Origin of the sequence: Gimesia fumaroli (assembly GCF_007754425.1) — a bacterium.
Taxonomy (GTDB): Bacteria; Planctomycetota; Planctomycetia; order Planctomycetales; family Planctomycetaceae; genus Gimesia; species Gimesia fumaroli.
In genome coordinates this window covers 980,414-1,038,084 of sequence record NZ_CP037452.1, presented here as the reverse complement: position 1 = coordinate 1,038,084, position 57,671 = coordinate 980,414, and the positions used below count along the sequence as shown (strand labels likewise).

The following is a 57,671-nucleotide window of genomic DNA, read 5'->3' as shown; positions in this document are numbered from 1 at the left end:
GGGTGTGCCGGTCAAAAGCCGGGCGCTGCAGGGACTGGATTCGCTGCTCTCGATCGTGCAGATGCCGGGAGGCGTGCCGGTGGGAACGCTGGCGATTGGAGAATCGGGGGCGAAGAACGCGGCCCTATTGGCGATTCGTATTCTCGGTAATTCCCGTCCCGAATTGCGAAAACAGATGCACGATTTCTGTCAAAATCAGACCGACACCGTACTGGATAATTCCGAATTATGAGTAAGTTGATCGCCCCCGGCGCCACGCTGGGTATGCTGGGCAGCGGCCAGTTGGGTCGGATGTTTGCCATCGAAGCCCGCCGCCTGGGTTATTACGTGCACGTGTTCTCGCCCGAGACTGATACGCCCACGGGTCAAGTTGCGGATCTCGAAATCTGTGGCGAGTATGATGACCTTGACGCCGTCGCGCAGTTCGCGAAAAAGGTGGATGTGATTTCGTTCGAGTTTGAGAACGTCCTTTCGGAGACGACGGAAACGGCATCGAAGTATGCCCCCGTGCGACCGGGGGCGAATGTGTTACACGTCGCACAGAACCGGATTCGCGAAAAGTCGGAATTGAGAGACGCGGGAATCCCAGTGACGCCGTTCGCGGTCGTGCGTTCGGTAGACGAGTTGCACGCGGCGATTGAGGAGTTAGGTACTCCCGCCGTGTTGAAGTCGGCCACCTCCGGCTATGACGGCAAGGGGCAGGTGAAGATCGATTCGCCCGATGAAGCGGAAGCCGCGTGGCAGGAAGTCGGCGCAGACGAAACGATTCTGGAAGCGTTTATCGATTACACGTGCGAAATTTCCGTCGTTGGCGTCCGTGGACTGGATGGTGAATTCGCGTTCTACGGGCCGATGAAGAACGACCATGCGAATCATATTCTTGACATTTCGGTCTTTCCCTCTGGTCTGGGTGACGCGGTCAACAAAGAAGCGGTAGAAATCACGCGGGCCGTGTTCGAGCATCTGGATGTGGTGGGCGTATTGTGCGTGGAGTTCTTTCTGACCGCCGGCCAGCGGTTGATGCTCAACGAGATCGCACCGCGGCCCCATAATTCGGGGCACCTGACAATCGACGGGCATGTGTCGTGTCAGTTCGAACAACAGGTGCGGGCGATTTGCGGGTTACCTTTGGGTTCGACGGCATCACTGAAGCCGGCCGCGATGGCGAATCTGCTGGGCGATCACTGGGAAGCGGGGCCGCCCGACTGGAGTGCGTTGCGACAGTTCCCCGATGTAAAAGTGCATCTCTACGGCAAACGGGAATCGCGAGTTGGTCGCAAGATGGGGCACCTGACGGTGCTGGCGGAGACGTCCGAAGCGGCGGTCGAACGCATTCAACAGGCGAGAGCCGCGATCTTTCACGGCTGAGTTTCTTCGCACGGATTGAGATACCCAGATTATTTTCCCCGCACGTTGCCCCAGAGTTCAATGTGCATCCGCCGCGTGACCTGACAGCCCAGTTGTTTGGCGACCTCTTCGATCCAGGGCATACGTTCGGCCAGCATCTCGGCCGTGGTGCCTTGTGGCATCAGGTAGACCTGTTCGCGGTTGATTTCCGGGTAGCGGATCAGATAATCCTCAATCTCGCTGACGTCTTCGCGACGGTCGACGACGAATTTAATCTGATAGGGATGGCGTTTGATCAATTCATGAATGACGGTCGGCTGATCGCGTCGGGCATCGTGGCGATGCGCCCAATCCGGGTCTTTGACAGGGATCGAATTCGAGAGTTTGGGGCTGATCGACATCAGGTCGGCGTGGACGTCTGCCAGAATCGTGCCCGCGGTTTCGATGGTGATGACCTTACCGGCGGTATGCAGGCGGAGCGTGAGGGATTCGATTTCGTGACTGATCATCGGCTCGCCGCCAGTAACTACGACGTGTTCACAATCGTATTGTTCGATGTGTTCCATGATCGCATCGACCGACATCTTCTCTCCCTCCGGGTTCCAGGAGGTGTAAGGCGTGTCACAGAACCAGCAGCGGAGATTACAGCCGCTGGTGCGAATGAAAATCGAGGGAACCCCGATCCATTTGCCTTCGCCTTGTGGAGAATGAAAGATTTCTGAGATCAGCACGAATACGGTTCCTGAAATAAACGAGAACGGACAATGATCTCTATCTTAATAGAAAGCGTGAGGTCTTGCATTGAAATGCACGGTCAAAGCGTGGTAACTTTGACGAAAAATCGGTTCAACACAGATAACTAATTGACTCAATAGAATTTAGGACAGCACCATGCGTCACGATTCCCGCCAGAACGATCAACTTCGCCCCATCAAAGTCGAACGGGGATACACCAAAGCCACCCCGGGCAGCATCCTGATTTCCGCCGGCGATACGGTGGTGCTGTGTACGGCCAGTCTGGATGACAGCGTGCCCCCCTGGAAGAAACACGATGAAAACCCGAGCGGCTGGGTGACGGCAGAATACAACATGCTACCCGGCAGTACGTCTCCCCGAAAACGAAGAAAGCCAGACGGACGTTCGAGTGAGATTCAACGACTGATCGGCCGCAGTTTACGGGCGGTGGTTGATTTCGCAGCTCTGGGACCACGCACGATTACCGTGGACTGCGATGTGCTGCAAGCCGACGGAGGCACGCGGACGCTGAGTATCACCGGCGGCTTTATGGCGCTGCTGGATACGGTGCTGGCGATTCCCGAAACGTGCCAACTGGCCGAAGGAGAAATCTTCGATCCGAAAAAGGTATTTTCTGACAGTGTGGCTGCGGTGAGTGTGGGTGTTGTGAGTGGTGAGCCGGTGCTCGACCTGGATTACATTGAAGACAGCACCGCCGGCGTGGATATGAACGTGGTAATGACGGGCAGCAGCGAATTCGTCGAAGTCCAGGGAACCGCAGAAGGCCAGACCTTTAACCGAGGCATGCTGGACGCCCAACTGGAACTGGCAACATTGGGAATACAACAACTGACGGCGATTCAACGCGAGTGCATCGGAGCCGACTGGCCTTTGTGAGGTTTTGCTACTACAAAAAAAGAATGAAGTTTAAAGTAAATTGTAGCGACTGACCCATGTGTCAGCCCGTCTGGCGAAATTCAATCCCGTATCACGATTACAAAGAAACCAGTGAAATCGTTCGCAAATCCACACAATCCACACAATCCACACAATTCACGTCGAGACCGCGGGTAGACACATGGGTCTACCCCTACTTCTCTCTGTTGATTGAGAGGTTTCCCAATCACTGTTGGCAAGCCAACAGTGGCGCACGCTATCGCAATAGGCTGACTCGATAAATCCAGTCTTCAGTACCGCTTGACCATATAGCTGATGACGTAGCCGAGGATGGTGCGCCAGGTATTCTCAACGGTTTCGTCCCATTCTTCGTCGAACTCTTGCACTGTTTCGATGACCGCATCCAGCCAGACATCGTATAGTGGGGGCTCAATATCCAGATGGTCTCGGTCGTGCGTGCGGGCGCGTTCGCGGAGTTCTTTCAGTGAATCGGGATCGCCGGCGGTGGCGCCGGCTGCTAATTTGAGTGAGCGCAGCAGCATCTTGTTCTGCTGCTCAAAATTCGTATGACGGAACTTATCACGGATTTCCTCGGATGTTGACAGAAACCGATCATAAAACGCGGGAATGAAGTCTTCATTTTCCATGCACCGGTCCAGGCTTTGCAGAAACTGATCTTTCGGCGTCATCGCTTCCATAGATTATCCACTCGAAACAAGATGATTCACTGCGCGCTCACTGGCTACTGTACTAACAGTTTTCACAGTAGAAATCAATGTGGCAAAAGAAACTTCCAATGCACATCAAGAACTGAGGCGGGATCAATGTCGTGACGAAGTCATTTCGCAAAGCGATTCCAGCGTGCCTTGAGGGAGGAGATTTGAAACGCGTGCCCTGCCTCGTGCTCAATGAGATGGAAGACCGCCCATTCGGGTGTGGCCTCGTAAGGTTGATCATTCACGGGAGGCCTGAGCCGCCGCCATTCATCGCAATCCATTTTTTGAAAAATCGAAAGTGCGATTTCCCGCGTCGCCTTGAGCCGCTGGATGTGATCTGCGAGAGACATACCGACCACGTGACTGACTTTGCCGGCTTCGTCCGCCATCGGAATCGGAAACAATTCGCTGACTTCGGGTGGAAATTCCTGCTGCAGAAGATCGAGATAGAGCCATGACATTTCAACAATCGCGATATGATAAAGCAATGAGCCGATGGAATTCTCGCCGCCATCCGCACCCCGCCAGTCGAGTAACCGTTGATCGCTATCGCTGACGAGGCGGAGCGTGCGTTTGCGGACCTCTTCGAGTCCCCAAAGCCAACGACCGATTTCCGAATCGGATGCTGTTATTGGATCGATTTTCAAATCGTTTGTCATGAGGTTTCTCAATTGAAATCGAGTAAGTTATTTAGAATATTGGTTTCTACCACGAAAAGCACGAAAACACACGAAATTGGTCTGTTGAACCTGTTTGATTGTCTTGTGTCATGCTTTCTTATCAGGAATCGGTGTTTGTCATTCAAGATGGAAGGATGCTAAAGTTTGTCCTTGTCATTTGATCGGGGCTTTAACCATTACAGAGTATTGAAACTTACGGGAGTTCACAATGCGTGCTTACGTGCAACAGGGACAGAAAGGTGATCCGAATTATCTGAATCTGGAACGGATTGCGTATACCTTCTGGGAACGGGGTTATGAGATGCTGCGCTTCGATTACCCTGAACTCTGTGAAGGGGCTCTGGATCGTGGACTCCTGACGTATCCTGATGAAACGATTGTTGCGGGCGGCGTGGGAACCATACGTGAAGCGATCAAACGGGCGAACCGATCTCTGCCTGATTTACAGGAACTGCCGGACTGTCTGGAGCCGTGGATTGGTCGTAAGCACTGGACATCCACTCTGGATGAGGTGCGTCAGCCGTTCGAGAAAGAAGTGCCTACACAACCAGTCCACGTGAAGCCTCTGCACGAACACAAACGATTCACGGGAACTGTTTTCAAGGAATTCCGCGACCTGATTCCCTCTGCAACGGTTGATGGTGCGACGGAAGTCCTGGTGCAGGAAGTGGTCGAATTTGTCTCGGAGTGGCGGGCGTATCTCTTTCGTGGACGCATCAAAACGGTTGCGAATTATCAAGGCGATCCGCTGGCGTTCCCCGACCCGGCTCGGATGCAGGCGGCTCTGGACGCATTCGAAAACTGCCCCATCGCCTGCAGTATGGACTGGGGAATCACTTCTACTGGTGAAACCCTGCTGGTGGAAGTGAATGACTGCTATGCCTTAGGAAACTACGGCGTCGATATGTATATTTACACGGCGATGATCGAAGCCCGCTGGCGAGAAATCATGGGGCTTGAAGACAACGGAATTGGTGTCCTGCTCTAAACCGGGACCAGAGATCGGCTTCATGTTTTTCTACCACGAAAAACACGAAAGCACACGAACGGGCTTGCTGGCTCACTCATTCCGTTTCTTCGTAGGTGCCTGCGACCGATCTGCCCCAGAAGGGGACTTTGGAATGATAGCCGGGGCACCAGAAGAAATATTGTCGGGCAGGGATGCAAACAGAATTCGGTACAAATTAACCGTAAAGGCGAATCTGTGCGGAACTTTCACAGCTTTTGAAAGAAATCTCACCAACATGGTATCAACTTAGTTGGCAGATCGGTCATGCAGGCAATTGCATGAATTGGGGTACGTTGTCAGAATGGGAGCCGATTTTGATTTTCATTTGGTCCGGGGAGAGTAGCTGTGGCGAATTCTGAGTATGTGGAAGTGTTTAACTCCGGCGCTGTGGCCATTGATCGCTGGCGGACTGAGAATACCGATGTCAAACCGGACCTGAGTGGCGCGGATCTCAGAGGAGCCGACCTGACCGAGACGAATCTGGTGGGCGCGGATTTGAGTGGTGCCAATTTAGTCGGTGCTGACTTGAGCGGCGCGGATCTCGTGGGTGCGAATCTGGTCGGTGCGAATCTGGAGCAGGCGGACCTCTGCTTTGCCGATTTGAGTGGCACCGATTTGAGCTGGGCCAATCTGCATCGGGCGAATTTAAGACAGGCCATCTTTAACGGTGCCCACTCGCGAAATACGCTCTGGGTCGAAGTCGATTTATCCCGTGCCGTGGAACTGGAGACGGTCATTCATTGGGGGCCGAGTTCTCTGGGCGTCAATACGATCCTGAATTCCAAAGGGAAGATCCCAGTTGAATTTCTGCGTGGCTGTGGGCTTCCGGACGACCTGATTGCCCGTTTTCCCGACACGTTTTCAGATACGACATCGGAATGCTCTTCCTGCTTTATCTGTTTCAGCCCGGAAGACAAAGCATTCGCACTGAAATTATATGAAACATTGCAAGCGCGGGGAATTCGCTGCTGGCTGGATGAGAAGCAGTCGCTTGCCGGAGCGAGCACTCCCACTGATCGGGGACTCAAAATCTGGGATAAGGTGCTGCTGTGTGCGTCGAAACATTCTCTGACCAGCGACTGGGTGAATCAGGAAATTGAAATCGCACTTGAGAATGAAGATCGGCAATATAAACGCGATACCGACGTCATCCGTTCTCTGCTCCCCCTGAACCTGGATCAGCATCTGTTCGATCACTGGGAGCATCAAAATAAACAGGCACTCTGCGATCGCGTGGCCGCGGATTTCAAAGGCTGGGAAACGGATCAGACGACCTTTGATTCCCAGGTGGAACGCGTCATCACCGCGTTACAGACGGATCATTTTGGCGGGGCACCGGTTTAGAAATCGCCAGCGTGATTCAGAGAACGATCGGCCCGTGATCCTCGACCCTGATTGAATTTTCAGAATTCATGCTGCCAGGCCGGCGTGGATTGTTATGATATGAATGCGAATTCCAGTTCAGTAAACCGCATTCTCGTCTTTCTCGATGTTGATTCATCCTCAGGAGCCACTCTCATGCTTACGATCAAAACCGTAGGGCGTTTTTTCCTTTTCTCACTGGTCCTTTCAATATTGATGCTCAACGCGGAAGTACATGCAGCGAAAGATTCTGCAAAACCTGCCGTAGGAGACAAGGCCAGAGATTTTGAGCTACCGAACCTGAAGGGGCAGAAGATCAAGCTTTCGGATCAGTTGAAAAAAGGTCCTGTTGTGCTGCTGGTGCTGCGGGGATATCCGGGTTATCAATGCCCTGTCTGTACGCGACAGGTGGGACAGTTCATAGCGAATGCCGCGAAACTGAAGACGGCGAATGCAACGGTGATCATGGTCTATCCCGGCCCATCAAAAGAACTGGTAAAACGGGCCGATGAATTCATTCGCAACCAGAGTCTGCCGGACCATTTTCAGTTTCTGATTGATCCGGATTACACATTCACGAACGCCTACCATCTGCGGTGGGATGCCAAACGTGAGACCGCGTATCCGTCCACGTTCGTGATCGGCAAAGATGGTAAGATCAAATATGCGAAAATCAGCATGACGCACGGCGGCCGGGCAAATGCGAAAGCGGTTTTGAAAGCGCTGGGTGAGTGAGTTGGTGTTCTGCGACGTCGGCATATGAAGATTAAATACTTACTTGTCGCCCTGCACTTCCTGTTCAACCAGTGCGACGAGTGTGTCAGCATCCATATTGGCTTGTCTGTTCTTAATATAACACCGTTCGATCTGCTGTATACTAATTTCGGTTTTGTCGTTCATTCTCAATTTTACTAAAGCATCTATCAATAAATCGGGGGGATGCCCTCGTAAACGAATGGCAATGATTTGAAGGATGCTGACGTGGGAGTTACACAGTAATGCGCGACGCCACGGTAGTAGTAAACGAAACAGAAAAGACAAACAGATCATCATTACCACACCCGCTACAAATCCAAGAACGAATGACTGGTTCATTGATTGATTCTTTCATCCTGTATTATACGAATTTTTCCATCTGCGACACACAGACAATATTGATTCCGCGGGCTGCCACATATCGCAGCCCTACATTAAACAGAACAAACATTTCTTTCATTCACTGTCAGAGCCGCAGACCGTGGAACAAAACGATTTCAGACGAGGGGCTATTGTTTTGATCTCAAAAGAGAAAATCAAATCTCGTCTAAATATCCGATCCCTGATCTGGCTTCAAGTTATCTTTGCCGCCATCATGTGCCTGCAGATCCGTTTTGGAAATATAAGAAGCGATACCAATATCTTTAACGCATTTCTGTTTATGACACTCACCCTTTACACAGCTTATATCTTCCCGGTTCTCTTTCTTATTTTTCTTTGCAAACATGAACGCTCAACATTACACAATATACTGACATTAATAGTGGGAGTTTTGATTTATTTCGCTTCCATTCTAATTTTCATGGTCGCCTTTACCAGCTATGGTCCCTGAATATCATTTCCCTGCCTGAACTCATCACGGGATTCGTCGTCAACGTTGAATCTGGTAAAGAATAACCGCAGCTATCGCCGTACCGCTCAGTTTTATTGTATTATGCCTATGGCACAGATATTTTCGCGAACTGTCGGGCAAGATGACAGTAGCACACGGGAACTAGTTTTGAATCGGGCGTGACTGATTTATTCGAACAATTCCGGGCGAGCGTGGCGTTGCATGAGCATGCCGCCGGTGAGGTTCTGGACGTTTTCGAAGCCGGACTGTTTCAAAATGCGGGCGGCGACGTATGCCCGCAATCCGGTATGGCAGACGGTGATGATCGGCTGGGATACATCCAGTTCGTGCAGGCGACTACGAAGTTCGTCGACGGGGATGTGGGTGATCTCGGGGAAGCAGAATGTATCGACTTCCTTTTGAGAACGGACATCGAGAATCTGATAGCTGGAGAGGTCGGCGTCGACTTCGATGATGGGGGTCAACTGATCGAGATCGTTACCGGCGACGAAGGCGGCCATGTGTATCGGGTCTTTGGCTGAACCGAAAGGAGGTGCGTAAGCCAGATCAAGACCGGCGAGGTCGCGGATGGTGCCTTTAAATTTTAAGGCGGTGGCGATGACATCGATGCGTTTATCAACGCCTTCTTTGCCGACGGCCTGCGCGCCTAAGATCTGTCCGGTTTCCGGGTCATACGTCAATTTGAAAAACAGAGATTCAGCGCCCGGGAAGTAACCCGCATGATGTTTATGAATGACGATCACCGAACGGTTTTTGCGCTGGCACCGTTCGACTGTTTTTTTACTGAGGCCCGTGACTGCAGCCGTCAGACCAAAGACACGAACAATGGCGGTTCCCATCGGTGCGATCATCGCATGCGCACTGGATGTAACGGCGTGCTGCCCGGAAATACGGCCCGCGCGATTCGCGGGACCAGCGAGAGGGATACGCTGGGGCTGTTCCAACACGCCGTGCATGTATTCGACGGCATCGCCGACCGCGTAGATATGGGGATGCGAGGTCTGCATGAATTCATTGACGGCAATCCCGCCACCGTTGCCGATCTCAATGCCGGCGGCTTTCGCCAGTTCGATGGCGGGGGCCACGCCGATTCCCAGAATCACGATGTCCGCTGCAATCGAAGTTCCGTTGTCGAGATTGACACCGACCGCTTTAGAATTTTCCACGTTCACGGCTTCGACGGCGGTGCCGAGGTGCACTTTGACGTCGTGCGCTGTCAGTTCATTTTGAACGAGCCGCGCCATTTCGGGGTCCAGTGGGGGCAGGACCTGCGGTTGTAGTTCCACCAGTTCGGTTTCGATCTTCAGGCGGTGCAGTTGTTCGACCATTTCCAGGCCGATAAAGCCGGCACCAACGACAACCGCGCGCTGACAGTGGTGCTGTTTGATATATTCTTTAATCGTGTCGGCGTCATTCAAGTTGCGCAGCGTGAAGACATTGCCGGCATCAATGCCCGACAGCGGGGGGACCAGCGGTGCAGCGCCCATCGAGAGAATCAGGCGATCCCAGGTTTCTTCTGATCGCGCGCCGGTTTCCTGATTGAGAACCGAAACCGTTTTCTGTTCCTGATTGATCGACTGCACCAGATGTCGGGTGCGGACATCAATGTTGAAGCGATTTTTGAAGAGTTCAGGGGTCGCGACGAGCAGCTTGTTGCGTTCGGCAATTTCCTCGCCGATATAATAGGGCAGACCACAGTTGGCAAACGAAACGTATTCATCTTTCTCGAACAGAATGATCTCGGCTGCTTCATGACAGCGTCGTGCCCGTGCTGCCGCACTTGCGCCGCCAGCGACTCCACCGACGATGACTACTTTGACTGCCTCTGTGTCTGACATCTCACACCTTTTTCCTGTTGATCTCGGAACAATCAGCTCTGACATTCAGAGCGGCATTATAGGAAGGTTTGATTCGTTCGACTACTGACAGGCATTCCCAATCGGAGATGTCTTTTCGATCAAGGTGTTTCCGGTTCGGCAATGAAACTCATGTGCAGTTCAGCGTGTCGGCGATGCAGCAGGTTCCATTCGTCGCAGGTTAATTCGCCGAATACAGGGCTGGCGCAGCGCTGACTTTCTGTTTCCAGACGGTGGACCACATTTTTCAAATGCTCCAGACCGGCCTGATCTTCGACCAGATCCGGGCCAAGTGCTTTTTTAGAGTCTCCCTTCAATTGAAAGCCGGGGTCCATGCCGTGCTTGAAGATGCGCTGCTTGAAGTAATATTTGCCAATCAGACGAATGGGCCAGGCCACACCGAAATCAAAGCCATCGAGCGAACGATCCATCAAGCGGGCCAGATGTTCGAAGATCTGCCCTTTAGACCAGCCACCAGTTGTGGGTGCGTCTGCTTCGGTCAGTCGCGTGGCGTCGTCGATAATTTCCTGCAGGGACGCGTACGACAGGCTTCTTCTGGCGGCAGTTTGTGCAGACATGGCTTGCTCCCTCTTTCGATGCGGGTTCGATCTGATTTTGTAAGTTAAGGAACTTCGTTTATTTCCGGTTCCATTCCAAGAGTATTTTAGGATTGCACGTCGTTCGGCGGGCTGGCACATAGACCAGCCCCTACAATGGCTTGCTTCGTTCCGGTATTTTGAAATTGCTCGCATTCTCTCTCGCCATATGCTACTTCCAGCTGGCCTGCGGGATCGACGTTGTTCATGAATGAATGATGACTTATTTTTGGAAACTGGATCTGCAATAACAACCCTCTCAATCTGAGTTTTATGTTTCTTTGATCCAATTGTCGCCGTAAACGGGCAAACGTGTGACGTCGCCTGCAAAGTAATAGGCGTGTACCGTTTTCGAAACGGCAGGATGCTGCAGTTCGATTTTCTGGCGCGAAAACCAGTTTTCGGAAACGCCTTCGACTTCATCGAGACGCGCGATACCCGCTCCGTCGACGCTCCACAATTCTCCCTGTATGCTGACTCCATCTGCGGGATCAATCACAAGACCTGGATACTCGCCGCAATCGTACATCGTGTAGCCGGGAATCGTGTGTGCTGCTTCGAGAAAGATCTGATCTGCCAGATGATGGGAACGGCAGAAGCCGCGTTTTAAGGTTCCATAGACAAAAATCAGCGTGCGGGGTTCTGGGGACATCGTCTTTTGTTTCTACTCACTACGGGCTTCTGCCCTGAGCTGTTGTCTGGTTTTCTCAGTCAGTTGATTCCAGTGAACACCGGTCAGTGCTCCCTGTAAAGCATAGAGCAAATTCAGACTGCACCGCGTCTGTTGCTGCTTCACCAGCAGATACGCGGCAACGGCACCAGTCTGCTTGAGATCACCACAGGTCCGAATTCCGACCTGTTGCAGCCAGTGAGCGCTCTTCGGTCCCAGATTTCGTAATTTTTCTATCGGAATGGAATCCTGTAAAGCATCAGCGGCCATTACTTTTCCTCAATTGAAAGATTTGCAGGCATGCAGTCACTTCGCAGCAGAAGCGAATTCACTTAAAATTTGCTCTGATGCAGTATGCCAACCCTGACATGACATTATACACAATCACTCCCTTGAAAGTCCGCCATGGAATGGTTTGCCTTTCTGATTTATCTTCTGACCGCTGTCTGCTGCTCACTGTTGGTGTGGTTTGCGATCAAAGTCGGCTTTCGGACTGACTCTGAACCAGAATCGACGTCCCATCAACCTGAAGAGACGAATGTCGTGGACTCGATTCCTGATGCAGCACGCAAACTGCACTGGAATTTCACGGCGGCGTTGATTGTCGTGCCAACGCTGTTATTGGTGCTGGGGATCAGCATGCAAACAGCGTCCTGGCGTCATCCTGTGACAGGCACTCTGGTGGGGGCACTGGTTTTGATCTGGGGTATGGCAGTCTGCTCGGGCATGTTGTCGTTTCCTAAGCCGACTGTGGAAACCATCGACTCACCGCTGCCTGATTTTCCTGCGGTTAACCTCAACGATGCCGGATTAACGGAGCGGCCCCCAGAGACAGAGGAGCTGTCCTGATGCTGATCGCGATGTCGTTGATACTGTTGGCTGTGTTGCTATTCGCTTCACTCATCCTGGCAGAATCCGCTTTTACGGACGAACCACGGAATCTGAAAACGCGTCTGTTCGATTCAATGCGGCGTATTGCCTGGGGACAGCGTCACCTGCAAAAGTCGGCACAGCGTGGACTGCTGTTTTTTTCGCTCTGCTGTTGTCTGCTGTCGATCGGTATTATTCCTCAACTGGCGATCCTGCTTTCGCCCTTTCATTCCCGATTGCCTGCCGGGGCTTTCATGGTGTCTGGCTCGTTTGCATCGTTGATAATTCTGGGACTGGTTACCTTGCTGCAGATTGCCGGCGAAATCAGTCTGGCGTTGACGGAACGACGACAGAATTCTTCGGCGGCGTTGTTACTCAACAGTTATTTCTGGCTGCCGCTGTTACTGGCGTGGGCCGCGGTTGCCGCGTATTTGCCCATTGATTCCCCACAAGCTGCGAAAGGTGCCGTCACGTCCATGTGGCTGTTTGCACTGCAGCCGCTGGGTTGTCTGGCGTTTGTACTGGCTTTGCTCGGACCTTATCTGTTGATCAATGCCTGTCCCACTCATCGCGTGAGCCCGGTTCAGAACTGGATTCGTGAATTGCGGATGCTGACCGGCGTACTCCTGATCGTCTCACTGATCGGGGGGCGCAGCTGCTTTGCGTCAAGCGAGACAGAGAATACGCCTCTGGACATCGGAGGGGCAGTAATTCAGGTGGTGTTGATCCCGGTTTTGATCTGGATGACGTTGCGACTGAAAACATTTTTGCGGCGAAGAAGCGCCGACCCGACAGAGCTCTGGAAAATGATTCTCTGGCTGGCTTTGATCTCGGTAACAGCGTCGTTTCTTGCTTTTCATATACTGGGGATGTCCGATCATTTGATGCATGTTTTATTGAATTTCAGTCTGCTGGCGATCTGGGCCGGATTTATTGTGCCGAAATATTCAATCGGATCGATGGCGACGGTTCCGGATTAATTTTCAACTCTCAACAGAAATCAAACGTGGAATGAACGACCTTTTCTTTTACTTGCCGGGCACTGCGGATAACCTGCTGTTTATGACGCTGGCGGTGCTGGTACTGCTGATGATAACCGGCATCTATGGTTATCTGAATGTGGATTCGCATTCAACGGCAGACAAGTCACGCCAAATGCACTGGGGCTGGCCGGCGTTGTCGTTGTTCGCGCTGGCAGTGTTATTTTTCTGGTTTGGCCGGCCGCTGTCTGCAGAAACCGGAAGTCGCGCCCAGGAGCTGTTCGTTCTGATTAGCCAGTTTACGACGGCATTCATCGTACTCGGTTTTGGCGCGGCGGCTGTTTTATCTTCCGATTTGAAATGGTCTCTCACCGCGGCCACGATTTCGTTTCTGACCAGCGGGCTGTTATTGCTGCAGGCAAAGCTGTTGCCGCTGGTGTTGCTCTGCTGGATGATTCTGGGAGGAATGGTGCTGCTGTTTCTGTATCGCGGCATTTTCACGCCGGACACATACACGAATGATTCTGACGACGAAGGCCCCTTTCGAGAGCCGTTTCTGTCCTGTCTGGCGTGTGGTTTGCTGCTCTGTGGCTGTCTCTGGGTGGTGCATCGGGAATGGGGATCAATCACGGATCAACCGACAGCGGAGACGGAACCAGCGGCGAAGGTCGAAGACCTGGCGCTGGTACAACAGTTCTTAACCGCACACTGGACGACGTTGATTTTACTGCTGATTTTTGTGGGAGTTTCCTATGTGGGTATCACACGGCTGAACGCAAAAGCACATGACCCGGACTTGACTTATTCAGATGAATGGGGAGTACGAAAATGATCCTAATGCAATCTGCCCCCCTGCTGCATAATCACCTGATGATCGCGGTGACGCTGATCGTGCTTGGTTTTCTGGGCATGCTGCTACAGCGCAATCGGCTGGCGACCGTGTTTTCACTGTTACTCTGGCTGCAGGGCGCCGGTCTGGTCTTTGCCGCCTATGGACCATTTCAAAATTCGCGGGCGGGGAACTTCTATTTCCTGATCGTGGCGTTGATCGTAATCACGTTGCTGTGTACGCTGGCCGCTCTGATTTTTCATGCCCGTCGATATTTGCAGCAGGAGCAGGTCGAACCGAAATCGCGGGAAGGAACAATCTCGCGTGGATAAAACGATCACGCTGTTACTGCAACTGAGTCTGATCACGCCCTTCGTGATGGTGCTGGTAGCTGCGCTCGTGGGATTCCGAATATTAAAAGGACGTCCGCACTGGCCCGCGTTAATTGGTGTCGTACTGACCACAATGGTTGCGGTCACGTCCGTCTTTTATTTCCGTTCCCGGCTTCAGAGTCAATCTTATTCACGGACGTTGATTGACTGGCTCTCGCTGGGTAGTGGAGAGGAAGGTCGGCTCTCAATCGGTGTCTTGTTGGACCCGCTGAGTCTTGCGTTTTTTCTGTTGATCTCGCTGGCTTCACTGTTTTACCTGCTGCTCGACCATTCTTTCTCGACAGTTCCTGCCCCGCGTTCGCGTCGGCAGTTTACTTCCCTGTTGTATTTACTCAGCTTCTTCGCGACCGCGGGTATTGTGCTGGCGACTAACTTTTTGCAGTTATTTCTGTTCTGGCTGATGCTGTCGATGAGCATGAATCTGCTGCACGAAGTGAATCTGCCCGACGAGAGTCCGCAGGAAACAGAGCACCGACACTGGTGGGGCTGGAATGCATTCTCGGACGGGATGCTGCTGCTGGCGATTTTTTTAATCAGCGTCAACTTTCAGTCGTTGCATTTCCTGACCTGTCTGCAGCCGGATGCGATTCAGGCCGCGTTCACACAAAACCGGGTCGCTTTGCCCGGTATCGGGGCAGCACTCTTTCTGGCCGCCCTGCCTCGCCTGAATCTGTTTCCGGCGTCCGCACTGATTGTCTGCCGTCAAACGCCCTGGAATTCATCCTCTTTAGCAACACTCAGTCTGCTCTCACTTCCCGCAGGTCTGTTTTTGCTACTGCGTACGGCTCCCTATTTTTTCGCGATTCAAGCCAACCAGCGTCTGCTGCTGCAACTGGGAACCCTGTCTGCATTCCTCACGCTGTTCTCCGCGATCAGTCTCACGCGCGGTCAGCAGCGAGACCGCGTGTTGTACTGGCTTTCTGCAACTATGGCAGGTATGACGGTCGCCATTCTGGGGATGAGTCGCGGCTCTTCGCTGCATCTGATTCTGGCGCTGGTACTGCTGCAGACCAGTCTATTTGCTGTGCTGATCCCCATTCAGCATCGGTTGCAGGAGGGAACGCTGCCATTACAATCGATGGGTTCGATTCAAATCTGCGTGCTACTGTTACTGACCGCGTCCGTCGCTGGCCTGGGTACGATGTTGAATCCACTGATCGCGGCCCGAGCCGCCGCACAGAATTTGCGGTCGGAGTTGATGGTCTGGCTGATGCTGTTCATTCTCGCCGGCTATGTCTTTGGACTGGCCCGGTTTTATTTTTTCCTCAATGCCAGATCGGTTTCATCCGACAGTCGCGCGAACTTTCCTGTGCTGCCGCTGTGGGGTATCACGGTTTTGATTTGTTTGACAAGTGTTTCCGTTTATGTTCGGCTGCCGATCTTCCCGCAACTCTGGCCGGCGTTGATGACGGGCGACAGCGAGAATCCCTTTGATCGTGACTGGTTGTTCTGCAGTCTGTTTTGTGTGATGCCACTGGTGGCACTGGTCCTGGCCTGGATGACGGCGTCGAAAACAGATCGCCGCAAACCCGATGCATCCCCGGAGCCGGCACTGATTCAATTAGGACAGTCGCACTACTATTCACTCACGCTGTTGAACCGGGCGTTGATTCACCCCCTGCAGTTTTGTGCGAAATTCGCCTCTCTGTTGGATGAATGGATTGTGACACTGTGCAGCCGATTTTCCCTGGAGACGCTACCTGAATACTGGGGTCAGCTGTTGAAACAGATGCAGAACGGCCAGACTGCCTTTCAGACGCTCGTGCTGCTGTTTACGCTTTCCATTTTAATTTTCGTGCTGATGGTGTTGCAGATATAAACGTTGTTTCCTGTTTCCCGTCTTTTGATTCCAGTCCCATAAATGTGATTGCTTCGAGCCACTCATGAACTCATTCCTGAATGCCATCATTCCCCTGTCACCTGTATTACTGGTTGTCATGCCAGTCATCGGTGCGTGCTTTGGGTGGGGTGCATCGCGGCTGGGACTGGAGTTTACTCGCTGGACCGCATTTTCCAATTCGCTGGTTTCCTGTCTGATCCTGGCTGCGGTAATGTTCTCTCCTTTCCTGCAGACTGACGAGGATGACCGGCCAACCCGGGCAATTTCTGTCACGTTAAAACTTCCTGCTACCGAAACGGCGTCAGCGGAGGAACGGAACGAGCGGGTTATCAAATGGGCCCTGGATGCGACGGCTGTCTGGTTTCTACTGCTGCCAACCTGCTTGTGGCCTGTGCTGACACTGTTGATTCATCGGATGACGGACGTCTCGCAACAACACTATTTTCTACTAATGTTGTTACAGGCGCTGCTGGCGGGGCTGTTTGTCTCTTTCGATTTGCTCAGCTTTCTTACGTTCCTGATGCTGACGACGTTTTGTCTGCTGTGCCTGATTCGACTGGCCAGCGGTAGCCGTTCGCGTTCTGTTTTTGAGAGCACGATGTATCTGCAGTTTCTGGGAGACGGCCTGATCATGGGAGGCCTGTTACTGGCGGCGACCGGACATACCTGGATGCAGGGCGTGCTGTTGGAAGGGCCGCAACCTCTGACGCTGCAGTTTGAATCGATCCTGCAGGGAACTGTCAGCGATGTTTCGCTCTACCCGGTTGCCCAAGCGTATTGGAGCACTGTGTCTCCCTGGATTTTTCTGATGTTACTATCGGGCTTTGTCATCAAAGGCGCCTTGTTTCCGGTCCACTATCAGTTGACGCAGTGGTTGAAGTTGCTGCCTGCGCAAGCGGGTTCCGCGCCCGAGGGAATCGGCTGGTATCTGGTACTGCTGACTTTGATCACCAAGGTCAGTATTTACGGAATGGTTCGCTTTCTGGTTCCGTTAACGTTTTCGGTCGGTACCAGCGTGTCTTCGCTGCTGGCGTTGTGGGGTAGTTTCGGTTTTCTGATCGCGGCGCTGATTGCCAGTTTGAGAAAAGATCTGCTTACGATTGTGGTCTGGTTTTTGATCGGGCAGACTTCGCTGGTGTTGACGATCTTATTTGCCGCCGATGCGACAGCGGTTTCCCAATACCTGTCATGGAATCTGATTCAGGGGCTGGCCTGCTGCCTGCTGTTTCTGGTGCTGCCTTTGATTGGATTAGAACAACAGAAACGCACTCACAAACTGTTCATGGGAATCGCCGGCCTGTCTTTATTGACGTTGCTGGGTATGCCGGGACTGGGAGGATTTACGGCGGGATTCGCATTGCTGTGGAGCCTGGCCAATCAGGGCGTTCTGCTCGCGTTGAGTTTTCTATTGGGGAGTCTGCTGTTTAACCTGGCGCTGATTCGCGGTTTCTGGCGGTTAATGAAAGTCGATCAACCAACAGAACTTCCCGCTGTCAGTGCAACGCCGGTTCGTTCGCACGAAAATATCGGACTCACCTGGCTTGCATTCAGCCCTCTGGTGTTGCTGATTGTCGTGCTCGGCATCGCACCCGCCACCCTGCTGGAACAGACGCTGCTCCCGCTGATCTCTGTCAGCGAGAGCGTGACTGAAGAACCCGCGGAAAATTGATCAATTGTCGGCGGCTTCAAACAGGGTGCCACTCTGATCGCCGTTCTGTGGATCGAATTCATAGTGGGAACCGGCGGCTAAGGTGTAAACCTGCAGGCGGTTATTTACCTTGCGTCGGTAAGTCAGCGGAGTCGCCGCGTCGAAGGCGTGCGATTCACCCGGCTTCAACGTGTAAGGGCCGCCCCAATCGCTGTAGGGACTTTTCAGTTCGTACTCCATATCGATTTTCGTATTATTGGTAATCTTCAACTCGGGCACGGTAAACGTCGCCAATAACTGCGGCGTGGACCAGTTGACTTTGTTGACGCGGTACAGGCCAAAACCGAGTTCGATATCGGGGATCTCCGCAACGGACGCGGGGCCCTGCTTCGTCCAGCCATCCCAGGCGGACTGCACCAGAGCCTGGAATTTTTGCTGGTTGATTTTGGCATCCTGCGGTTTGTACTCGGGTGCAAAGCGAGCGGTGCCGCCGATGCGTGAGCCCCCTTCCCAGTTCAAGCGCAGGGCGCGTTTGGAATAGGTGCGATCGACAATTTCCGGCTCGACATCCTGACTGACCGAGAGTGAATACTCGGCGTAGGGAATCCAATCTTTATTGGCAGCCGATTTTTTGATGGCCATCGAGATGGCTGCTTGCGGGACGACAAAGCGGAATGGATTCCCTTTTGTTTTTTTCGGTTGGCTGGCATCTTCGACCTGAATCGGTTTGGTTAACACGAGTTCCGACCAGATTTTGACGTTATCGCCGTACTGTTTCAGATCGGGAAAGACCTGCTGCAGTGTTTTGGGTTCTGCCAGTGGTGCAAAGGAATGACCGGGGACATCCTGAACGGGGATGCGGGCGACATCGGCTTCGACCAGCATCTCGGTTAACGGTTTGAGCATGCTGGGCGCGACGCCCACCTGCAGGTCGCTGACTTTGGGAATGTCGTTGACCGATCTCCCCAGTGAATTCAGCCGTCTCACTTTGCCGTCAAACTTATCTGGCTCCAGAGCGGCAACGCTGAGGCCGAAGCTGATCGAAACGCCTTTTTTATCTGTGACGACTTCTCGCGGTGAAAGTTTCATCCGCGGCTGATATACGGGTAACGGCCAGACGGCATTGACGACCTGACTGGCTTCGTCGAAGTTGAGTTGTTTTTCCAGTTCTTCCACGAGGCCGGGCACGATGGCTTTGACTTCTTGTTCAATACGTCCCTTACTGCCGTAGATTCCATCGACGAGTCCGCTGGAAACTTTCTCTGCGGTCATGCCAATGCCGCGTGTGGAGACGCCGGCGGGCCCGGAGACGTACCAGTTATTCTGCGGAATATTGAATCGTGTGCGTACAAGTTGCAGTTTGAGTTGATTATTTTTGATATATGGTTTCACATCGAAACTGAGCCAGACCGGTTTCTGGTGACCGACGCTGACAGAAATCGGTCCCGCAACGGCGGAATGCCGATTGCCGGTGACATAGGTGCTACTGATATAGAGATCGACATTCTTAATGCCGAGTTGAATATTCAGAGTGTCTGCTGCATAAGCTTCGACGGCGGCACGGGCCAGTTCACCTTTATATGAGATCCCCGTGAATTGCACATCAAAGCCACGGCCTTGCGCGACGGTATAGTCGTAAATGTCATTGATTGACCCTTCCAGCATATCTGCGGGAACCATACTGGGAACCGCATCGGCCAGCGACTGCAGAAACCGATTTCCCAAACGCACCGAGACGGCATTATCGATGACCAAAGCGGGTACAAACGGACTGTTGGTATCGGCTTCGGCTGGCAGTTTCAGATCGGGTTTGACCAGAAGCGGCGCGGAAGAATCCATGGCGCGACCGGGGTGCTGCATCCAGTCAAACAGGGGCTCGGAATAAGCGACCTTCCAGACATCGTGACCGACGTCGGGAACTTCGGTAAAACGGGGTGTACCGCCGGCCTGTTTCACTGCGTTGATCATTTTCTCTGATTCTGCGGGAAGAATCGCACGATCATTGGCGCCATGAAAGGCCCAGATTGGCACTTCTTTGAGCTTCGCTGCCCAGTCGGTTTTTCCGCCGCCCGCGATCGGAGCGACTGCCGACCAGCGAAGCGGATCTGCCGCCGCCAGACTCCAGGCGCCGTAGCCGCCCATCGACCAGCCGGTTAAGATCTGCTGCTTGCTGTCGACCGAATAATCTTTCATCACGGTATCAAGAATTTTCAATGCCCGTTTCGAGTCATCGGTGTTGGCCAGCCAGCCGCCCAGCAGGCTCTCTTTCATATTTTCTGCCTGGGGGAAGACGACAAGAAAGGGAAACGTTGCGGCCTGCTGTTTGACGATGGGACCTAAGCCAACCTGGGTCTGCTTGAGACCATCGTTGCCTCGTTCGCCGGCACCGTGCAGGAACAGGATCACAGGATATTTTTTTTCGGGTGAATAGTTTTTAGGAACAAAGACCACATAGCGATGTTCGCCGGCCGCGTCCTTATAAACGGCGTTCACAAATCCAGTCTGGGTCGGCTTCGTTTGCGCCGGGAGAGTTGTGGTGATTCCCAGAAACGCCAGAGTGAGTAAAAGCAAAGAAAACCGGTACGCAAACATCGATCGAATTCGTGTCGTTTGCATCAGTACAATCCGTTTCCAGATTCCGCAGAATCAATTCAGGGGAGTGGTTCAATCCGTGAGTGAGAGAAACCCGTGTCGTTCGTTTTTGAGCCGACAGACTATCCATTACGTCGATTTTTGTTCGGCGCAGCCTGACTGTCAACAGAACGCGGGTTTCCACTGGCGATCTTAGACGCGACGTGAACACGACACCTGGGATCATTTTTTTAAAAAACGTCAAAAACCCGGTGGAATCCCAGCTCTCTGACTCGTTATGAACTTAGATACGAAGAATTTGTGAATTTTTTTGACAGGATCAAACCAACAACAGATTGTGAGGCTGCTTTGAAAATTCGACTGCTGACACTCTGTTCTCTCGTTCTGTGTGGGAGTGCTGCACCACTGCCGGCATTTCCCCCGCCGGGATTTGGTCCTCCCTCTTCCGGTCCTCTGCCGAAGAGCCAGGTACAGATTACTGTGAAAGACGGTTATCGCTATATCAGTTCGAACGGGATTCCCGATCATCAACCGGGACGATTTCCGAATCGAAATAATCCGAATTCGATCCGGCCACAGCACTATCAATTCAGGGTTCCTGCTGAGCCCAAAGAAGCGCGCAATATTACACCCAATTCTCATTCACCGTTTGGCATTGCGATTAATGGGGTCGTGTTCGATGCAGAGACGGCGGAGTTCTGGAACCGCGATCGTCGCTCCGGCTGGAATTACGAAGCCAAGTCCGGAAGGATCAATCTGGGACTTGACCAGAGTAACGCACACGTTCAACCGACGGGTAGTTACCACTATCATGGGTTACCGACGGGGCTCATTTCGAATCTGAATAAAACCAAAGCGGTCGCATTGATAGGCGTTGCCGCGGATGGATTTCCGATCTACGGTCAGTATGGCTATGCGGATGCCCAAGACGCGACAAGTGAAATACGAAAAATGAAATCCAGCTACCGAATCAAAAAAGGGACGCGCCCGAATGGCCCCGGCGGGAAATACGATGGCACCTTTGTCGCGGATTACGAGTACGTTGAAGGTGCCGGCGATCTGGATGAATGCAACGGCCGATTCGGTGTGACTCCCGAATACCCTGACGGCATCTATCATTATTATATTATCGAAGAGTTCCCGTTTATTCCCCGCAATTTTCGAGGAACTCCCGACAGCAGTTTTCAGAGACGTGGCCCCGGACCGGGGCGGCGTGGGCCTGGCCGGGGTGGTTTTGGTCCACCAGGACAGAGCAGACAGAGAGGTGGTTTCGGACGTGGTCAATAACAAGGAGGAGGATGTGACAATACGGCGTGTGCCATCCGAATCCCTCTCGGTCAGGAAGCGCCTGCGACTATTCTTCCTGGCCGAGATGAATTCTTATTCTCATCGAAAGGAAGCAACAGATGTTTAAAGCGTACGTGTTTTGGATTTATTTTCACGCATGCGGTTACGTGCCCGTGAGAGTGTCGGCCCGATCGAATTCTCGGGGATATCCAGTTCGCTACTGATCTGCTGGTAGGACTTTCCCTGCAGATGGTACTGCTCGACAATCTGTGCATCTGCGGGCGGCAGTTGCTTGATCATATTCTGGATCTCTTCCTGATCTTCCAGCGTCTGTTGATGCCGGGCTTCTTCAGAGAGCGATTCCAGTTTCGATTTGGTAGAAACATGCCCCAGGGCTTCAGCCATTCGGCGTTCGACCATTTTTTTTACAATCACACGACGGGAGACCACGGTCAGGTAGGTCGCCAGAGAACTGTTACCACGGAAGTTTCGCAGAACGCGATAGTCATTGGCTAACAGAACCAGGAAAACTTCTGAGAGCAGATCTTCGACATCGTTGTCGGTGACACGAATACTGCGGGCATGGGCAGTGTGATGAATCACATGCGTGAACAGGCCGATAAACCGGTCAACGAAATCCTTCCATGCACCCGGCTCTTCCGCCAGACAGCGTTTGAGCAAATTCTTATCAATATCCGTGAGAGCCACAATCGCCTCAATTCATTTAAACGGCTGCCATCTGGCAGCAAGCGAGTTAAGCCTGCATCTCATTATACACCTGAGTCAAAGATCCGTGTTGCAAAAAAACACCCGAATTCCAAAAGCGGAATTTGACCTGACCTCTAGTAGTAAAATCTGAGTATTTTGCTCGCGGACTTTACTAGGATCTATGATTTAAGGCAATACGAGCCCGAGGAATAAACAAAAGCACACATCTTTGTCTGCAATTTGCCTACTATTAAAGACGTCTGAACGGAAAAAACCTAACCCCAGAAATGTGTACACCAGACCACATCGAGTCCATTACTTCTTCTTTTCCGGGGGCGCGATACTCTCGGTCGATGCGACAGGCCTGCGATAAATCAGCAGGAGAATACCGGCGAGGACCAGCGGGATACTCAGCATCTGCCCGACGCTGAGAGGTAACCCCTGTGCAAATTCGGCTTGTCGCAGCTTGAAAAATTCCAGCACGAAGCGGGCGCTAAAGACCAGGATAAAGAACAGGCCAATTAATAGACCGCCGGGCGTTGCCGCACGATATTTGCGGTAGAGCAGATAGAGAATGAGAAAGATGCAGCCATAGCAGAGTGATTCGTACAGCATCACCGGATGCCGGGGTGTCATCTGATCCTGTTTGGTTTCCAGCCCCAACCCATTCACAAAGATCACTGCCCAAGGCACATCGGAGGCGCGTCCCAGAATTTCCGAATTGAAGAAGTTGCCGATGCGGATGAAAAAGCCGGCCAGGGCGACAGGAATTGCCAGACGGTCCATGAGCCACAACAGGGATTGATCCTTATGTTTCCGCGAGTAGAGCCAGGCGGAAATCGTAATTCCAACGGCGGCGCCGTGACTGGCCAGACCACCTTTCCAGATTTCCAGAAACCGAATCGGTTTCTCAAAGAAGTACGCGGGATGATAAAACAGGCAATGTCCTAACCGGGCTCCGACGATCGTTCCAATCACCATATAGATCAGCAGCGAATCGACATCGTCGACGTTTTTATTTTCCGTACGATACATCCAGCGGAGCAGAAGATAGCCGCAGATGAAACCGGCGGTGAAAAAGAGTCCGTAATAACGGATCTTAATCGGGCCAAGTTCAAACAGGACGCGGTTAATGTCCCACTGCAGATAGGCGATCACTGAATACACGTGACTCATTACTCCCGAATTCAAAAATGGACATTCTGCTCAATTCTGTGATTTCAGAACGGCTCAAATATGCTATGCTTATCAGACCGAAAGATAGACCATTCGTCACTTTAAGCCTAGTCCGAATTCCGTTTTATTAGCCTGTTTCGGTTTTTATTAACCTGTTTCAGGACGACCGCTTGTGCTTTGTCAAGCTAGAAATTGAGGGTTAGGAGTGTTGTTTACGTGCTCCGTTGTCGCACTCTTGTGATATCTATCAACCCAAAATTTGAAAATGACACTCCACTAGTATATTCGCCCGTCGACTTCAGAAAGGTTGCTTGCCTGATGAACACCCTTGGTCCCAGACTGGTATCAGGTGCCCTGGCCGGCATCTCCGGTCTGGCATTATGGGAGATCGTGCAACTCAAAGGGGCAGAACTCATAGAACGTCCTTCCCTGGCTTCAGCGGCAGCCGGCTGCTGTGTGGTCGCTTCTCTAATCGGAGTCGCCGGCTGCCTGGTGCCCAACCGCTTCTGGGAACGTGTTCTGCTAAAAGCAAAAAACGGATGCAGCATTTTTTCTGAGGCGACGAATCCCGCGGATCACTGGCTGGGTAGTCTGTTGCTCTCGTTTTCGATGATTGTGTATTTCGTGGTGATGATCAATCTAATCCCGCAGCAACCAACGCCGACGAACAATGACCAGGCCGCGTTTTTGTCACAGGCCAAATCGGTTCAGGAATCCGGAGGCGCGGCAGCTTTGGTTAAGCAGCTGTTTGCGGGAGAGTACACGGAAGCCAACCAGCATCCGTTGTATGTGGCGCTGCTCTCTTTCTTTCCTGACTATGAAGCGGGCAAACGCCTGTCGGCGATGTTCGGTTTATTGGCTTTGTTGATTTTCTCAATCGGGATCGCGCGGCAGTATGGAAATCTGACGGGAGGGCTGACGGGCTTTTTACTCAGTGTGAATGCCGCGTATTGTCAATTGACGGGGCGGGTCGTCTGTGAAGGGCTGCTGTTATTTTTCATCGCCTGCCTGTGGCTGATTGTACTTCGACTGCCCGATCTCAGATCGGCTCTCAAAATTCCTTACTTGGCTTTGATTGGGTTGGGGCTGATGCTGGGACTGGCGTGGCTCACCAAAGGAACGGCGCTGTTGTTGATGCTGGGACTCTTGTTCTGGCTCTGTTCGTATGCAGTGAATTGGAACAGACTCTGTTCCCGGTTCAAAAAACGAAGTGCCTCGAAGAACGACAGTGCGGCGGAACCAACACAGACTCAAACAATAACGGCTTCGATGAAAACGATTCTGGTCAGCGTCTGCCTGCTGGTGGCCAGTTTCGCAGTGATTGCCTCGCCGCTACTGGTTCGAAATGCGCGCGTGTACGGCAGCCCGACATTTAATGCGAATTCGTATCTGATGTTTCAGGATGAATTCACGGAGCCGCATGCGCTGGCCAGACAAGGTTCACTCAGTCAGGCCGCCCGGAACTATTTGCAGACACACTCGGTAGCCACGATTGTCAAACGCGAAGTCAAAGGGCTCTTGTGGCAGGTCTTCATTTTCCTGCGCAGCCTGGGGCCGCTCCCGTTTGAAGAAGGGCGACTGTTCTTTGGTTTGCTGGCGGCACCGTTTCTGTTGGTGGGACTGCTGTCGGAAACAGGTCCGGCACGACGCTTGTATTTGCTCTGGATGCTGTTGTTCTGGCTGGCGTTTGCCTGGTATCTGCCAATCGCCGCCGGAGAACGATTTCTGATGCCGCTGTTACTGCCAACGCTGGCGTTTGTCAGCCTGGGTATTGTGCGGGTGGGTCAGGTTATAATGCAACGGCGGACTGCCTGACGGTTTGCACCCGTGGGTGCGTGATGTTCATCTCTGCGAATCCACGTCTCTCGGGTACGATTTTTTCCTGTCATCCCTAATGCGGGATTTTTCTGGTTCCGTTCCGACAGTGATTTTGGTTTGAACCTCTCCAGGCGGGCGGACACATGGGTCCCGCCCCTACAGGTACCTTTTTCATCATTTGGTTTTGAAATGATTGCATTCCCAATTTTCTTTCTGTTCATTCTGACTACTCTGAAGGGACAGTTTGTTACTCGAGTACGACAGATCATCGCGAACGGCGTGAGGCTGTCAATCCGCTTTGTTGCCGAATTGTGGCAGACTGTGGTTCATGCAGTGCTGGCCTGTGTTGGTTCTGTGCGGAATGCGGTCCGAAGTGTGTCGACCCGCATAAAAAAAGCAGGTGTTATGCGGTTAGTTCAGAGCGTTGTGCAGGTGCGTGAATTAAAAAACGCCCTGTTTTTGATGATGGAAAAGTCAGCAGTCGTCAACATCGGGAACTGGACGGTTCAGTTCTCTCGCGCGCGACGCATAAGTGCAGAGTTTCACGAAGGGCACCGCGGTGTCAAGCTGATTTCCATGCTGAAAATTGCGAAGTCAGATTCGATGAGTTCACTGAAGAAATGGACCTGTCAGAAAAGTTTAACTGGCGACCTGTTCTTTTTTCCTCAAGAGCGGCATCAACAATGGGTAGAGCCAGAGTGCGATACAGAAAATGCCGAGGCCTGCAGAGATGGGCCGATTGAAGAAGGAAAGGAAGCTGTCATCCTTGGTCAGGTTCTGCACGAAGGATTGTTCTAACTGGCTGCCGAGGATGATGCCGAGTACAACGGGGCCGAGGGGGATCGCGAAGACTTCAAGAAAGAATCCCAAGATCCCCATGCCCAGCATGACCCAGACATCGAAATAACTGCCGTTAATGGAATAGGAACCCACGACACAGAACATCAGAATCAAAGGCATCAAAATGCGGCGGGGGACGCGTACGAGTTGGGCGCCACTGCGAATCGCCAGAAAGCCGAGCGGGATGAGCAGGAGATTCGCGACAATAAAGGTGAGATAGATGCCATGCACGAGTACGAGTTGATCGGGGTTTTCAAAGATCGCAGGGCCGGGAGTAATATTTTTCATGAGCAGCACACCAATCACAATCGCGGTGACGGAGTCGCCGGGAATCCCCAGTACCAGAGCGGGAATCCAGGCGCCTGCGAGTGCGGAATTATTCGCACTGGTGGCATCACCGACGGCGTCGAGCGATCCTTTGCCATATTCTTCGGGGGTCTTGGAAAACTTTTTGGAGACCGCGTATGAGATCCAGGCAGCGATGTCGGCACCGGCACCGGGGATCATGCCGATGGTGGAGCCGATACAGCTCGAACGGAACCAGCTGAATTTGCGTTTCCAGAGCTGTGGCAGGACGCCACCAAAGACGGGTTTTAAATGTTTCCACAGAGAATGGTCGTCTTCCTTAATATGCGCTGATTCCAGTTTTTCGGCTACTTCGTCGGTTTTGGAGGTCAGGCAATTTCGAAAGACTTCTGAAAGGCCGAACAGACCAATCATTGCGGGAATGAAATTGATGCCGGTAAAGAGTTCGTCAAAACCAAATGTGAACCGGGGCACGCTGTGGACTTCACTCAAGCCGACAGTGGCGAACATCAGACCGATCATCAAAGCCAGCGCGCCTTTGAGTCGTGACCCCGTGGAAACAATGGCCGCACAACTCAAGCCCAGCACGTACAACCAGAAGTATTCATAGGTCGTAAACTGAAACGCAATTTTTGCCAGGAGAGGCGCCGCGAGAATGAGAACCAGAGCCCCAAACAGGCCGCCAGCCACACTGAAGATCAACGAGACTCCCAGAGAGGTTTCATGCAGGCCTTGCCGGGTGAGGGAATACGCATCGTCGGTATATGCTGCCGACGACGGAGTCCCCGGTATGCGGACCAGCGTTGTCGGAATATCGCCGGCAAAAATACTGCAGGCTTCGAGCGTCACGATCGCCGCGATCGCGGTGAGATTATCCAGATAAAATGTGAGCGGGATCAACAAAGCGACCGCCATGGTCGCCGTCAATCCGGGAATGGAACCAACAAACAAGCCGTAGACGGCCGAGAGGAAAATCACCAGCAGCACTTCGGGAGATGCCAGATTCTGTAACGCGGTAATGAATGATTCCATATTGTTACTTCAATGCGCTTGACGACAGACGGAATAAGAAGGGAGACGTGTATAGTGACTTACCAGCCCAATAAACCTCGTGGCAGCGGGACACGCAGGAGTTGTGCGAACAGGGTGTATATGCCGGGTATGAAACAGAGCACAATTAACGCGCTCATCCACCAGCGAGTGCCAAATTTCCACAACAGCAGGAACAGAATGGTGCCGGCTGTCAGAATGAAACCCAGTTTTTCTGCAAACAATAAGTAGGCCACAATTCCAAGGAGGACGAGAATGGTATTTACAATTCCCTGAGAGGTGACTGTCTCACTGGAAACATCCGGCGCCAGGGCGTGGACTTTTTTCTGGACGGCCAGACAGACTAAAATCACACAACTGGCGAAAGCAAGCATAGCGGGAAAGACGAGCGGCCCGGTGCCTCGGGAAGACATCTGCTGGAAAGCGTCGCTGGTCAGCAGTTTCCCCAGAGTTTGATCATTGGATTTCAGAAAGCCGGCGAATTCCTCGTCGGCTCGATATCGGGTACTTAAGCCGGCGGCCGTCATCAGTTCGGGAAATGTTTTCCCCTGGAGAGTGGCTTCGCCGCTGGTGATTTTTTTCATCGCATTGGATATTTTCTCAACAATGGGCTGAGGCGTATCCACCGGAAGTGCCAGGCCGTTCCAGCCTGAGATCGACCAATCCATGCCTTGCGATTTGAAGGTGGGAACGTCTTTAAATTCGGGCAGAGGTTCTTCGGTCATCACACCCAGGCAACGAACCTGCCCGGACTCAAACAGCGTTTTCGCTTCGGGTAGACTGCAGCAGACCAGATCGACGCCTCCGCTGGCCAGTTCCTGCAGGGACGGCCCTGCACCGTTCATGGGAATCCATTTGATGTCTTCGGCATTCAACCCGCTGAAATCGAGCCAGCCCGCTAGAGCCAGGTGCCAGATACCGCCGCTGGCAGTTCCGGTCGCCGTTAATTTTCCGGGGTTCTGCTTAACGTAGTCTTGAAGTTCCTGCATGTTTTGAAAGGGAGAATTGTCTTTGACGAAGACAGCAGCCGCCCCGTCGACAAGAGAGATAATCGGAATCGCATCCTGATAGGTCAGCGAGGTCAGGTCTTGCCAGTGTAGCATATTTAATTCGCCGGTGATCACGGCCAGCGTGTAGCCGTCAGGCCGGGCATTCAAGCCGCGACTGTGACCGGTGACTCCTCGCCCGCCTGTTGCATTGATCACATTGACGGGAACTCCGAGTTCCTGTTCGAGAAAGACCGCGACCTGTCGGGAGGTACGATCGGTAGCCCCGCCGACCGACCAGGGACAGATGATGGTAATCGGACGATCGGGATAATCTTCCACCGATTCGGAGGCACAGCCGCTGAATAATATCAGACAGAGCAACAGAGGCCTGAATCGAAGTGTCGTGTACGTGAGCGCGTTTTGATTCATCAGTTCAGTACCAGAAATGCTTTCCATTATATTTTTCTGAAAAAAGTCGGCTGTCAAAGCGAACTTCTGTATAAAGGATGCAGAGAGAGAATCAGCCTGTCAACGACCAGCGAATACGCGTTAGAGGGATTCAGCAAGTTCCATCGAATTAGTAAACAACCGAAAAAATTGAAACTCTATACGTGTATATCGGGTAGAATTAAAGAGAGCGGGTGTTTGCTTCATAAATCTGCCTCTTCACAAGAGATCGGGTGATGACTGATCTTGCAAAATGGTCAAAGAGGAGGTTAGGCTATATAGTAAGAACCCTGCCACTAAATGACCTGCCTCAGTTTGATCGTGTGCAATAGTCGCGCTCACTGCTTTCGAATTTTAGCCACTCGAAAGAATTCAGCCTGAGAACCCACCTTAAGGTTTGACTAGAATGCGAATGATCGAGACCCTTTTCCGATTCTTGCCACAAACACATTCCGGGGGAATGTTCTATTCTCTGGGCTGCCTGCTGCTATTGGCGAACCCCGTGTTGGCAAACGCAGAACTGTCCAATGTCGAGAAATCGGAAAAACAGTTTCAATCAAACGTCAAACAGTTTATCACGAAATACTGTCTCGACTGCCATACGGGTGAAGAAGCCGAAGCCGGCCTGTCGCTGGAGAAATACAATACCCGGTCCAGTATTCTGGAACAGCGGGAAGCGTGGGGCAAGATTGTCAAACGCATTCAGATTCAATCGATGCCTCCTAAAGATTCCGATCCACTGCCAACCGATAAAGAACGGGAAGACGTTCTAGCCTGGTTTGACGATGCCTTATACGGAGTGGACTGCTCGGGCGAAGTGAACCCCGGTCGGGTTACTATCCGGCGTTTGAACCGCAATGAATACAACAACACCATCCGCGACCTGGTTGGAATTGATTTTAAGCCTGCGAAAAACTTTCCTTCCGATGACGTCGGTTACGGATTTGACAATATTGGTGATGTCTTGTCACTGCCCCCACTGTTGATGGAAAAGTATCTGGACGCAGCAGAACAGATTTCAGAGAAAGCGATTTTTGCCAACACGCCAGACAGCTATCCCTGGACGAAGATCCCCGATAAAAACTTCAAAAAAGAGGGAGCCGTCACCCTCAGTAAACGGAGTGCGGGTTTTCATTCGCGTGGTACAATCCTGGGAACGATCAATCTGAAACAGGCGGGAAAATATGAGTTCCGCATTGTCGCCGGTCAAACTCCGGCGGGGAAAGATCCTGCGAAAATGGAAGTCAAGCTGGATGGAAAATTACTGAAAACATTTGATGTCAAAGAGAACCGAAGCGTTCCCAAAACATTTACGTTCCCCAAGGCGATCTCACTGCCTAAAGGAAAGCACGTGCTTTCAATCTCCTTTTTGAACGATTTTTATGATCCCAAAGGACCGCCGAAAAAACGAGACCGCAACCTGTATGTGTTTGACGTGGCCTATAAAGGACCACTGGGACAGCTTCCCTCTGATCTGCCGAAATCGCATAATGAAATCATTACCTGTACTCCCGGTGGTGGACGATCAGTCCGCTATTGTGCAGAGAAAATTTTGAGAGATTTTGGAACACGGGCTTTCCGTCGTCCGGTCAGCCGGGATGAAATCAAACCTGTCGTTGAGTTGGTCGAAGCGACAGTCAAATCGGGTAGAACGTTCGAGCAGGGAATTCAGGTCGGTGTCCAGGCGATTCTGGTCTCGCCTCACTTTCTGTTCCGTATTGAAGGAATCCAGAACCCTGGCGGCAGCAATGACGTGCAGAACGTCGCCCAGTACGAAATTGCAACACGACTGTCTTACTTTTTATGGAGTAGCATGCCGGACGAAACACTGTTCAGCCTGGCAGCACAAGGGAGGCTCACCGATCCACGCACCCTGCAGGTTCAGGTCAAACGTATGCTGAAAGATCCCAGGTCGGAAGCGTTCGTTGAAAACTTTGCCGGTCAATGGTTGAATCTGCGAAATCTGGAAGACCTGACTCCCAATCCTCGCAAGTTCCGCGGCTTCAGTACGCAGTTGAAAGAAGACATGCGACGGGAAACGGAAGAATTCTTTGCTCACATCATGAAAGAAGATCGGAGCGTGATCGAATTCATCAACGCCGATTACACTTTTATGAATGAACGTCTAGCGAAATTTTATGGAAACAAAGAGGTCAAAGGCGAAGAATTCCAGAAGGTCAAACTCGATAAGACAAAACGGGCAGGACTGATTACCCAAGCCAGCATCCTGACGCTGACCTCGAACCCCGGACGGACTTCTCCGGTAAAACGGGGAAAATGGATTATGGAAAATATTCTGGGAACGCCCCCCCCTGCACCACCTCCAAATGTACCTGAGCTGGAAGAATCAGCCAGTGCCAAGCCAAACGCGACGTTACGAGAGCAACTGGCGTTACACCGAAAAATTCCCGGTTGTGCAGCTTGTCACGATCAGATGGACCCACTCGGGCTGGGATTTGAAAACTTTGATGCCATTGGACGTTGGAGAGACAAAGAAGGCAGAAAGAAAATTGATTCCTCGGGTCAGTTGCCCAGTGGTGAATCTTTTAACGGCCCGATCGAATTAATCGCAATTCTGGAACAGCAGAAACAGGGATTTAGCCGATCTTTAACAGAGAAGATGCTGACTTATGCCATTGGTCGTGGAGTTGAGTTCTACGACAAATGTGCCATTGATGAAATCACTGCGAAATTTACCGCCAAGGGATATCGCTTTTCGGCGCTCGTCACCGAAATCGTACTCAGCGATCCTTTCCTGAAAACGTCAAAGAGGTCCTCAAAATGACACAGCTTCTGAAACGTCGAACATTTCTCAAAGGAATGGGAACCACAATGGCGCTGCCATTGCTGGAGATCATGCAACCACATTCCAGCCTGGTTTCGGCTGCAGCTGCTTCCACTGGAAAAACTCCAGTGAGAACAGCGTTCATCTTTTTCCCCAATGGAGTCATCGGCCCTTCATGGATGCCGACGTCTGCGGGAAAGGGGTATGAATTACCCAAATCCTTGAAGCCACTGGAGAGCATGAAGTCGGACATCAATGTGATTTCCGGATTAGCTCAGATCAATGCACGTGCTCTGGGTGATGGAGCCGGCGATCATGCCCGATGCGCTTCGGTATACCTCACGAGTTCTCACCCGACCAAAACCAGTGGTGCCGACATCAAAGCCGGCGTCTCGGTGGACCAGGTGGCTGCACAACAGGTGGGGCATCAGACACGGCTTCCTTCCCTGGAACTGGGTCTGGTTCGCGGGCGGAACGCAGGGCAATGTGACTCTGGTTACAGTTGTGCGTACTCTTCCAATATTTCCTGGCGAACCCCTTCAACGCCGACCGCGAAAGAAATTGTACCCAAGCTGGCATTCGAACGCCTGTTCGGCGGTGGTGCGGAACGGGAAAAACAACGTGCCCGGCATATGAAAGACCGTCAGAGTATTCTGGATCTGGTCAAACAGGACGCCGATCAACTGAAAAAACAGCTCGGCAAAAGTGACAAACGAAAGATCGACGAATATTTTTCCAGCGTCAGAGAAATCGAGCTGCGAATCGAACGCAGTACGCATCAGGAAAAAATCAAACCGCCTGAAATGCAACTGCCGGACGGCATTCCCAGTGAACTGCAGGAACACGTCCGCCTGATGTATGACCTGCTGGTTCTGGCATTTCAGACGGATACCACCCGGATTGCGACATTCATGGTCGGCAATGCCGGTAGTAACCGAACCTACCCGATGGTAGGCGTAAATTCGGGACATCACGAACTGTCTCACCACCGTAACGATGAAAAGAAGATCGCCGATATTCAGAAGATCGATGAATATCTGACTTCTCAGTTCGCATACTTCCTGGATCGTCTGAAATCAACGCCGGAAGGCAACAGCAACCTGCTGGACAACTCCATGATCTGCTACGGTAGTGCCATCGGCGATGGAAACCGTCATACGCACCATGATCTACCAATCATTCTCGCGGGTAAAGGTGGCGGTACGATTAAAACCGGCTACCACCATCAGGTGCCTACCGAAACGCCACTGGCCAACCTGTTCGTCTCGATGCTTGATCGTGCCGGTGCTCCCGTGCAATCGTTTGGCGACAGCACAGGTCGCTTAACAGTCATCGACTCATAATACGACGGACGCAAGTCAATCTATCTACTATGTTCAGGCTGCTCACTCGATCTGGTGAGCAGCCTGTTTGCGTTTCAGATTCGTATAGACACATATTTGGCTCTGCCGTAACATGCGTCCCGCATCACACTTCTTACACAGACAACCTCACATTAACCAGAACATGCACCTGGTATGGAAACCTCTCTGCATCGTCAATTGAAATCGTATTATGCACCGAATGCAGATTGTGAGGAAATCACTCTGGGTTCCTACCGCATTGATGCCGTCGACGGTGATCGCCTGATCGAAATTCAGCATGGCTCACTGGGAGCGATTCGGGATAAAGTCAGATGTCTGCTGAAAGAACATGACGTGCATGTCGTGAAGCCGATTCCGATACGAAAGTATCTGGTCAAGCGAAAGAAAAAAAATGGCGAACCGATCTCGGCTCGTTTCAGCCCTAGCCGGGGATCCGTGTTTGATCTGTTTGATGATCTGGTTCATTTTACAAACGTGTTTCCGCATCCACGGCTGACGCTGGAGGTAGCACTGACGATTCAGGAAGAACATCGGATCGCCCGCAAGCCACGTCGCTGGAGGGGAAAAGATTATCGGGTCGAGGACCGGGTATTACGTTCAGTGGAAGAACAGATTGAACTCAATACGGCGGCAGACCTGCTAAATCTGATTCCGGGAAAACTTCCTACTCCCTTTCATACCAAACATCTGGCAGAAGCAGCCGGCGTTCAACGCTGGCTGGCACAGAAGATGGCCTACTGCCTGCGGAACACGGGTGCGATTACTCTGGTGGGAAAAGAGAAAAACGCGCTGCTGTATGAAATCGCGGCCCAAGATCAGGCAGCGGCTTAGAAAAGAAAAAAGGAAACTCCCGAAAAGATTAATTGTGAGCTTCAATCACAATAGATTTGACTACCAACCAACTTTCTCAAAATCCGTATAGAGCCATCAAGTCCTAGGCTGCCGCTGACACTTATAGGCCAATATATTCGGCAGTCAAAATAACCCAAGTTGTCATCCGTATTGACACAAGCGGTTTTTTTCCGGGAGTTCCCTTATCTGACTTTATCAATCCCGCCTGGAATGCAATCCAGCATCACCTGGGACTTAGCTACAAAACCGCAAAAACAGATAGAAACTGATCGTAAATATATGACAAAAAAGTCAAATACTGATAAGTCATTCAATCAAAATGCGGTTTGTGGCTGAAGCATCTCTGCCTGTGTTAAAGTTGTTCTCGAAAGATCAAACTCGTCAGACTTTAATGCCTATTATAGGTGTTGACTGGAAACAGTCCGAGTCGGAATGGCAGTAAAATAAGTTCACTCAGGTGGAATGTTTTTTGAGACCGAAATGTGTTTTCACTGAAAACGGATTCGATCTCTGTGACAAACCAAACCTAATTCTCAGGGTAACTTTTCTTCACAAAGAGTCAACATAGATGAGAAGAAAAAGCGCACGAAAATAAAATTCGTTTTTTTCGATCGGGATAGATTACCGAACGTTGACACTTGCGTTTCTGAATGAGTTCTGAAAGTCATACCCATCAACGATCGCGTATTACTTTTTGCTGACAGCAAATCAACGCCTGGTTGATTACAGAACACCCTTGGAAGAAGGGACTCCCTGTTGGCGAGGATCAATCGAGACAGCCTGCCTCAAAGCACGCGCGGTACCTTTGAATAAACCTTCGGCAATATGATGGCTATTCGCGCCGTGGTGCAATACCTGATGCAAGTTCAATAATCCATTCGAAGAGAACGCCTGCCAGAATTCGCGCACCAGTTCGGTATCGAACTGTCCCACTTTTTCAGTCGGAAAATCGACCTTGAAAATGAACCAGGAGCGGCCGCTTAAATCGAGAGCCGTTGTGACGAGTGTTTCTTCCATCGGAATGGTCATGGAACCGTAGCGGGTTATCCCCTGTTTATCACCCAGCGCTTCGTTGAGTGTTTTCCCCAGACAGATTCCGACATCTTCTACCGTGTGATGGTAATCCACATCGAGATCTCCGTTGGCTTTGATTGTTAAATCAAACAAGGCATGCCGCGCCAACAACGTGAGCATATGATCGAAGAAACCAACGCCTGTCTGGATATCCGATTTGCCACTGCCGTCCAGTTCCAAAGTTAATTCGATCTGTGTTTCGGCGGTCTCACGTTTAATAGAGGCTTTGCGACTCATCTCAGGGGACTCATGTGTTAAAGAATAAAGGTTTCAGTTCTGTAATCTTACAGCCCGGTTATTGATTCTCAAAAATGCATCAGCAATGCCGGGGGACTTGGTTCGAATTACCATGGTGGTTGCCGGTGTGAATTGTATAACCGTTTTAACCTGACCTGAGCTAAAGGCAAGCTATACCCGATGTAACAATGATTCAGCCGATCTCGCGTAAGGCATCAACGACCTGCTCGATCTCTTCGTCAGTCCCAACAGTGATTCTGAGTCCGTCCAGAACACCCTCTTCCAGTGAAAACTTCATATAGCGCACCAGAATTTTGCGACGTTTCAATTCCTGATAGCGACGTTCATGTTCGCCATCGGGGTGAGTACACCAGACAAAATTCGTCTGACTGTCGACTGCTTCAAATCCGAGATCTCTAAGTTGTTCAATCAGCTGATGGCGCGTCGTTCGAATCCGATTCGTATTGGCCTGCATCCAGTCCTGATCTTTGAGTGCCGCGGTTGCAGCTGCCAGAGAAAGTGTGTTGCAGTTATAACTGTCTTTGACCTTTCGCATGCCGCGAATCAGTTCGGGATGCGCGACGGCAAAGCCGAAGCGAATGCCTGCCAGACTGTATGATTTACTCAAAGTTCGAGTGACCACAATCTTTTCACCGAAGCCGGCTTTCAACAGTTCACACCGGTGTGGTCTGTCACAAAAATCACCGTAGGCTTCATCCAGCACCAGAACTCCCTCCGTGGGAATCAATGCCAGAAGATCTTCATCGGGCCAGCGATTTCCGGAAGGTGCATTCGGATTGGGTACAAACAGAATTTTACTCCTGGCTGCAACTTCCAATGCATCAGCAACAGGCCAGTTCCAGTCTGGCTGAAGTTGGATTTTCTGAAAACGGGCTCCCTGAATTTCTGCCAGAGTTTCATACAATGTGTAACTGGGATAAGGCGCAGAAACCATTTCATTCGGTTCCACAAACGTCCGCATCAGGATCGTTAAAATTTCATCACTGCCATTGCCGGGCAGAATCCAGTCCGGATCGACCTGAAACAATTCGGATGCGACTTTTCGAAATTCTGTCGCAAGCGGATCGGGATAAATATTCAAACGCCCTTCGAGGGCCTTCTGTACTGCCTCTTTCACATACGGCGAGGGAGGGTAGGCATTCTCATTTGTATTGAGTTTGACCCAGCCAGATTCCTGAGGCTGCTCGCCTGGAGTATAACCTTCCATCTGTTGAACTTGAGTACGAAACAGACTCATATTGTTGATCTCTATAAAAGCAAAAAAGTTGGCCCGTCTGAGTATTCATCGGAATTCCCGATAAGAACCTGAAACAAGACAAGTTAATCCAGACAAGAGTTCTCGAAAAAAGTGAAGTTCGTTTATAAAATTTCGAACTACAGGAAAACCCCTGCAAACGTAGCGTCTACCACTTGCCTTAGACATTAAACAGGAAGTGACAGATATCGCCGTCCTTCATAATATATTCTTTCCCTTCGACGCGAAGTTTGCCGGCTTCTCGGATCGCTTTTTCGGACTTATATTCTTCCAGGTCAGCTACCGAATAAATTTCTGCGCGAATAAATCCACGTTCAAAATCAGAGTGAATGACTCCCGCGGCTTGAGGGCCAGTCGCCCCGATAGGGATGGTCCAGGCACGGATTTCGATTTTGCCGGCCGTAAAATAACTCTGCAACCCGAGGGTGTGGTATGCTGCACGGGCGACAACGGCCAGTGCCGGTTCTTCCAGTCCAACGCTCTCGAGCATTTCCTTGCGATCGGCTTCATCCAGTTCGGCGATCTCAGCTTCCAGTCGACCGCAGACTGGAACCACATCTCCCCCTTCTTGAGCGGCACGTTCCCGGACCCGTTGCACCAGTTCCCCCTCGCCGAGAACATCATCTTCATCGACATTTGCCAGATACAGGACCGGCTTGGCTGTCAGAAACTGATACCCTTTGAAAATTTTCTGCTGGTCTGGATTATCAAACGTCAGCCCGCGCAGAGGTTGTTCCTGTGACAATCTTTCCGCACACGCCTCAAGCACAACCAACCGTGACTTCGCTTCTGCATTTCCTGACCGGGCTGTTTTGGCGGCTTTGACTTTCGCAGACTCAACAGTCTGCATGTCTGCCAGCATTAACTCAATATCAATCGTTTCAATATCACTGATCGGATCGACTTTGCCTTCGACGTGGATCACATCGCTGTCTTCAAAACAACGAACCACATGCAGGATGGCATCGACATTGCGAATATGGGAGAGAAATTTGTTCCCCAGCCCTTCCCCTTCCGATGCGCCACGGACAATACCGGCAATGTCCACCAGCCTTAAAATGGCCGGGATGACTTTGTCCGTCGGAATATAATCATGAATAATATCCAGCCTTGGATCTGGTACGTTGACAATTCCCACATTGGGTTCAATCGTACAGAAGGGATAGTTTTCACTAGCAATTCCTGCCGCGGTTAAGGCATTAAATAACGTCGATTTACCTACATTTGGCAGGCCAACAATACCAGCTTCCATAGCTCTTTTCAGTAATTAAAAAATGGTGATGTAATGAGAGCCCTGTGTAACATGAACTTTTTCCGGGGAGGCTCCCCCCTGATTCCGGTTCATCATAGCGTAGTCAGGAATCAAAAGGAATTGATCGAAACTCCCGTTCTCCCTGCTTTTTCTTTCCGATTATACGGAATAGAAGGCATGTTCAACGAACCCCGCCCCTGGAACAGAGGTATAAATCTAAGACATGTTAAAATATTGCTACCTTTCCCTGAGGTGGCCAGTTAAACTGGAATTTGGATATTTATGCAAAAATCGATTTATATCTGAATCACTCCAAAGCCCTAAACACTACGACGAGCAGGTTATGCGATCCATTTTGTACCTTATGACTTTCCTCTTGATTTTTCTGGTCACCTCACCAGAATCTTACGCAGACACCAAGTCTGCTGCGAAACCGAATATTATTCTGGTCATTACTGACGACCAGGGGTATGGAGATATCGCCGCACATGGTAACAGGGTCATCAAAACGCCTAATCTGGATCGTCTCTATCAAAAGAGTTTGCGGTTAACGAATTTTCATGTTGATCCAACCTGTGCCCCGACTCGGTCTGCATTGATGACAGGACGGTACTCAACTCGAACGGGTGTCTGGCATACCATTATGGGACGTTCCCTGATGGATACCAACGAAGTCACACTGGCAGAAATTTTTAAAAGCAACGGTTACCGGACCGGTCTCTTTGGAAAATGGCATCTGGGCGATAATTATCCATTGCGACCCCAGGACCAGGGCTTTGAGACCGTTGTGCAACATGGGGGCGGCGGCGTAGGACAAACTCCCGATGACTGGCAAAACGATTACTTTGACGATACCTATCTCCGCTCGGGTAAACCAGAAAAGTTTCAGGGTTATTGTACGGATATCTGGTTTGATGAAGCGTGGAAGTTTATCGAAGAAGACAAATCAAAACCCTTTTTTGCTTACATCTCAACTAATGCGCCACATGGCCCTTATCTGGTAGATAAAAAATACAGCGATCCTTACGCTGCCCAAAACGTGACCGGGAATATGGCGCCCTTTTATGGGATGATTACTAACATCGACGAAAACATGGGACGGTTATTGCAACATTTAAAGGAATCGGGCCTCGAAGAGAATACGATCCTGATCTTCATGACCGACAATGGCACCGCCGCCGGCGTGCAACGTCCTAAGAAAAACGACCTCTCCAAAAAACAACAACGCCGACTCGCCAAAGGAAAGCCAGTAAAAATTGATAACTGGCCCGGGTATAACGCAGGCATGCGGGGGACCAAAGGATCAGAATATGACGGAGGCCATCGCGTTCCCTGTTATATTCATTGGCCTGCAGGAAAGCTCACTGGGGGACGGGACATCAACCAGTTAACGGCCCACATTGATTTGCTCCCTACACTGGCAGAACTATGTAACCTGACTGTTTCCAGTGAATTAAAACTGGACGGCACCAGTCTGGTTCCAATTCTAAATGGGAAAAAAGAAGAGCTGCGAAAACGTACATTGATCGTGCACTCTCAGCGAATTGAAACGCCCGAAAAATGGCGAAAATCATCCGTCATGACCGATCGCTGGCGACTGGTTAATGAGAAAGAACTTTATGACATTCAGGCAGATCCGGGACAAATCAAAAATGTCGCAGCCGAGTACCCCGGCGTTGTCAAATACCTGACTGCTGAATATGAGAAATGGTGGGACAGTCTTACTCCGCAGTTCAATCGCTACGTAGCAATTGGTCTTGGCGCGCAGGCTGAAAACCCTGCACATCTGACCTGCCACGACTGGCACGCACCCATCGAACAAGTGCCGTGGAACCACAAGTTGATCGCCAAAAATCTGATTGCCAATGGCTTCTGGATCATTGATGTGACACAGCCGGGCACCTATGAAATTACACTTCGCTCTCGCCCGGAATCAGCACACCACCCACTGAAGAAAGGGGTCGCCCGTATTCAAATCGGTGATCAGAAACAGGAACAAAAGGTAGCAGAGGGAGACCTGTCGACAACTTTCACGGTTGAGCTGACGAAAGGTCAGAAAAAACTGCAGACCTGGCTCGATGAAGGAAACGGCGTTTCGCGCGGTGCTTTCTTTGTTGAAATTTTTCGGAAAGAATAGTCTGGAGAATCGGCTTCTTTGAACCGCTTCACCCTAAGGAAGCCTGTTCGATCCCCACTCGGGCCTGAATGCGTTCGGACTGTATCAACTGCTGTAGCCGGCGTTGATTTTCTTCCAGTTGATCACGCGAATTTTCCGGATGCCATAAATGAAACACGGGCGCAGCAAACCGGGCATCCTGATGATAAACGCCATTTCGAATCAACCGCAGGACTAAATCAGAATCCTCCATGCCCCAACCAGTGTAATCTTCATCAAACCCATTGACGGACAAAAGATCCTCTTTCCAGACAGACAGGTTACATGTTTTGGCGCCTTCCCATGCTTTCGCCAGACGTCGCCGATACCAGCGTCCCAAGGGAATTTTGAATAGCGGCAGCAGCCGGTTAATCTGTTTGCGACGGCGGGCCTGAAACCAATGTATTCGATTCCAGGTATGAATGGGGACCTTTTCCTGAAGTACTTCCTGCGAAAATTTCTGAGATAGTAATACTCGATTGCCTGAGAGAAACCAGCCATGCTCGGCCAGTCGCAGATGCTGCTGGAGAAACCAGGGTGCGGGAATGCAATCGCCGTCGGTGAAGACAATATACTCTGCTTCCGAATTCTGGATTGCCCGATTCCGAATGGCTCCTGCACGAAACCCTTCATCTGCATGCCAGACATGCTTAACGGGAAACGGTGCCTGATCTCGAAATGTATCAATGACGGTTCGCGTTTCCTCTGTTGATCCATCGTCGGCAATAATCAACTCATCGGGAGGACGCTGTTGCGAGAGATAGCCTGCCAGCACGACTTCCAATGCAGTCGGCCAGTTGTAAGTCGTAATAATGACAGCGAGTCCGGCCATGAATCGATTAGACTTCTTTCTGATTCTCGCGATTGATGACCATCAGTTTCAAATACCGATAATACGTTCCTTCGGCATTCGATACCGCCAGCATAAATCCTTCCTTGCCATCCAGAAAACCGGCACGAAAGAAATAGGTTCGGAGAAACGTCCACAAACCATGCAGAATCGCTTTACTCAAACCTGCTGACTGATACTCTTCGGCCATCATTTTTGCACCGGCGGTTGAGTATGAATTCATCGTGTTTAAGACCTGTTCGATGGTCAATAACGACTCATGAATGATCGGTTCTTTTAATTTTCCGGTTTTGCCTTCCACGATGATTCGTTCGTGAACCAGATCATCACTGAAATATGCTTTCCCTCTTCGAAACAATCGCACCACACGATCCGGCCACCAGCCACTATGCTTCATGTAGCGACCACAGTAATTCGAACGCCGCGGCATGGAATAGGCATCATACCGCTTCGGCATCTGGATCACACGTTTGATTTCCGTTTGCAGATCGTACGAAATTCGCTCGTCCGCATCGATGGAAAGCACCCACTCTTTGGTAGCGTATTCGAGAGCCCTGTTTTTCTGCGGCCCGAAACCAGGCCAGTCTGTCTGATAGACTTTGCCTGTATATTCTTTACAAATCTCAACTGTCTGATCAGTGCTGCCGGAATCTAATACTATGATTTCATCCGCCCAGACCACCGATGCCAGGCAATCCCGGATGGATGATTCTTCGTTCTTGACAATGACAATAATCGATAACGACATAGAGTTGACTTTTATACTACCTTCTGAATTCGCTGCACCTAACAGGAAAGTCGAACAATATTCAAGATTGTCAACCGCGCGCGATCCTGTTAAAAGAGGATACTTGATTGATGCATACTATTATGATCCACTGCCCTTTTTCCATAAAGATTGCCAAGAGTTTGGCAGGATTCTGCCGTTCCGAAAAGGGCAATTGACAAAATCATGAAAAGCCCCGGTGAAATTGTCTGATTTTCATTGCGAAGAAGATACTCGCTTCAAATTGTTCAATGACAGTGCCACTTATACGACAATTCGCTGTCTTAAAGAAGAAGACTTACGTTCCGTATGGCTGATTGATATTTCCGGACGTGGCTTGACAACCCTGAAACGCTGGCCGATCTCTTGGAAACTCCGCTGGAAATCACTTTTCAGACAGTCCCAGCCTCAACGTCAGCTTACCGGTGCCTGGAAATTATTGACAGCAGGCATTAACACACCACAACCGGTGACTCCCGTTTATCGTTCCGGTGAGTTTTTCCAGTTGGAGATGCCATTTATCGAAGGGACTACCGCTTTTGATCTAATAAAATCTGGCGCAGATAACTCACACGCCGAACGATGTTTGATTGCCAGAGAATTAGGAAACATTGTTCGGAAAATCGCATTGTCTCATTTACGACATCGCGATTTAAAACTGGAAAATGTGGTCGTCAAACCAGCCAGTCAAGTTCAGCCCAAACCAACTCTCTGGCTCATTGATCCTGTTGGAATCCGTACTTGCCTGTCCTCACTCGATGCCATTGTTTATATGCTGGATCGTCTGGCCATTCAACCAATTCATGAACAAGTCCCGCTGCCGATTTCACTTCAAATCATTTGTATACGGTCTGCAGTAACTTCAATCTCTCGAAAACAAAGAAAGCTGGTTTTTCGGAAACTGAAACAACAGTTACTGAAATCAACCCAAGGGACTGCTGTCACCGAATGATTGATCTTGCTCCTATTGCCTAAAAGAAATAAAAACACCCTTTGTGAGTTTCCTTTTCCAACCCTCTTTCGTCTTTCCCTATAGGACAAACTTTCCTCAGGCCTGACATGAGTTCATTCGCACAGAATCCGCTGTTTTCCAAATCACCTCAGGTCGAAGAAGCATCTGGCGCTCTCTGGCTTAAACGAGCCTTGATTCTTTGGGTGGTACTGTGGATCGCTGTAAGCGTGAAATTTGTTGTCCAGCCAGAGAAAAAATCGGTATACCCCTGCTTTGCTGATTCTTCAATTAACTGGTGGGCCGATCGCAGTCTGTACGATAATGAATCCCAAAGTACGGGCTTTCGATACAGCCCGACCTTTGCACTGGCTTTTTCTCCATTCGCCATGCTCCCGGCCACCTTGGGTGGTATTCTCTGGTCGGCACTGAATATCGCTTTGCTGGTTTTTGCGCTGCGAATATTAGTCAATGAAATTTTCCCGGGGGATTGGACGAAGTTCCAGGAGGCCTGTTTCCTGATGCTTAGTCTGGCAGGTTGCGCACGGGCCATCTGGTCGGCTCAAAGCAATTCTCTGGTTTTCGCATTAGCAGTGTTTGCGGTTGTCTCTCTGAAAAAAGAACGTTGGTGGGCAGCCGCTTTCCTGCTTGCTGCTGCTGTCCATATAAAGCTTTGGCCTGCCGCTCTGGCATTACTGTTAATGGCTCGTTTTCCCAGACAGCTCGGAGTGCGATTTGCTGCCGCTGGCGCGATTCTAGTCATACCTCCCTTTTTAACACGCCCTTTACCTGTTGTGCTTCAACAATACCAGGACTGGTATGCGTTACTCACGGGACCTTATAGAACCCTTAGACAAGCAGGATTGCGTGATGCCTACACAATCGCCAAACACTTTGGAACGTATGTGGATGATCGCGTTTATACCATACTACAATTGGGATTAGCTGGTCTGGCTTTAGTATGGTGTCTAAGACTCGTTCAAATCACGCATTCTAACAATACCTATTTTACAGGCGTACTCACGACTTGGGTTTGCTGGCAATTGCTGGCTGGCCCTGGAACTGAAAGGCTGACATTTCTGCTTGCCGCCCCAATTGCAAGTTGGGCGCTCATCGTCAGCTTTAAGGAACGCTGCTATCCATCATTAGCGGCGATCGCCTGGCTCATGCTGATCCCCCTGGGTACAGGAGGTGTCGAACGACTGCTCTTGCCAGTAGCCTCATGGTCTCCTGCCATTTTGCCGTTGGGAATCATTCCACTCATGGCCTGGCAGATTGTTTATATTGAGAGTCATGCAGATCAAAGTTTGACGGCTCAAGAAATCAAACACAGAGACATTTTACAGCATCAGGGGTCTCCCTGGGCTGCCTGAGTTAGCTTCAGGCCGCTTTTTTGTTCTGCTGCTGATCCAAGAGAGAAAGGACCGCCCGAAAGACTTGGTCTGAACGGAGATCTTTCATACAACGATGATGCCCTAAAGGACACACCCGTTGCTGACAAGGCCCGCAGTCCAGATCCAGCTGCAAATGCAGACTACGATCATAAAATGTCTCACTCCACAAAATATGAGTGGGACCAAACAGAGTCACAACGGGTACCTGAAATGGAGCCGCAAAATGCCGTGGACCGGAATCGGTTGTGACCAGTAACTCGGCCTGTTGAATCGCTGCTTTTGTCAGTCCTAAATGTAGTGGTTCCGCTGCTAGAGATGTCACCAACGGATGATTGGCCTGCTCGACAATCTGCAGGGCCTCGTTTTTTTCGGCTGGGCCACAAACGACTAACACCGACCGACCTAATTCGTTTGCAATTCGCTCAGCCAGTTCCCCAAAATGAGCGACGGGCCAATGCTTGGCACCTCCGAATGCACCACCTGGATTCAAACAGACCAAAGGTCGACTCTTAAAATCGGTAGACTGTTTGTCCAGAAACGATTTCCAACGTTGCCGATCTGCATCGGTCACTGCCAGTTCCATCGTTCGCGATAGTGGCAAAGAGACTCTCGCATTAGCTTGATCTTCTTCAACCAAAAAGGTGGCAATACGCAGATATTCGTCGATCGCAGGATGAGGAGTCTGCTTATCCCCGGCTGGAAGTGCATCGGTTAATAACCAACGACGCCCGTCGCGATTAATCCCGACCCGCCGTGGAATCCCTGCTAAAAACGAGAGCCAGGCACTGCGAAATGAATTGGGAAAGAGAATCGATAGATCAAATCGCTCACGTCTGAGCTGCTGTAATAGTCCTAATCGGGAGATTAGTTTTTGACCATTTTGTAGGGAAATTGTACGATCAACCAAGTCTAAACCGTCTAAGGCATCAGCGACATAAGGCCTCTGAATCGTCACAATTTCCGCATCAGGAAACTGTTGACGAATCGCCTTCAGAGCTGGTGTCGCCATCACAGCATCACCTATCCAATTTGGTAAAAACACTGCAATTTTCATCCGGCTTTTCGCTTCGGAGGCTCGATGGGAGAATTGGATAAAGGCCTAGCAGACTCAGTTTCCTGATGATTCTTACGAATGATTCCAAGAACCTGAGTTGTAGAAATACCAGGAGTGATACCAAGGGCTTTGACTTCGCCGCCATAAGTTTCAACTATCTCCCAGCCAACGATTTCTTCTTTTTCGTACGTCCCCCCTTTGACCAGTAAATCTGGTTTGAGTTCCTGAAGTAGCTCACATGGGGTTGTTTCATCAAAAATCACAACGTAATCGATACCTTCTAAAGCGGCTAACATCGATGCTCTATGTGTCTGACCAAAAATTGGACGATCGGGACCTTTATTTAAGGTTCGGACACTGTCGTCACTATTGACGGCAACGATCAGGCAATCTCCTTCTGCGGCTGCCTGCTCCAGATAGGAAACATGTCCGACATGCATGACGTCAAAACACCCATTCGTGAGCACAACTTTCTGCCCTAGCTTTTGACGGGCTTTTACATGCCGCTGCAATTCTTCCAATGGCAGTATTTTTTCGCTTGTGACTCGCGATCCCATCAGGAGGTCGGCCAGCATCTCCTCACGACTGATTGTGACGACACCTATCTGTTCTACTTCCAGACCACCGGCTACATTTGCCAGACGCGCCAGATCTGCAGGAGCAATTCCTGCTGCACTCCCGACACCAATCGTAGCCAGCACCATGTCACCAGCACCAGTAATGTCATATACTTCGCGCTTACGTGTCGGTAAAAGTTCCGTAGTACCATCTGACTGGATTAACGCAATACCATCACTGTCAAGTGTGACAAACACATACTCCAGATTCAGGTCATGACATAATTTTTTGCCAGCGCGAAATGCATCGTCTTTTGATTTCACTTCAAAGCCAACGGCCCGCGATGTTTCCAGTCGATTGGGGGTAATCGCCGTCGCACCAGAATAAATCTGGTATTCACGACCGGGGCAAGGATCAACGATCACGGGAACTCCAACTCGTTTCGCTTCTTCCAAGACTGTGGCTAAGATTTGGGGAGTGCAAACTCCTTTCGCATAATCGCTAACCAAGATGGCCTGATGCTCTGGAATCATTGGCAAAATGATATTGAGTAATGTATCCATTGTTATCTGATCAAGGGGTGTATTCACTTCGCGATCCACACGAAGAATCTGATGTGGGTGTCTCTGTTGAGCGCGCCCCATAAACCTTTGTTTGACAGTAGTCGGGCGGCTGGCATCAGCAACGATCGCTGTGCAATCAATGCCTTTCTCAACGAGCGCATCTCTGACGACGGCTCCATCCATATCGGTGCCGGTCACCCCTGCCATTGTGACTTCCGTTTCAAGCCCGATTAGCATGTTGGCAACATTCGCTGCCCCTCCCAACCGAACCTCTTGAGTATCTTCTCGCAACAGAATCACTGGCGCTTCCTGACTGATCCTTTCTGCGTTTCCCCAGGTATATCGGTCCAGAATCAAATCACCCAGTACCAGAATTTTGGGATGACCTAATTTTTGAATTGTGTTGATTAAATGGTAGGACATAAATCGGGCGTTTCAGATGTTGTTATAAATCCAGTTCAGTTAATGTGATCTGTAAACATCACAGGCTGCGGAATCATCATCAGAACCTAAGTTTGAGTCAATGCCGATTTTGTCAACTTGGGAAACATAGTACCAATGGGGGCTAAATTTTCAGGATTGGATGTTGATGCTTTGGATCTCAATTAAATATTCACCAAAACACGATACAAATAGCCGATAAATGGGGTTTATTTCCTAAACTGCAACTCTAACAACAGCTCTTTGACCGCTGTCATAGGAATTTCATCCCGTTCGATCGCTTTTGAAGAACTGATGAATACAGGTGCTTCGGCCTCCTCTTTCCCCGGTGTCGGTAACCGACCATGACTGCCTTTAACCAGGCTCGCGTCCAGACTGGTCAAATCCATATAATATCGAAAACCCAGTTTTTTCTGAGCCAATCTGCGTGCGATTCGCAATTTGGGAAACCGAATCTGAGGGTCAACGAAAAGCTCTACCGGGTCATATCCTGGCTTACGATGAATATCTACGGTCCGTGCATAATCGGGAGCCACGCGATCATCCAGCCAGAAATAATAAGTAAACCAGGCTCCTGGCGCTGCCACAACAACAAGCTCTCCAGCCCGATGATGATCGATTCCAAATTCAGCTTGCTGACTCCGATCAAGCACCATTTCGATGCCATCGACTTTTTTAAGTAAAGATTTAACGTCAGAAATTTGCGCAGGATTTTCAATATAAACATGCGCGAGTTGATGATCGGCAACAGCAAAGGCAGCAGAGGCACCACAATCAAGAGTCTCCCAGCCCAAGGCCTCTTTTCTGACTTGTAAATAACCGTGTTCCCGTAAAATACGATTAATGTGAATGGGTTTTGAAACATCGGTAATAGCATACTCAGAGAGTACGACGACTTCGGCCCCACCGTTTTGTGCGACGTCAATTAAGCGTCCCGCTTCACGATCTATGTCTCTAATTTCCTGACCAATAGCAGAATCACTTACTCCCAGACGCTGCAGGTTATAGTCGAGGTGTGGTAAGTAAACCAAGCTCAAGTCTGGTTTCTTGTCTTGAAATACTTTGATTGAGGCTTCTACGATCCAGCGTGAACTGGAGATATCCGCACCAGGTCCCCAGAAGCGTAAAAGTGGAAAGACACCCAGCTCTGACTGCAGTTCATCCTTCAGACTTTCTGGTTGACTATAAGAATCAAAGACTTTTCGTCCATCCGCCGGGTAGCTGGGGCGTGGAGTTACTGACCAGTCAACGGGAGCATACATATTGTACCACCAAAACATTTTTGCGGTGGTGTAGTCAGGTTTTCTTCGTTTTGCTGCCTCGTAGACACGCTCCCCATGGACAAGCTTATTTGACTGCTTCCAAAACATCACTTCAGCAAGCTCTCGGAAATACCAACCATTGGCGACGACCCCATGATCCCGAGGCATAAGTCCCGTGAGCAAAGTCGACTGTGCAGCACATGTAACAGCAGGCAAGATGGTTCCCATGGGCTTGGAAAATCCCTGATTTGCCAGATGTATCAAATTGGGAGTTTGATTTCCCAGCATTTCATGGGTGAGCCCCACAATATTAATCACCACTAACGGTTTGACCATACAGCGTTCATCCCCATAAGTTTTTTATAATATATAACTTACATCTTTTTATGAGAGACAAGTTTTAACCCGTCACAAACGAAAAGGGAAGTTGGATCACTAGATGGTTCATACACGAAAAACATCCAGTTTTTTTTAAGAGATCACCGAAATAGACAGTTAGATTCTGCAAAATGGAACGTCCCCCCGTGGACTAGAGAATCTCTCAAAAACAAATATACATGCGTCAAAAAACAGCTAAAAAACCTCGTTCAGACACGACAGTTTAATAGCTTTGTTATCAAGTCAAAATCTTTTATTTTAACTCATCCTGTTTCCAAGTAGTACTTTAAGCTCAATGCAATTCGTTAGAGTTTTCTATTGTTTCTGCAACCTAAGATAACTTAACAAATGTTTTTAAAGAGATAACCCTTTATCTGAGTGGATTTATATTGACTACTCACATTCACTATTTTAGCTTATTTAACATTCATGTAATAATTGGGATAATCGATATTATCAAAAAGGTTTGATTCTGCATTTGTAATAATTTGTAAGAAATTCGATAATCTTTGTGGCCAATCTAAATTTCTAGAATCCCGATCTACGATTCTCGTACCAATTTGCTAGAGAGACTGAAACTATGGTAGTGGGCCGTCAATCCTTGGTGTCATCATTTCGTCAAAAGATTTCTTTGTTGAATTGTCTTCGACGAGGCCAGAGAAAACGTCAAAATCGACAGAAGTCACATCGCTTAATCAGCAGTTATTCCACGGTCGAGCATCTTGAAGATCGTACACTTCTGGCTGGTGCTTCTTTAGTGAATATCGAGCCCAACATAGATCTCTCCCTGACTGAAGGAGAAATTTATAACGAAGCCCCTACAGAACTCACCTTCAAATTCACCCCGGACCAAGAAATTGATCCTGCTACACTTGGCGGAATTCAAATCGTTCGCGCTGGAGAAAATGGTATCATTGATGACATTAATGATACCAACAATGACGATATCATCATCCAGCCAGGATACATCGGCATTGGAGATAGTCCCAATGAAGTGATTCTTCGATTCGCCGAACCACTGCCTGACGATTTTTATCAAATTTCCATCTATGGAAATGACGTTTTGCCTGATCCACTACTGCCCGGCATTCCCGCCACAGGCATCACCGCTTTGCTCAACCAGTATGGCGAAGCATTTCAGGATGGTATTGATCAACACATCAACTTCGAACTCGACCTTGGCGCTAAAGTCGTCGCAGTAGTTCCACAACCTGTCGCTCGAGAACAGGTCCTGACAATTGAAGATGCCTCACTCCTCGAGGACGGTGATACATTCACCATTGCAGTCGATGGAACCTCTGTCACATTTGAGATGGACGAAAACAGCGCCCCGGGTGTTTCTGGTGCAAACATTGCCGTTGCATATACTGCAGGCGATACTGATAGTGATATTGCCACCGCTATTTTAGCTGCTTTCAATACATCTTCCCTTGGAACATCTGCAACGATTTCTCAATCAGGCAATGATCTCCACATAGAAGGAGATCCGTTATCAAGCCCCACAATTTCCTATTCACTGAATGATCCAGGCAGTATTTCCAATCAAGAATCACTGACTATTAAAGATAATCAGATCGTCGTCTATTTTAATGACGATCCTCTCTATCTGGCAGATGCTGAAAACGTCTTGTATTACCAGTTGATTGATACGGTAAGTAATACGATCATCAACCCTGATGCTCTCGTAGATCCAGTGGTTTATGATGCTGCTGAAAACAAAGTTACACTCACTTTTCAAGATCCAATCATCGATGGTACTTACCACTTGAGAATTGGTGAGGAAGCAACTCCTAATTTTGAACCAGCTGATGTGGTCAGTGTTGCCGATGATGACAATTCCAGCTTCAACACAGCATATGATCTCGGTACATTGACAACCCAGACAATTCAAATCAACGAAGCAATCACACCACAGGCAATCAACCAGCCACCGCTCCCTGGCGGCAATGACGAGCCCGGACATCGTGAAATTACAATCGAACAACACATTGAAGGACCAGAAGGAACCGGTACAGACCCTTTAGCGGTAGCCCCTATTCCCACAATTGAATTTTATTTCCCGGAAGTCTATTTCACAAATAGTTTCGGGATCGAACTGTATAATGAAATCACCGAAAACCAGAAACAACGTGCCCGAGAGATTTTTGAACTCTACAGTTTTCTAGCGGGATTTGAGGTACAAGAAACCACAGGTAGCGGCATAGCCATCGTCACCGGTGATGTCCGCGCGCTTGATGAGGCCATACCTCCCACGGCCCCCGGTGGTATCGCCGACAGCACTATGGCCATTATGAACGGCACTAGAGATTGGGGCGACAGCCCCTATGGTGGGGGATGGTTCACGACTGCCCTTCATGAAATTGGCCACGCTATTGGACTCGGACACTCTTACGACCTGCCTTCAATCATGGGGTCTGCTGAAGAGGAAGATGCAGTCCCCCTACCCGGAGAACGGATCTTCCCCACCAACTACGACATCACACATCTCAACCGAATTCATCCGGCTTTGAGTAACGACATCGATCTACATAAATTTCAGCTAGATGACGCAGGGCGGTTTACCGCAGAAATTACAGCAGATCGTTCACCCACAAAGAGTTTTCTCGATAGTGTCTTAACCCTCTATCGAGAAGATCCAATGGGGGTTTTTGAAGTCGTTGCACGAAATGATGATTATTTCGGGGAAGATGCCTTTCTGGACCTGGAACTGGAAGCAGGAACCTACTATCTGGCCGTCACGAGTGTTGGAAACACGGAATTCGATCCAACTGTCTCTGACTCTGGTTACGGCGGTCGCACTGATGGCGAATATACTCTCGATATTAATTTCACCCCAGCCCCCCCGATAAGCTCGGTCATGGTTGATGCGACAGGAGTCGCTTTAGACGGCGATGCAGATGGAACACCGGGGGGTGTATTTGATTTCTGGTTCCAGTCCAGTACTGATACAAATACCATCTTTGTTGATAAAACCGCACCAGAACTGGGAGCTGATGGCAGTCTATCTAATCCTTTTAATAATATCCAGAAAGCGCTCAATCAGGTTGAGTTAAATAATAATCCTCTCTCAGGTGGTACTCCCGGTACGACAAAAATTGTCCGAATTGTCGGCAATGGAGGAACTGATAACGATATCAGCACCATTGGTGACAATGAGGCTTATCTGATTGGTCTCAATGACTCCTTCCAGCCCTTAGAAGATGGCGCTACCTTTGAGATTCCACAGAACGTAACAGTGATGGTTGATCAGGGCGCTATCATCAAATTACAAAAAGCGAATATTGAGGTCGGTTCTAATGACATTCTTGATGATCGTAGTCAAGGTGCACTGCAAATTTTAGGAACCCCTGACAATCAAGTTCACTTGACTGCCTACGGAAACGATGCGATTGGAGGGGATGATGATGGCCTGAGCGATGGGGCTAACCGTGGTGACTGGGGCGGTATTGTCTTCCGTGCTGATTCCGACCTTGAAGATTTCGGGGTTTTCCTGAACTCGGTCAATAATGCCAGTATCAGCTACGGTGGCGGAAGTGTTTCTGTAAATTCCATTTTACAGACTTTCTCTCCCATTCATGCTGAATCAGCGCGGCCCACTATCTGGCAAAACACAATCTTCAGTAACGCCGATTCCGCAATTTCAGCAGATCCTCGCAGCTTCGAGGACAGCCGCTTTGAAAAGGGTTCCTTCATCAAAGATCGCTATGGACTGGAAATCTTTGACAATCAGATTTTTGACAACAGTGTGAATGGTTTATTCGTTCGCATCAACACCGCATTTGGCAACACGATTAATAAGCTGGATGTTCCCGGTATCTTCAACGATGACCTCACCCATGTCATCACGGAAAACCTGCAAATTTATGGTGCGCCGGGGGGACAACTGGTCGATGGAGCTGAGTCAATCAATGGCCGCCTCAAAATCAATGCGGGCACTGTCGTCAAACTGTCAGGAGCACGGATTGAAGCAGAACGTGGCAGTGCTCAACTGATTGCAGAAGGGACAGAAGAAAACCCGATTATCTTTACCTCACTCAGTGATGATCGCTACGGTGCAGGAACCACTTTTGATACATCCAACGATGGTTTTGATACATCGGACCCTGACGACCTGCCATACGGAAAGGGCAACTGGGGGGGGATCATTCTTAACGCTGCCTCTTCTGGCAGTATTGATCATGCTTTAATCACGAACGCCGGCGGCTTAGTTCCTATCGAAGGGGGTTTTGCAAACTTTAATGCCATTGAAGTCCATCAGGCCGAGTTTCGAATCTCCAACAGCATTCTGGAAAATAATGCAAGTGGCCAGACCGGTTCGAACCGGAATGGACGTGGTAACAATGACAGCGCCACGATTTTTGTACGTGGTGCCCAGCCTATTATCGTCGATAATATCTTCCAGCATAACGACGGAACGGTTGTGAGTATTGATGCCAACTCACTCAACTACAAATTCAAAACCGACTACGGTCGTTCAACCGGATTTACTCAAGCATACACTCAGTACCCTGACAATCACGGCGCCCTGGTTCGCCTGAACCGTATGGAAGACAATGGCCTGAACGGCATGGAAGTGCGGGCGGCACTGCTCGATACGGAAACGATCTGGGACGACACCGATATCGTGCATATTCTACGTGATGAAATTCAGGTCAATCAACATCACACCTTCAGTGGCATCCGATTGCAGAGCAATATTGATGAAGGCCTTGTTGTCAAATTGGCCGGCTCTACGGCCGGTTTTACTGCCAATGGCGTTCCTCTGGACATCAATGACCGTATCGGTGGTACCGTCCAGATCATTGGTCAACCAGGCTTCCCCGTCGTACTCACTTCATTGGCGGATGATACTGTCGGAGCCAGCTTCACTCCCGATGGAACTCCACAAACTGATACCAATAATGACGGTAGCGGCTCCACCCCTTCTGCCGGCGACTGGCGCAGCATCCGCCTGGACCGATACAGCAATGACCGCAATGTGGTCGTTCGCTTTGAAACTGAAGGCAACAATACCAGCGGCGTCGATACCAACAGCAATCCCGGCTTTGCACAAAACTTGGGAGAATTAGCCCCGGATGAAGTCAGTGGTGATGAGAACCGAGCCCTGGGCTTCGAAGTACATGGTAATATCAGCGCCGATGCCCCCGATGATGTCGATGTCTACAGCTTCAAGGCAACAGCAGGCACCCGGATCTGGATCGACATTGATCGTACTTCATCATCATTAAATACGACGGTCGAACTAATCGACATTTTTGGGACTGTTATCGCATCCTCACTTGACTCGTTTGCAGGCACCTTTACTGGCTCAGCAGATCCACTTCTGCAAACAGACCACCTGCTGGGCGATTTTTACTCGCAAAACATCAATGACGCTGGTTTCAGTGTGGAACTTCCTGATCCATCCGGAACGGGAGCAGTCGGCACTTACTTTGTACGGGTCCGTAGCGAAGGTGGTTTGACATCAGGCCAATACCAGATGCAAGTTCGTCTCCGCCAGGTTGACGAAAAACCGGGTTCCACTGTCCGCTACGCCGATATTCGCTATCCCACCAATGGTATTGAAGTATTAGGACAGCCCGCACACTCGCCTCTCTTGGGTGAATCATCAGAGAAAAAAGACGATCCTGACACAACCGTCTCCTCCAACGAAAACAATAATACACTCGACGATGCCCAGGGACTGGGAAATTTGCTGACAAGCGACCGGAACACGCTCTCCGTATCCGGCACGCTACACGATGCTTCAGACGTGGACTGGTACACCTTTGAAATGGGCTATGACCTGATTCAGGTAATTGGCGGTAGCAGTGATGCAGCGAAAACCTTCTCAACGATCTTTGATATCGATTATGCTGATGGTTTAAGCCGAGCAGATACGACAATCTCGATCTTTAATAATGACGGCCAACTAATTTTAGTCAGCCGTGATTCGGATATTGATGATGATCAGGCCGATGGTGATACCGAAGACTTATCTAGAGGAAGTTTTGGGAAGCTAGACCCCTATATCGGTACGGCACAACTCCCTGCATCCAACCCAACAGATAATCCTTTGGAAATTTTCCGCTACCATGTCGCGATTTCATCCAATGCACGCCTGCCTGAAGCCCTTAATGCTACCTTTGAATCAAACGCGCTCAACACTCAGATTCGCCTGGAACCTGTTAGCTCAGTCAAGCGGATTGTGGAAGATCACATTGGCTTCAGTGGTTATGTTACAGGAAACTCCCTAACAGAAAATACTTCACTTGTTGTTCCTGAAGAATCCAATGGAATCTTCGATATTTCGAACACGATGACTTTATCAACAAACGTAACTGGATTCAGTCTGGAAGATGTGAATCTTTATGTTTCACAAAGCACTCGGCTCCGAATTGTAGATCCCTTTGATGGCCATGTTTCTGATGCGTTTAATGAAAACAGGACCATTGATGTAGGTGCGTTAGCAACAGGAACTGCAGATATCACCATTCGCTCGGATGGTCGCCTTTACAGTTATGAAAGCGTCGCAGGACTTAGAAATAATACAGCAGGCCGTCTTCGAGAACTTAATGCCGGGAATGCATCAACTATCAATTCATTTAATGATGGAATTCCTGATCCTCCAACGACTGGTTCAACTGATCCAGTTCAGTTAACCACACAAAACGTAGGCGCTCTCGCTTTTGAAAGATTAACCACCGCACTAGGTGCTAGCTCTGTAAATTATAACCTGTTTTATGCTGTCCACGACTTTAAAGGCACAACTGACACGAGTGACGATGTCACAACAATCTACCAGGGAAATCCAAACAATGGAGATGCTGGTGATAACAAATTTAATAATGGCAATCCAACAAACGCTCAATTTACCGTGCGAGGTGATATTGATCGGGACATGTATGGCTTAATTACAGGCATGTCGTATCGAGGAATCAATGCGACTGCCAGTCAATCACAGCTTTATGCCGTTACTGATACTGGTCAATTTTTGACCATCAATCAAACGAGTGGATCAAGGCGTGAAGTTGGAGCCGTGAGCGGTGTCGATTTATCTGGACAGATTGACGGAACGCTTGTTGGCTTGACCGCAGCACCACAAAACCTGAACCATGGTGCGTTCCGGAATTATCTGTTTGCGATTACTGATACAGGGAATCTGTATGCCATAGACCCTTCAGGAAGTACGCCAGCAGAGATCATTTTGAGTCAAGTCATTGACCCTGGGCTCAACTTAACGATCGGTGGCGGAGATGACACTCTAATTGATGTCTTTGCTGGAGGCGTAGATCATATCAATGTAGGTGTAGGAGGCGTGACTGGCTTGGCCTTCTCGCCGCTGGATTTCAATCTCTGGCATCCTACATTCCAACGAAATGATGATTCAGGTCACGGCATTAATAATACCTTTGACGAGACCAGAACGGATACTGATCGTTCTATCCGAACTGCATTCCCTACTCCAGTGACTTTTCCAGCTCAGTTTCCTAATGGTTTGGCACAGACTGAATCGCAAGGGGGAGCCAGCTTCTACTTTGGTTTTGAAGAATGGAGCGGTACTACTCCGGATAATCAGGAATACATCCGATATGATACTGATGCACAATACGGTGTCATATCTCAGGCATTCCAGTCTGACCTCTCCACCAATAATGAAATCGGAGACAACTATAATATCGCTGGTGGTGCGCATGGATCTCTGGAATCAACTTCCTTCAACTTGGATGGTTATAAAGCCACAGATCTTCCGACACTCTACTTCAATTATTTTCTGGAAACGGAAAACGCGAATACAGTTGACAATAACCTCATGCGAGATGCCGCTCGCGTCTTTATTTCAGATGACGGTGGAGTCAGTTGGGAACAGTTAGCCACCAATAATTCCGACTTGGCAGATCCGCGAGACCCTAATTCCGGAGAACTGTCGAACTTCATCTCCGCGTCTAACAGAGAAGGGGCGCCAAATGGGAACCAGCGTGTTCAGGAAATGTTTGACAACACCGGAGTCTGGCGTCAGGCACGCGTCGACCTGTCAGAATTTGTTAATCGAGGCGATCTTACACTGCGATTTGATTTCAGCACATCGGCTACTATCAATGCAGATGCCTCATCTCCCGGTGGGGAAATGAACGGGGATCAGTTTGGGGATCCTGACAGAAATCTGCAGGCACAGAACAATGACCACGAAGGCTTCTATATCGATGATATTATCATCGGTTTTGCAGAGCGGGGCGAAATGGTCACCGGCGCTCAGGCAAACCAGACTAACTTCTATAATCTACCTCAAAATGATGCTTTTGAGGCTCCCATCCCACTACTGGAAGGTTCCTATCAATTAGAAATTCGAAGTGGGACACAATACGCAACGCCCCCTGAGAGTGGGTTGAGATCCTATCTGCAAATTCAATCGCAATTCGACACGAATGATCGCCTTGTGCGAGAGATCATTGAAGCAGGTGATACCCTCAATGACCAACTGGGTGACCGGAACCTGGAACGGCAGCAGGGGCATATTCTAATCGAGTCGAACACCATCAGAAGTGCGTCTGAATATGGAATCAACATAGACGCGGGCCAACGTGAAATGGTGGGCGCGGGTCAGACAGGTTTTAGTCTCCGCTCTCAAGCGGGTGGCGTGAGAAATCTACCTTCCCTGAACGACTCCTATGATATCTTCGGACAACCTTTTGATCCTGACGACCCCTATCTCTTCAATGGGGGGCTCGGTTTCGCTCCCGGCGTGACTGTGCAGAATAATGTGATCGTCGATTACACATCGGGGGAAGGCGGAATTCGTGTCAGTGGGGATGACAATAGTAACGTCGCAGACAACCCCGCTGCTGTTTCTTACACCAAAGTCGTAAACAACACCCTTTCTGGTGGTGAAATTACAGACTCGGGACCAGCGCCTTTGTCTGAATACTCCATTGATGTCGTCTTTACAGACTCAAGTCTCACTGCTAGTCAAAGGGCGATATTCCAGCAGGCAGCTGCCCGTTGGAGCGAAATTATTCTAGGGGATGTTCCTGATGTAATGGTGGCAGGTTTTGGCCTTGTCGACGACCTCGTAATTGAAGCCAGTGCTCCCTTCATTGACGGTGTTGGTGGTATCCTTGGATCAGCTGGACCAAGAACTGTTCGCAATGGTTCTTTCATTCCTGCATCAGGTGTTATGCGGTTTGACAGTGCAGATATTGCAGCTTTAGAAGCCAGTGGCCAACTGGTTGATG

At 50.1% G+C, this 57,671-nt stretch carries 43 protein-coding genes (2 of these 43 running past the window's edge); 21 read left to right on the top strand and 22 right to left on the bottom strand.

Annotated elements, in window-relative coordinates:
• Together purE and Enr17x_RS04030 are read left to right on the top strand one after the other, a co-directional pair.
• Window positions 1-232, top strand: partial view of a 5-(carboxyamino)imidazole ribonucleotide mutase gene (gene purE, locus Enr17x_RS04035; RefSeq protein WP_145306121.1) — the 3' portion only. The gene continues 263 nt to the left of window position 1, outside the view; the window shows 232 of its 495 coding nt (coding positions 264-495); its start codon lies beyond the left edge, outside the window; the stop codon is at window positions 230-232.
• The gene (locus tag Enr17x_RS04030) at window positions 229-1,368 is read left to right on the top strand and encodes a 5-(carboxyamino)imidazole ribonucleotide synthase (protein WP_145306119.1); all 1,140 of its coding nucleotides are present in this window, start codon (window positions 229-231) and stop codon (window positions 1,366-1,368) included. Before purE ends, Enr17x_RS04030 begins: the two co-directional genes overlap by 4 nt.
• A gap of 29 nt (window positions 1,369-1,397) precedes the next feature.
• Here the strand turns inward: Enr17x_RS04030 and Enr17x_RS04025 are convergent, their stop codons facing one another.
• Window positions 1,398-2,078 carry a 7-carboxy-7-deazaguanine synthase QueE gene (locus Enr17x_RS04025; RefSeq protein ID WP_145306117.1) on the bottom strand — a complete coding sequence of 227 codons (681 nt, stop codon included), beginning with the start codon at window positions 2,076-2,078 and terminating at the stop codon, window positions 1,398-1,400.
• Window positions 2,079-2,238: 160 nt separating this feature from the next.
• On the opposite strand from Enr17x_RS04025, the gene rph reads away from it, so the two are divergent.
• Entirely contained in the window at window positions 2,239-2,979 is a 741-nt protein-coding gene (rph, locus tag Enr17x_RS04020; protein WP_145306115.1) for a ribonuclease PH, read from the top strand.
• Window positions 2,980-3,269: 290 nt separating this feature from the next.
• Here rph and Enr17x_RS04015 read toward each other — a convergent pair whose 3' ends face one another.
• Entirely contained in the window at window positions 3,270-3,677 is a 408-nt protein-coding gene (locus Enr17x_RS04015; RefSeq protein WP_145306114.1) for a globin, read from the bottom strand.
• Between the two features lie 140 nt (window positions 3,678-3,817).
• Window positions 3,818-4,354 carry a DinB family protein gene (locus tag Enr17x_RS04010; RefSeq protein WP_145306112.1) on the bottom strand — a complete coding sequence of 179 codons (537 nt, stop codon included), beginning with the start codon at window positions 4,352-4,354 and terminating at the stop codon, window positions 3,818-3,820.
• Between the two features lie 229 nt (window positions 4,355-4,583).
• Between Enr17x_RS04010 and Enr17x_RS04005 the strand changes: the two genes are divergently transcribed.
• The 3 genes from Enr17x_RS04005 (at window position 4,584) to Enr17x_RS03995 (ending at window position 7,481) form a co-directional block, all read left to right on the top strand.
• Entirely contained in the window at window positions 4,584-5,363 is a 780-nt protein-coding gene (locus tag Enr17x_RS04005) for an ATP-grasp domain-containing protein (protein WP_145306110.1), read from the top strand.
• 366 nt (window positions 5,364-5,729) lie between these two features.
• The gene (locus Enr17x_RS04000; protein ID WP_145306108.1) at window positions 5,730-6,728 is read left to right on the top strand and encodes a toll/interleukin-1 receptor domain-containing protein; all 999 of its coding nucleotides are present in this window, start codon (window positions 5,730-5,732) and stop codon (window positions 6,726-6,728) included.
• Window positions 6,729-6,902: 174 nt separating this feature from the next.
• The gene (locus tag Enr17x_RS03995) at window positions 6,903-7,481 is read left to right on the top strand and encodes a peroxiredoxin family protein (RefSeq protein ID WP_145306106.1); all 579 of its coding nucleotides are present in this window, start codon (window positions 6,903-6,905) and stop codon (window positions 7,479-7,481) included.
• A gap of 39 nt (window positions 7,482-7,520) precedes the next feature.
• Here the strand turns inward: Enr17x_RS03995 and Enr17x_RS03990 are convergent, their stop codons facing one another.
• From Enr17x_RS03990 to Enr17x_RS03965, 6 genes are all read right to left on the bottom strand, one after another.
• On the bottom strand, window positions 7,521-7,841 hold the full coding sequence (locus Enr17x_RS03990) for a hypothetical protein (protein ID WP_145306103.1): 321 nt from the start codon (window positions 7,839-7,841) through the stop codon (window positions 7,521-7,523).
• A gap of 208 nt (window positions 7,842-8,049) precedes the next feature.
• The gene (locus Enr17x_RS03985) at window positions 8,050-8,229 is read right to left on the bottom strand and encodes a hypothetical protein (RefSeq protein WP_145306101.1); all 180 of its coding nucleotides are present in this window, start codon (window positions 8,227-8,229) and stop codon (window positions 8,050-8,052) included.
• A gap of 293 nt (window positions 8,230-8,522) precedes the next feature.
• Complete coding sequence (locus Enr17x_RS03980) at window positions 8,523-10,193, bottom strand: FAD-dependent oxidoreductase (protein WP_145306099.1); 1,671 nt, start codon at window positions 10,191-10,193, stop codon at window positions 8,523-8,525.
• A 119-nt stretch (window positions 10,194-10,312) separates the two neighbouring features.
• Window positions 10,313-10,789 carry a DUF1569 domain-containing protein gene (locus Enr17x_RS29445; RefSeq protein WP_198000958.1) on the bottom strand — a complete coding sequence of 159 codons (477 nt, stop codon included), beginning with the start codon at window positions 10,787-10,789 and terminating at the stop codon, window positions 10,313-10,315.
• A gap of 289 nt (window positions 10,790-11,078) precedes the next feature.
• Window positions 11,079-11,459 (bottom strand): gamma-glutamylcyclotransferase family protein, encoded by a 381-nt coding sequence (locus tag Enr17x_RS03970; protein WP_145306094.1) that lies wholly within the window; start codon window positions 11,457-11,459, stop codon window positions 11,079-11,081.
• A gap of 12 nt (window positions 11,460-11,471) precedes the next feature.
• Complete coding sequence (locus tag Enr17x_RS03965) at window positions 11,472-11,747, bottom strand: TfoX/Sxy family protein (protein WP_198000957.1); 276 nt, start codon at window positions 11,745-11,747, stop codon at window positions 11,472-11,474.
• A 135-nt stretch (window positions 11,748-11,882) separates the two neighbouring features.
• On the opposite strand from Enr17x_RS03965, the gene Enr17x_RS03960 reads away from it, so the two are divergent.
• From Enr17x_RS03960 to Enr17x_RS03935, 6 genes are all read left to right on the top strand, one after another.
• Window positions 11,883-12,326 carry a hypothetical protein gene (locus Enr17x_RS03960; protein WP_145306092.1) on the top strand — a complete coding sequence of 148 codons (444 nt, stop codon included), beginning with the start codon at window positions 11,883-11,885 and terminating at the stop codon, window positions 12,324-12,326.
• Window positions 12,326-13,327, top strand: coding sequence for a hypothetical protein (locus Enr17x_RS03955; protein WP_145306091.1), 1,002 nt, complete (start codon window positions 12,326-12,328; stop codon window positions 13,325-13,327). Before Enr17x_RS03960 ends, Enr17x_RS03955 begins: the two co-directional genes overlap by 1 nt.
• Window positions 13,328-13,358: 31 nt before the next feature.
• Window positions 13,359-14,159: a hypothetical protein gene (locus tag Enr17x_RS03950; protein ID WP_145306089.1), complete on the top strand. Its 801-nt coding sequence runs from the start codon at window positions 13,359-13,361 to the stop codon at window positions 14,157-14,159.
• Window positions 14,156-14,488 (top strand): NADH-quinone oxidoreductase subunit K, encoded by a 333-nt coding sequence (locus Enr17x_RS03945; RefSeq protein WP_145306087.1) that lies wholly within the window; start codon window positions 14,156-14,158, stop codon window positions 14,486-14,488. Before Enr17x_RS03950 ends, Enr17x_RS03945 begins: the two co-directional genes overlap by 4 nt.
• Window positions 14,481-16,367: a NuoL/Nad5 family protein gene (locus Enr17x_RS03940; RefSeq protein WP_145306086.1), complete on the top strand. Its 1,887-nt coding sequence runs from the start codon at window positions 14,481-14,483 to the stop codon at window positions 16,365-16,367. The genes Enr17x_RS03945 and Enr17x_RS03940 overlap by 8 nt, the downstream gene beginning before the upstream one ends.
• 64 nt (window positions 16,368-16,431) lie before the next feature.
• Window positions 16,432-18,057, top strand: coding sequence for a proton-conducting transporter transmembrane domain-containing protein (locus Enr17x_RS03935; protein ID WP_145306084.1), 1,626 nt, complete (start codon window positions 16,432-16,434; stop codon window positions 18,055-18,057).
• Here Enr17x_RS03935 and Enr17x_RS03930 read toward each other — a convergent pair whose 3' ends face one another.
• Window positions 18,058-20,652 carry a carboxylesterase family protein gene (locus Enr17x_RS03930; RefSeq protein ID WP_145306082.1) on the bottom strand — a complete coding sequence of 865 codons (2,595 nt, stop codon included), beginning with the start codon at window positions 20,650-20,652 and terminating at the stop codon, window positions 18,058-18,060.
• Between the two features lie 324 nt (window positions 20,653-20,976).
• On the opposite strand from Enr17x_RS03930, the gene Enr17x_RS03925 reads away from it, so the two are divergent.
• Window positions 20,977-21,915, top strand: coding sequence for a YHYH protein (locus tag Enr17x_RS03925; protein ID WP_145306080.1), 939 nt, complete (start codon window positions 20,977-20,979; stop codon window positions 21,913-21,915).
• A gap of 123 nt (window positions 21,916-22,038) precedes the next feature.
• On the opposite strand, the gene Enr17x_RS03920 is transcribed toward Enr17x_RS03925, so the two are convergent.
• Entirely contained in the window at window positions 22,039-22,623 is a 585-nt protein-coding gene (locus Enr17x_RS03920; RefSeq protein ID WP_232100943.1) for an RNA polymerase sigma factor, read from the bottom strand.
• 315 nt (window positions 22,624-22,938) lie between these two features.
• Window positions 22,939-23,799: a prolipoprotein diacylglyceryl transferase gene (lgt, locus tag Enr17x_RS03915; RefSeq protein WP_232100942.1), complete on the bottom strand. Its 861-nt coding sequence runs from the start codon at window positions 23,797-23,799 to the stop codon at window positions 22,939-22,941.
• Between the two features lie 318 nt (window positions 23,800-24,117).
• On the opposite strand from lgt, the gene Enr17x_RS03910 reads away from it, so the two are divergent.
• On the top strand, window positions 24,118-25,614 hold the full coding sequence (locus Enr17x_RS03910; RefSeq protein WP_145306076.1) for a hypothetical protein: 1,497 nt from the start codon (window positions 24,118-24,120) through the stop codon (window positions 25,612-25,614).
• A gap of 642 nt (window positions 25,615-26,256) precedes the next feature.
• On the opposite strand, the gene Enr17x_RS03905 is transcribed toward Enr17x_RS03910, so the two are convergent.
• Entirely contained in the window at window positions 26,257-27,795 is a 1,539-nt protein-coding gene (locus Enr17x_RS03905) for a tripartite tricarboxylate transporter permease (protein ID WP_145306074.1), read from the bottom strand.
• 59 nt (window positions 27,796-27,854) lie between these two features.
• Window positions 27,855-29,258 carry a tripartite tricarboxylate transporter substrate-binding protein gene (locus Enr17x_RS03900; RefSeq protein ID WP_145306072.1) on the bottom strand — a complete coding sequence of 468 codons (1,404 nt, stop codon included), beginning with the start codon at window positions 29,256-29,258 and terminating at the stop codon, window positions 27,855-27,857.
• Window positions 29,259-29,661: 403 nt separating this feature from the next.
• Here Enr17x_RS03900 and Enr17x_RS03895 point away from each other — a divergent pair, with 403 nt between their 5' ends.
• The 3 genes from Enr17x_RS03895 to Enr17x_RS03885 all read left to right on the top strand — a co-directional run bounded on the left by Enr17x_RS03895 (window position 29,662) and on the right by Enr17x_RS03885 (window position 34,229).
• Complete coding sequence (locus tag Enr17x_RS03895) at window positions 29,662-32,034, top strand: DUF1592 domain-containing protein (RefSeq protein ID WP_198000956.1); 2,373 nt, start codon at window positions 29,662-29,664, stop codon at window positions 32,032-32,034.
• Complete coding sequence (locus Enr17x_RS03890) at window positions 32,031-33,377, top strand: DUF1552 domain-containing protein (protein WP_145306068.1); 1,347 nt, start codon at window positions 32,031-32,033, stop codon at window positions 33,375-33,377. The genes Enr17x_RS03895 and Enr17x_RS03890 overlap by 4 nt, the downstream gene beginning before the upstream one ends.
• 174 nt (window positions 33,378-33,551) lie before the next feature.
• Window positions 33,552-34,229 (top strand): hypothetical protein, encoded by a 678-nt coding sequence (locus tag Enr17x_RS03885; RefSeq protein WP_198000955.1) that lies wholly within the window; start codon window positions 33,552-33,554, stop codon window positions 34,227-34,229.
• 744 nt (window positions 34,230-34,973) lie between these two features.
• On the opposite strand, the gene hisB is transcribed toward Enr17x_RS03885, so the two are convergent.
• From hisB to ychF, 3 genes are all read right to left on the bottom strand, one after another.
• Complete coding sequence (gene hisB / locus Enr17x_RS03880) at window positions 34,974-35,561, bottom strand: imidazoleglycerol-phosphate dehydratase HisB (RefSeq protein WP_145306066.1); 588 nt, start codon at window positions 35,559-35,561, stop codon at window positions 34,974-34,976.
• 193 nt (window positions 35,562-35,754) lie between these two features.
• Window positions 35,755-36,819 carry a histidinol-phosphate transaminase gene (gene hisC / locus Enr17x_RS03875; protein WP_145306064.1) on the bottom strand — a complete coding sequence of 355 codons (1,065 nt, stop codon included), beginning with the start codon at window positions 36,817-36,819 and terminating at the stop codon, window positions 35,755-35,757.
• A 178-nt stretch (window positions 36,820-36,997) separates the two neighbouring features.
• On the bottom strand, window positions 36,998-38,089 hold the full coding sequence (gene ychF, locus Enr17x_RS03870; protein ID WP_145306062.1) for a redox-regulated ATPase YchF: 1,092 nt from the start codon (window positions 38,087-38,089) through the stop codon (window positions 36,998-37,000).
• Between the two features lie 343 nt (window positions 38,090-38,432).
• Between ychF and Enr17x_RS03865 the strand changes: the two genes are divergently transcribed.
• On the top strand, window positions 38,433-40,226 hold the full coding sequence (locus Enr17x_RS03865; protein WP_145306045.1) for an arylsulfatase: 1,794 nt from the start codon (window positions 38,433-38,435) through the stop codon (window positions 40,224-40,226).
• 28 nt (window positions 40,227-40,254) lie between these two features.
• Here Enr17x_RS03865 and Enr17x_RS03860 read toward each other — a convergent pair whose 3' ends face one another.
• Both Enr17x_RS03860 and Enr17x_RS03855 read right to left on the bottom strand, forming a co-directional pair.
• The gene (locus tag Enr17x_RS03860; RefSeq protein ID WP_145306043.1) at window positions 40,255-41,076 is read right to left on the bottom strand and encodes a glycosyltransferase family 2 protein; all 822 of its coding nucleotides are present in this window, start codon (window positions 41,074-41,076) and stop codon (window positions 40,255-40,257) included.
• A 7-nt stretch (window positions 41,077-41,083) separates the two neighbouring features.
• Window positions 41,084-41,842 carry a glycosyltransferase family 2 protein gene (locus Enr17x_RS03855; RefSeq protein ID WP_145306041.1) on the bottom strand — a complete coding sequence of 253 codons (759 nt, stop codon included), beginning with the start codon at window positions 41,840-41,842 and terminating at the stop codon, window positions 41,084-41,086.
• 217 nt (window positions 41,843-42,059) lie between these two features.
• Between Enr17x_RS03855 and Enr17x_RS03850 the strand changes: the two genes are divergently transcribed.
• Window positions 42,060-42,812 (top strand): BUD32 family EKC/KEOPS complex subunit, encoded by a 753-nt coding sequence (locus Enr17x_RS03850; protein WP_145306039.1) that lies wholly within the window; start codon window positions 42,060-42,062, stop codon window positions 42,810-42,812.
• Between the two features lie 107 nt (window positions 42,813-42,919).
• A complete protein-coding gene (locus tag Enr17x_RS03845; protein WP_145306037.1) occupies window positions 42,920-44,182 on the top strand; it encodes a glycosyltransferase family 87 protein in 1,263 nt (420 codons plus the stop codon).
• Window positions 44,183-44,189: 7 nt separating this feature from the next.
• Here the strand turns inward: Enr17x_RS03845 and waaF are convergent, their stop codons facing one another.
• From waaF to Enr17x_RS03830, 3 genes are all read right to left on the bottom strand, one after another.
• Window positions 44,190-45,257 carry a lipopolysaccharide heptosyltransferase II gene (gene waaF / locus Enr17x_RS03840; RefSeq protein ID WP_145306035.1) on the bottom strand — a complete coding sequence of 356 codons (1,068 nt, stop codon included), beginning with the start codon at window positions 45,255-45,257 and terminating at the stop codon, window positions 44,190-44,192.
• Complete coding sequence (locus Enr17x_RS03835) at window positions 45,254-46,801, bottom strand: PfkB family carbohydrate kinase (protein ID WP_145306033.1); 1,548 nt, start codon at window positions 46,799-46,801, stop codon at window positions 45,254-45,256. The genes waaF and Enr17x_RS03835 overlap by 4 nt, the downstream gene beginning before the upstream one ends.
• Window positions 46,802-47,028: 227 nt before the next feature.
• On the bottom strand, window positions 47,029-48,417 hold the full coding sequence (locus Enr17x_RS03830) for an alkaline phosphatase family protein (RefSeq protein ID WP_145306031.1): 1,389 nt from the start codon (window positions 48,415-48,417) through the stop codon (window positions 47,029-47,031).
• 676 nt (window positions 48,418-49,093) lie between these two features.
• On the opposite strand from Enr17x_RS03830, the gene Enr17x_RS03825 reads away from it, so the two are divergent.
• Window positions 49,094-57,671: the 5' portion of a Calx-beta domain-containing protein gene (locus Enr17x_RS03825; RefSeq protein WP_198000954.1), read on the top strand. 7,418 nt of this gene lie beyond the right edge of the window; the window shows 8,578 of its 15,996 coding nt (coding positions 1-8,578); it begins with the start codon at window positions 49,094-49,096; its stop codon lies beyond the right edge, outside the window.

Excerpts from the sequence above, each read along its gene's own strand:
- hisB (WP_145306066.1), bottom strand. The coding sequence starts at position 35,561 with ATGAGTCGCAAAGCCTCTATTAAACGTGAGACCGCCGAAACACAGATC.
- Enr17x_RS03960 (WP_145306092.1), top strand. The coding sequence starts at position 11,883 with ATGGAATGGTTTGCCTTTCTGATTTATCTTCTGACCGCTGTCTGCTGC.
- Enr17x_RS03935 (WP_145306084.1), top strand. The coding sequence starts at position 16,432 with ATGAACTCATTCCTGAATGCCATCATTCCCCTGTCACCTGTATTACTG.
- Enr17x_RS03965 (WP_198000957.1), bottom strand. The coding sequence starts at position 11,747 with ATGGCCGCTGATGCTTTACAGGATTCCATTCCGATAGAAAAATTACGA.
- Enr17x_RS04005 (WP_145306110.1), top strand. The coding sequence starts at position 4,584 with ATGCGTGCTTACGTGCAACAGGGACAGAAAGGTGATCCGAATTATCTG.
- Enr17x_RS03860 (WP_145306043.1), bottom strand. The coding sequence starts at position 41,076 with ATGGCCGGACTCGCTGTCATTATTACGACTTACAACTGGCCGACTGCA.
- Enr17x_RS03955 (WP_145306091.1), top strand. The coding sequence starts at position 12,326 with ATGCTGATCGCGATGTCGTTGATACTGTTGGCTGTGTTGCTATTCGCT.
- Enr17x_RS03855 (WP_145306041.1), bottom strand. The coding sequence starts at position 41,842 with ATGTCGTTATCGATTATTGTCATTGTCAAGAACGAAGAATCATCCATC.
- Enr17x_RS03885 (WP_198000955.1), top strand. The coding sequence starts at position 33,552 with ATGGAAACCTCTCTGCATCGTCAATTGAAATCGTATTATGCACCGAAT.
- Enr17x_RS03945 (WP_145306087.1), top strand. The coding sequence starts at position 14,156 with ATGATCCTAATGCAATCTGCCCCCCTGCTGCATAATCACCTGATGATC.
- Enr17x_RS03890 (WP_145306068.1), top strand. The coding sequence starts at position 32,031 with ATGACACAGCTTCTGAAACGTCGAACATTTCTCAAAGGAATGGGAACC.
- Enr17x_RS03910 (WP_145306076.1), top strand. The coding sequence starts at position 24,118 with ATGAACACCCTTGGTCCCAGACTGGTATCAGGTGCCCTGGCCGGCATC.
- Enr17x_RS03950 (WP_145306089.1), top strand. The coding sequence starts at position 13,359 with ATGAACGACCTTTTCTTTTACTTGCCGGGCACTGCGGATAACCTGCTG.
- Enr17x_RS03995 (WP_145306106.1), top strand. The coding sequence starts at position 6,903 with ATGCTTACGATCAAAACCGTAGGGCGTTTTTTCCTTTTCTCACTGGTC.
- ychF (WP_145306062.1), bottom strand. The coding sequence starts at position 38,089 with ATGGAAGCTGGTATTGTTGGCCTGCCAAATGTAGGTAAATCGACGTTA.
- waaF (WP_145306035.1), bottom strand. The coding sequence starts at position 45,257 with ATGAAAATTGCAGTGTTTTTACCAAATTGGATAGGTGATGCTGTGATG.
- Enr17x_RS03835 (WP_145306033.1), bottom strand. The coding sequence starts at position 46,801 with ATGTCCTACCATTTAATCAACACAATTCAAAAATTAGGTCATCCCAAA.
- Enr17x_RS03900 (WP_145306072.1), bottom strand. The coding sequence starts at position 29,258 with ATGGAAAGCATTTCTGGTACTGAACTGATGAATCAAAACGCGCTCACG.
- Enr17x_RS03930 (WP_145306082.1), bottom strand. The coding sequence starts at position 20,652 with ATGCAAACGACACGAATTCGATCGATGTTTGCGTACCGGTTTTCTTTG.
- rph (WP_145306115.1), top strand. The coding sequence starts at position 2,239 with ATGCGTCACGATTCCCGCCAGAACGATCAACTTCGCCCCATCAAAGTC.
- Enr17x_RS04010 (WP_145306112.1), bottom strand. The coding sequence starts at position 4,354 with ATGACAAACGATTTGAAAATCGATCCAATAACAGCATCCGATTCGGAA.
- Enr17x_RS03990 (WP_145306103.1), bottom strand. The coding sequence starts at position 7,841 with ATGAACCAGTCATTCGTTCTTGGATTTGTAGCGGGTGTGGTAATGATG.
- Enr17x_RS03980 (WP_145306099.1), bottom strand. The coding sequence starts at position 10,193 with ATGTCAGACACAGAGGCAGTCAAAGTAGTCATCGTCGGTGGAGTCGCT.
- Enr17x_RS29445 (WP_198000958.1), bottom strand. The coding sequence starts at position 10,789 with ATGTCTGCACAAACTGCCGCCAGAAGAAGCCTGTCGTACGCGTCCCTG.
- lgt (WP_232100942.1), bottom strand. The coding sequence starts at position 23,799 with ATGAGTCACGTGTATTCAGTGATCGCCTATCTGCAGTGGGACATTAAC.
- Enr17x_RS03865 (WP_145306045.1), top strand. The coding sequence starts at position 38,433 with ATGCGATCCATTTTGTACCTTATGACTTTCCTCTTGATTTTTCTGGTC.
- Enr17x_RS03830 (WP_145306031.1), bottom strand. The coding sequence starts at position 48,417 with ATGGTCAAACCGTTAGTGGTGATTAATATTGTGGGGCTCACCCATGAA.
- Enr17x_RS03970 (WP_145306094.1), bottom strand. The coding sequence starts at position 11,459 with ATGTCCCCAGAACCCCGCACGCTGATTTTTGTCTATGGAACCTTAAAA.
- Enr17x_RS04030 (WP_145306119.1), top strand. The coding sequence starts at position 229 with ATGAGTAAGTTGATCGCCCCCGGCGCCACGCTGGGTATGCTGGGCAGC.
- Enr17x_RS03895 (WP_198000956.1), top strand. The coding sequence starts at position 29,662 with ATGATCGAGACCCTTTTCCGATTCTTGCCACAAACACATTCCGGGGGA.
- Enr17x_RS03845 (WP_145306037.1), top strand. The coding sequence starts at position 42,920 with ATGAGTTCATTCGCACAGAATCCGCTGTTTTCCAAATCACCTCAGGTC.
- Enr17x_RS03905 (WP_145306074.1), bottom strand. The coding sequence starts at position 27,795 with ATGGAATCATTCATTACCGCGTTACAGAATCTGGCATCTCCCGAAGTG.
- hisC (WP_145306064.1), bottom strand. The coding sequence starts at position 36,819 with ATGAGTCTGTTTCGTACTCAAGTTCAACAGATGGAAGGTTATACTCCA.
- Enr17x_RS04015 (WP_145306114.1), bottom strand. The coding sequence starts at position 3,677 with ATGGAAGCGATGACGCCGAAAGATCAGTTTCTGCAAAGCCTGGACCGG.
- Enr17x_RS03985 (WP_145306101.1), bottom strand. The coding sequence starts at position 8,229 with ATGTTTGCAAAGAAAAATAAGAAAGAGAACCGGGAAGATATAAGCTGT.